The sequence below is a fragment of the Cohnella abietis genome, assembly GCF_004295585.1.
In the GTDB taxonomy this organism is placed as follows: Bacteria; Bacillota; Bacilli; order Paenibacillales; family Paenibacillaceae; genus Cohnella; species Cohnella abietis.
The window spans coordinates 3,908,775-3,966,445 of sequence record NZ_AP019400.1; the positions used below are offsets into that span (position 1 = coordinate 3,908,775).

The 57,671-nt window shown below is 42.3% G+C and carries 54 protein-coding genes (1 of these 54 only partly in view); 16 read left to right on the forward strand and 38 right to left on the reverse strand.

The genetic code is table 11. The annotated features are described in order from the left end of the window. Window positions 1-132: 132 nt before the first annotated feature. The 4 genes from KCTCHS21_RS16975 to KCTCHS21_RS16990 all read right to left on the reverse strand — a co-directional run bounded on the left by KCTCHS21_RS16975 (window position 133) and on the right by KCTCHS21_RS16990 (window position 7,789). Window positions 133-3,864: a phospholipid carrier-dependent glycosyltransferase gene (locus KCTCHS21_RS16975; RefSeq protein WP_130610779.1), complete on the reverse strand. Its 3,732-nt coding sequence runs from the start codon at window positions 3,862-3,864 to the stop codon at window positions 133-135. 106 nt (window positions 3,865-3,970) lie between these two features. Further along, window positions 3,971-5,446, reverse strand: coding sequence for a UDP-N-acetylmuramoyl-L-alanyl-D-glutamate--2,6-diaminopimelate ligase (locus tag KCTCHS21_RS16980; protein WP_162309345.1), 1,476 nt, complete (start codon window positions 5,444-5,446; stop codon window positions 3,971-3,973). A 247-nt stretch (window positions 5,447-5,693) separates the two neighbouring features. Next, window positions 5,694-6,506: a polysaccharide deacetylase family protein gene (locus KCTCHS21_RS16985; protein ID WP_130610785.1), complete on the reverse strand. Its 813-nt coding sequence runs from the start codon at window positions 6,504-6,506 to the stop codon at window positions 5,694-5,696. 146 nt (window positions 6,507-6,652) lie between these two features. After that, window positions 6,653-7,789, reverse strand: a complete 1,137-nt coding sequence (locus KCTCHS21_RS16990) for an SGNH/GDSL hydrolase family protein (RefSeq protein WP_157994066.1) — start codon at window positions 7,787-7,789, stop codon at window positions 6,653-6,655. A gap of 159 nt (window positions 7,790-7,948) precedes the next feature. Between KCTCHS21_RS16990 and KCTCHS21_RS16995 the strand changes: the two genes are divergently transcribed. From KCTCHS21_RS16995 to KCTCHS21_RS17010, 4 genes are read left to right on the forward strand one after another with little or no spacing between them, the layout of a single operon-like run. Then, a complete protein-coding gene (locus tag KCTCHS21_RS16995; RefSeq protein WP_130610792.1) occupies window positions 7,949-9,496 on the forward strand; it encodes a spore germination protein in 1,548 nt (515 codons plus the stop codon). Next, complete coding sequence (locus KCTCHS21_RS17000) at window positions 9,493-10,659, forward strand: Ger(x)C family spore germination protein (RefSeq protein WP_130610795.1); 1,167 nt, start codon at window positions 9,493-9,495, stop codon at window positions 10,657-10,659. Before KCTCHS21_RS16995 ends, KCTCHS21_RS17000 begins: the two co-directional genes overlap by 4 nt. A 2-nt stretch (window positions 10,660-10,661) precedes the next feature. After that, entirely contained in the window at window positions 10,662-10,904 is a 243-nt protein-coding gene (locus KCTCHS21_RS17005) for a hypothetical protein (RefSeq protein ID WP_130610801.1), read from the forward strand. A 27-nt stretch (window positions 10,905-10,931) separates the two neighbouring features. Next, window positions 10,932-12,041 (forward strand): GerAB/ArcD/ProY family transporter, encoded by a 1,110-nt coding sequence (locus tag KCTCHS21_RS17010; protein ID WP_130610803.1) that lies wholly within the window; start codon window positions 10,932-10,934, stop codon window positions 12,039-12,041. Here KCTCHS21_RS17010 and bshB2 read toward each other — a convergent pair. Both bshB2 and KCTCHS21_RS17020 read right to left on the reverse strand, forming a co-directional pair. Next, window positions 12,038-12,691 carry a bacillithiol biosynthesis deacetylase BshB2 gene (gene bshB2 / locus KCTCHS21_RS17015; protein WP_130610806.1) on the reverse strand — a complete coding sequence of 218 codons (654 nt, stop codon included), beginning with the start codon at window positions 12,689-12,691 and terminating at the stop codon, window positions 12,038-12,040. The two genes, KCTCHS21_RS17010 and bshB2, sit on opposite strands and share 4 nt — an antisense overlap. 24 nt (window positions 12,692-12,715) lie before the next feature. Then, entirely contained in the window at window positions 12,716-13,060 is a 345-nt protein-coding gene (locus tag KCTCHS21_RS17020; RefSeq protein WP_130616555.1) for a YojF family protein, read from the reverse strand. 208 nt (window positions 13,061-13,268) lie between these two features. Between KCTCHS21_RS17020 and KCTCHS21_RS17025 the strand changes: the two genes are divergently transcribed. The 3 genes from KCTCHS21_RS17025 to arsC are packed head-to-tail and all read left to right on the forward strand — an operon-like array spanning window position 13,269 to window position 15,334. After that, window positions 13,269-13,583, forward strand: coding sequence for an ArsR/SmtB family transcription factor (locus KCTCHS21_RS17025; protein WP_130610809.1), 315 nt, complete (start codon window positions 13,269-13,271; stop codon window positions 13,581-13,583). A gap of 13 nt (window positions 13,584-13,596) precedes the next feature. Next, window positions 13,597-14,889, forward strand: a complete 1,293-nt coding sequence (locus KCTCHS21_RS17030) for an arsenic transporter (protein WP_130610812.1) — start codon at window positions 13,597-13,599, stop codon at window positions 14,887-14,889. A gap of 22 nt (window positions 14,890-14,911) precedes the next feature. Continuing rightward, entirely contained in the window at window positions 14,912-15,334 is a 423-nt protein-coding gene (arsC, locus tag KCTCHS21_RS17035; protein WP_130610815.1) for an arsenate reductase (thioredoxin), read from the forward strand. Window positions 15,335-15,431: 97 nt separating this feature from the next. Here arsC and KCTCHS21_RS17040 read toward each other — a convergent pair whose 3' ends face one another. Beyond that, complete coding sequence (locus KCTCHS21_RS17040) at window positions 15,432-15,695, reverse strand: hypothetical protein (protein ID WP_130610819.1); 264 nt, start codon at window positions 15,693-15,695, stop codon at window positions 15,432-15,434. A 272-nt stretch (window positions 15,696-15,967) separates the two neighbouring features. Between KCTCHS21_RS17040 and KCTCHS21_RS17045 the strand changes: the two genes are divergently transcribed. Next, a complete protein-coding gene (locus tag KCTCHS21_RS17045; protein WP_157994067.1) occupies window positions 15,968-16,723 on the forward strand; it encodes a stalk domain-containing protein in 756 nt (251 codons plus the stop codon). A 158-nt stretch (window positions 16,724-16,881) separates the two neighbouring features. Here KCTCHS21_RS17045 and KCTCHS21_RS17050 read toward each other — a convergent pair whose 3' ends face one another. From KCTCHS21_RS17050 to KCTCHS21_RS17090, 8 genes are all read right to left on the reverse strand, one after another. Then, on the reverse strand, window positions 16,882-17,598 hold the full coding sequence (locus KCTCHS21_RS17050; RefSeq protein WP_130610825.1) for a hypothetical protein: 717 nt from the start codon (window positions 17,596-17,598) through the stop codon (window positions 16,882-16,884). Between the two features lie 32 nt (window positions 17,599-17,630). Then, entirely contained in the window at window positions 17,631-18,413 is a 783-nt protein-coding gene (locus KCTCHS21_RS17055; RefSeq protein ID WP_130610828.1) for an AlbA family DNA-binding domain-containing protein, read from the reverse strand. Window positions 18,414-18,584: 171 nt separating this feature from the next. Continuing rightward, entirely contained in the window at window positions 18,585-18,791 is a 207-nt protein-coding gene (locus KCTCHS21_RS17060) for a hypothetical protein (RefSeq protein WP_130610831.1), read from the reverse strand. 384 nt (window positions 18,792-19,175) lie between these two features. Then, window positions 19,176-19,553, reverse strand: a complete 378-nt coding sequence (locus KCTCHS21_RS17065; protein WP_130610834.1) for a hypothetical protein — start codon at window positions 19,551-19,553, stop codon at window positions 19,176-19,178. Window positions 19,554-19,650: 97 nt separating this feature from the next. Continuing rightward, window positions 19,651-19,896, reverse strand: coding sequence for a hypothetical protein (locus KCTCHS21_RS17070; RefSeq protein ID WP_130610837.1), 246 nt, complete (start codon window positions 19,894-19,896; stop codon window positions 19,651-19,653). Between the two features lie 175 nt (window positions 19,897-20,071). Continuing rightward, entirely contained in the window at window positions 20,072-20,770 is a 699-nt protein-coding gene (locus tag KCTCHS21_RS17075) for a type 1 glutamine amidotransferase (RefSeq protein ID WP_130610840.1), read from the reverse strand. A gap of 756 nt (window positions 20,771-21,526) precedes the next feature. Next, window positions 21,527-22,435 carry an alpha/beta hydrolase gene (locus KCTCHS21_RS17085; RefSeq protein WP_130610845.1) on the reverse strand — a complete coding sequence of 303 codons (909 nt, stop codon included), beginning with the start codon at window positions 22,433-22,435 and terminating at the stop codon, window positions 21,527-21,529. Between the two features lie 65 nt (window positions 22,436-22,500). Next, entirely contained in the window at window positions 22,501-22,908 is a 408-nt protein-coding gene (locus tag KCTCHS21_RS17090) for a MerR family transcriptional regulator (protein WP_130610848.1), read from the reverse strand. A 154-nt stretch (window positions 22,909-23,062) separates the two neighbouring features. On the opposite strand from KCTCHS21_RS17090, the gene KCTCHS21_RS17095 reads away from it, so the two are divergent. Next, the gene (locus KCTCHS21_RS17095) at window positions 23,063-23,935 is read left to right on the forward strand and encodes a pentapeptide repeat-containing protein (RefSeq protein WP_130610851.1); all 873 of its coding nucleotides are present in this window, start codon (window positions 23,063-23,065) and stop codon (window positions 23,933-23,935) included. A 164-nt stretch (window positions 23,936-24,099) separates the two neighbouring features. Here the strand turns inward: KCTCHS21_RS17095 and KCTCHS21_RS17100 are convergent, their stop codons facing one another. The 6 genes from KCTCHS21_RS17100 to KCTCHS21_RS17125 all read right to left on the reverse strand — a co-directional run bounded on the left by KCTCHS21_RS17100 (window position 24,100) and on the right by KCTCHS21_RS17125 (window position 28,027). Continuing rightward, on the reverse strand, window positions 24,100-25,389 hold the full coding sequence (locus KCTCHS21_RS17100) for an amidohydrolase (protein ID WP_130610854.1): 1,290 nt from the start codon (window positions 25,387-25,389) through the stop codon (window positions 24,100-24,102). A gap of 71 nt (window positions 25,390-25,460) precedes the next feature. Beyond that, on the reverse strand, window positions 25,461-26,069 hold the full coding sequence (locus KCTCHS21_RS17105; RefSeq protein WP_130610857.1) for a DUF1349 domain-containing protein: 609 nt from the start codon (window positions 26,067-26,069) through the stop codon (window positions 25,461-25,463). A 16-nt stretch (window positions 26,070-26,085) separates the two neighbouring features. Further along, window positions 26,086-26,538 carry a disulfide oxidoreductase gene (locus KCTCHS21_RS17110; protein ID WP_130610860.1) on the reverse strand — a complete coding sequence of 151 codons (453 nt, stop codon included), beginning with the start codon at window positions 26,536-26,538 and terminating at the stop codon, window positions 26,086-26,088. Window position 26,539: 1 nt separating this feature from the next. After that, window positions 26,540-27,253 carry a DsbA family protein gene (locus KCTCHS21_RS17115; RefSeq protein ID WP_130610863.1) on the reverse strand — a complete coding sequence of 238 codons (714 nt, stop codon included), beginning with the start codon at window positions 27,251-27,253 and terminating at the stop codon, window positions 26,540-26,542. A 27-nt stretch (window positions 27,254-27,280) separates the two neighbouring features. Beyond that, window positions 27,281-27,550 (reverse strand): hypothetical protein, encoded by a 270-nt coding sequence (locus tag KCTCHS21_RS17120; RefSeq protein ID WP_130610866.1) that lies wholly within the window; start codon window positions 27,548-27,550, stop codon window positions 27,281-27,283. A 132-nt stretch (window positions 27,551-27,682) separates the two neighbouring features. Beyond that, window positions 27,683-28,027, reverse strand: a complete 345-nt coding sequence (locus KCTCHS21_RS17125; protein WP_179952618.1) for an ArsR/SmtB family transcription factor — start codon at window positions 28,025-28,027, stop codon at window positions 27,683-27,685. 190 nt (window positions 28,028-28,217) lie between these two features. Here KCTCHS21_RS17125 and KCTCHS21_RS17130 point away from each other — a divergent pair, with 190 nt between their 5' ends. Beyond that, window positions 28,218-30,389, forward strand: coding sequence for a heavy metal translocating P-type ATPase (locus KCTCHS21_RS17130; RefSeq protein WP_130610873.1), 2,172 nt, complete (start codon window positions 28,218-28,220; stop codon window positions 30,387-30,389). 107 nt (window positions 30,390-30,496) lie between these two features. Here the strand turns inward: KCTCHS21_RS17130 and KCTCHS21_RS17135 are convergent, their stop codons facing one another. The 5 genes from KCTCHS21_RS17135 to KCTCHS21_RS17155 all read right to left on the reverse strand — a co-directional run bounded on the left by KCTCHS21_RS17135 (window position 30,497) and on the right by KCTCHS21_RS17155 (window position 37,156). Further along, complete coding sequence (locus tag KCTCHS21_RS17135) at window positions 30,497-32,395, reverse strand: beta-N-acetylhexosaminidase (RefSeq protein ID WP_130610876.1); 1,899 nt, start codon at window positions 32,393-32,395, stop codon at window positions 30,497-30,499. A 55-nt stretch (window positions 32,396-32,450) separates the two neighbouring features. Next, window positions 32,451-33,287 carry a carbohydrate ABC transporter permease gene (locus KCTCHS21_RS17140; RefSeq protein ID WP_130610879.1) on the reverse strand — a complete coding sequence of 279 codons (837 nt, stop codon included), beginning with the start codon at window positions 33,285-33,287 and terminating at the stop codon, window positions 32,451-32,453. Window positions 33,288-33,314: 27 nt separating this feature from the next. Beyond that, window positions 33,315-34,259, reverse strand: coding sequence for a carbohydrate ABC transporter permease (locus KCTCHS21_RS17145; protein ID WP_232057863.1), 945 nt, complete (start codon window positions 34,257-34,259; stop codon window positions 33,315-33,317). A 76-nt stretch (window positions 34,260-34,335) separates the two neighbouring features. Continuing rightward, on the reverse strand, window positions 34,336-35,811 hold the full coding sequence (locus tag KCTCHS21_RS17150) for an ABC transporter substrate-binding protein (protein WP_130610882.1): 1,476 nt from the start codon (window positions 35,809-35,811) through the stop codon (window positions 34,336-34,338). Window positions 35,812-35,875: 64 nt separating this feature from the next. Beyond that, window positions 35,876-37,156: a Gfo/Idh/MocA family protein gene (locus KCTCHS21_RS17155; protein WP_130610885.1), complete on the reverse strand. Its 1,281-nt coding sequence runs from the start codon at window positions 37,154-37,156 to the stop codon at window positions 35,876-35,878. 246 nt (window positions 37,157-37,402) lie between these two features. Between KCTCHS21_RS17155 and KCTCHS21_RS17160 the strand changes: the two genes are divergently transcribed. The 4 genes from KCTCHS21_RS17160 (at window position 37,403) to KCTCHS21_RS17175 (ending at window position 42,252) form a co-directional block, all read left to right on the forward strand. Next, entirely contained in the window at window positions 37,403-38,392 is a 990-nt protein-coding gene (locus KCTCHS21_RS17160) for a LacI family DNA-binding transcriptional regulator (RefSeq protein WP_130610888.1), read from the forward strand. Between the two features lie 159 nt (window positions 38,393-38,551). Continuing rightward, window positions 38,552-39,547 carry a LacI family DNA-binding transcriptional regulator gene (locus tag KCTCHS21_RS17165; protein ID WP_130610891.1) on the forward strand — a complete coding sequence of 332 codons (996 nt, stop codon included), beginning with the start codon at window positions 38,552-38,554 and terminating at the stop codon, window positions 39,545-39,547. A 31-nt stretch (window positions 39,548-39,578) separates the two neighbouring features. Then, window positions 39,579-41,705 (forward strand): alpha-L-rhamnosidase-related protein, encoded by a 2,127-nt coding sequence (locus KCTCHS21_RS17170; RefSeq protein ID WP_130610894.1) that lies wholly within the window; start codon window positions 39,579-39,581, stop codon window positions 41,703-41,705. Window positions 41,706-41,805: 100 nt separating this feature from the next. Further along, window positions 41,806-42,252, forward strand: coding sequence for a hypothetical protein (locus KCTCHS21_RS17175; RefSeq protein WP_130610897.1), 447 nt, complete (start codon window positions 41,806-41,808; stop codon window positions 42,250-42,252). A 72-nt stretch (window positions 42,253-42,324) separates the two neighbouring features. On the opposite strand, the gene KCTCHS21_RS17180 is transcribed toward KCTCHS21_RS17175, so the two are convergent. From KCTCHS21_RS17180 to KCTCHS21_RS17230, 12 genes are all read right to left on the reverse strand, one after another. Further along, the gene (locus KCTCHS21_RS17180) at window positions 42,325-43,260 is read right to left on the reverse strand and encodes a tyrosine-type recombinase/integrase (protein WP_130610900.1); all 936 of its coding nucleotides are present in this window, start codon (window positions 43,258-43,260) and stop codon (window positions 42,325-42,327) included. A 222-nt stretch (window positions 43,261-43,482) separates the two neighbouring features. Further along, entirely contained in the window at window positions 43,483-43,956 is a 474-nt protein-coding gene (locus tag KCTCHS21_RS17185) for a hypothetical protein (RefSeq protein WP_145988959.1), read from the reverse strand. Between the two features lie 212 nt (window positions 43,957-44,168). Further along, window positions 44,169-44,489, reverse strand: a complete 321-nt coding sequence (locus KCTCHS21_RS17190) for a hypothetical protein (RefSeq protein WP_130610906.1) — start codon at window positions 44,487-44,489, stop codon at window positions 44,169-44,171. A 24-nt stretch (window positions 44,490-44,513) separates the two neighbouring features. Continuing rightward, on the reverse strand, window positions 44,514-44,684 hold the full coding sequence (locus KCTCHS21_RS30920) for a hypothetical protein (protein ID WP_157994068.1): 171 nt from the start codon (window positions 44,682-44,684) through the stop codon (window positions 44,514-44,516). An 873-nt stretch (window positions 44,685-45,557) separates the two neighbouring features. Continuing rightward, window positions 45,558-47,003 (reverse strand): cardiolipin synthase, encoded by a 1,446-nt coding sequence (gene cls, locus KCTCHS21_RS17195; RefSeq protein WP_130610909.1) that lies wholly within the window; start codon window positions 47,001-47,003, stop codon window positions 45,558-45,560. A gap of 72 nt (window positions 47,004-47,075) precedes the next feature. Next, window positions 47,076-48,902, reverse strand: a complete 1,827-nt coding sequence (locus KCTCHS21_RS17200) for an APC family permease (protein ID WP_130610912.1) — start codon at window positions 48,900-48,902, stop codon at window positions 47,076-47,078. A 353-nt stretch (window positions 48,903-49,255) separates the two neighbouring features. After that, on the reverse strand, window positions 49,256-50,704 hold the full coding sequence (locus KCTCHS21_RS17205; protein WP_130610915.1) for a sensor histidine kinase: 1,449 nt from the start codon (window positions 50,702-50,704) through the stop codon (window positions 49,256-49,258). A gap of 3 nt (window positions 50,705-50,707) precedes the next feature. Continuing rightward, on the reverse strand, window positions 50,708-51,364 hold the full coding sequence (locus KCTCHS21_RS17210) for a response regulator transcription factor (protein WP_130610918.1): 657 nt from the start codon (window positions 51,362-51,364) through the stop codon (window positions 50,708-50,710). A gap of 4 nt (window positions 51,365-51,368) precedes the next feature. Further along, the gene (locus KCTCHS21_RS17215) at window positions 51,369-53,138 is read right to left on the reverse strand and encodes a sensor histidine kinase (protein WP_130610921.1); all 1,770 of its coding nucleotides are present in this window, start codon (window positions 53,136-53,138) and stop codon (window positions 51,369-51,371) included. Beyond that, window positions 53,135-53,890, reverse strand: a complete 756-nt coding sequence (locus KCTCHS21_RS17220) for a response regulator transcription factor (RefSeq protein WP_130610924.1) — start codon at window positions 53,888-53,890, stop codon at window positions 53,135-53,137. Before KCTCHS21_RS17220 ends, KCTCHS21_RS17215 begins: the two co-directional genes overlap by 4 nt. A 177-nt stretch (window positions 53,891-54,067) precedes the next feature. Beyond that, the gene (locus KCTCHS21_RS17225) at window positions 54,068-54,442 is read right to left on the reverse strand and encodes a hypothetical protein (RefSeq protein WP_130610927.1); all 375 of its coding nucleotides are present in this window, start codon (window positions 54,440-54,442) and stop codon (window positions 54,068-54,070) included. A gap of 88 nt (window positions 54,443-54,530) precedes the next feature. Further along, window positions 54,531-55,703, reverse strand: coding sequence for an MFS transporter (locus tag KCTCHS21_RS17230; RefSeq protein WP_130610930.1), 1,173 nt, complete (start codon window positions 55,701-55,703; stop codon window positions 54,531-54,533). Window positions 55,704-55,833: 130 nt separating this feature from the next. On the opposite strand from KCTCHS21_RS17230, the gene KCTCHS21_RS17235 reads away from it, so the two are divergent. Further along, a complete protein-coding gene (locus tag KCTCHS21_RS17235) occupies window positions 55,834-56,709 on the forward strand; it encodes a LysR family transcriptional regulator (protein WP_130610933.1) in 876 nt (291 codons plus the stop codon). Window positions 56,710-57,013: 304 nt separating this feature from the next. Next, window positions 57,014-57,671 carry the start of an arsenic transporter gene (locus KCTCHS21_RS17240; RefSeq protein ID WP_130610936.1) on the forward strand. 683 nt of this gene lie beyond the right edge of the window, so 658 of the gene's 1,341 nt are visible here — the first part of the coding sequence; its start codon is at window positions 57,014-57,016; its stop codon lies off the right edge, out of view.

Sequence of the window (57,671 nt, forward strand, 5' to 3'; positions counted from 1 at the left end):
CCCTCATTATAGAAACAGCGAGATCAACATATAAGACGCATTCCTACTGTAACTGTATGCGTTTCCATGTTAATAAATGGAGAAGGCTAACTTCATCCCGCAAGCTCGCGGTTATCGAAGTTAGCTTCCCACTTATCCATGAAAAATCCATCCACTAAACCACTTCAGAACGCCATCCGCGTATGAAACATCGATTTCCATACCCGATAAAATAGGATAAAACAAAATAAATAGCAGTAAAACAGCTCCTGCGTAGACATGTGTCCATTTTCGAAAGGTAGGTTGTCTCTCCTCTATTCTCCGAATCCAATAAACAATACATAGCACTATAAAAGGCACACAAGCGAAAAAGTGATAAATAAACGTTAGTCTGGTGACGAGGACCCATGGAAGAAAAGCCGCTACAATTCCAACAAGAACAACCGTCATGCTATTATCTCGTTTTTTCCAAGCCATGCGAAATGTTGCTATAGCCGCAATCGTCCCCACCCACCATACGGCAGGGTTACCCATAGCAACAATGCTAGCCATTCTGCCATGTACTAATTCCGAGCCTCCATAATACCAAATAGGCTTGCGAATGAGAGGCCACTCCCACCATGTCGACGAGAAAGGATGAGTAGCATGTAGCTGGCTATGGTAATTAAACATAAACTTCTGATACGAGACTATGTCTTTCCATCCATGTCCGGAACCCGGTACGAGCATAAACGGAATATATGAAGCTAAATAAATCATTAATGGAGCCAGGATGAAAAATAACCCACTCGCAAGTACAGTCCAGAGCGTGTGCATCGCAAAGGGAAGCCTACGGTTTTGCTGATACTCCTTATACCTTTTCCACAGCGTGAGGAAGAAAAGGAATGCCAAGCCCGCCCCCGCATACAAGCCAATCCATTTGGTTGCCGTCGCAAGACCGAAAGCAAGCCCACTAATCGCAAGCGGCGCTATCGTCTTAAACAGCTTATCTCTATAAAAACTCATTTCATAATAACGATGCATTCGCTCGTAAGCCAATAAGATGAAAAACACAGCAAAGGTGTCAACGGTACCCAGTCGGCTTTGTGTAAAGAGCATAAAGTCGAAGGCTACCAAGAACGATGCTAGAGCTGCATAACGGGTATCCCTGAACAATCTTTTGGCGAACAGGTATAGAAGAGGAACGATCGCTATTCCGAAAAGAACACCTGCGATTCGCCATCCGAACGGATTCATACCGAATATGGCAACTCCAGCCGATATAATCACCTTCCCAAGGGGCGGATGAGTCGTCTCGTAAGGCTCCAATCCATGTAAATTCTCATAGGCAGTCCGTGCATGATATATCTCGTCAAAATACATGCTGTTCTTATAGGAGATACGTTGCGGAACCGTGCCCTGTTCATCGAATACTAGAGATGGTTCAACTTCACTAGTAATGGGAATAACTCTTTGATCTTCCCCTAGGAAAGCCATTTCGCCTAGCGCAGCCCCCGGTTGTGTCGCTACTAGCTTCACATATCGAGTCGTGAATACAGCTTGAGCTTTCTGCCATTGAAATACTGCACCATCGTTCAAATCAGCTGTAGCAGCCGGTAGCCATGCTCGGCCGTCATCCGAATATTCGATCTGAAAGCTTCCATTTCCAATGCCGCCGTACCATACAATTGATTGTACTTGCTGCGTCTTCCCGAAGTCGACTGTTGTACTTTCCCCTTGTATGACCGGTTTCCAGAAGCTCTGCGGCGCGACTGTCGAACCGAGCTGAAACAACGCAATAGCAGCATATACAACCGTAATTGCAGTCATCGTAATGTAATCCCTACGAGACATCGATGATTGGGGTGTAATCGGATCGGTTAATGGTTTGGCTGCCTTACTCGGTTGGATCGATGGTTTTACTGCCTTACTCGGTTCGCTGCTTGGCTTTTTAATCAATAGCTCATAACCAAGCCATACCGCATACACAGCAAGACATACGTTGCCTAATGCAACGATGTTCATGAATCCATTGCCATTCTGAATAAAATAATCTTGGCTAAGACCGTGTTTAAGCACGTAAGCCACATTAGCGAAATTCGTGAGGGTAACACCGATAAATAGTCTAATCACGCGTACATCCCGAATCCATACCCAGCTCATCAAGGCTAGTGGAACGGTTGCGTAGCCGTAACGCTCGTGAAGCCCTGTTTTGAACACGAATACGAGCAATGCAATGAGGAAGGCCACATAGACGATCTTCCCTTCCCTGCGGCTTCGAAGGAGCAGGAATGCTGCTACTAGGACGATAGCGACAACAAATAAGACATCCCAGCTTGCGAAGGGGATTCCCCACCACTTATGATCGGTATTCACACCATTGGCTCCAAGCAGCGCATATCCATTAAACGCATTAAACGTAGCATAAGGATACAAACCAAACATCGATTGATAATGTTTAAATATCCACCAAGGACCCTGCTGTAGAGCAAACGGTAATATAATAATCGTAAATACTACTAGTGAATATAGTGCTGCTTTTAGCGCTTCTCTCCAGCTTCGAACGGATAAGAGAATTAACGGAGCAAAAATAAGCGATTGAGGCTTAATTAATACGGCTACCACGAAAAGGACGGAAGCTATCGAAAGCCGCTTGTTCTGTAGGGAGACAACCATTAACACAATGAACAGGCTAAATACGGAATCCATTTGTCCCCACACAACGGAATCTATAAAAACGAGTGGATTAATCACATATAGAAGCGCCGCTAACAGAGCTGTTTTCTCTTCTGCTAGGCGCAATGCCATTCTGTAGATGAACCAGCCTGCAATAAGATCAGCGACCATCCCCGGAAACTTAATGAGAATTAAGGACGCAGACGAAGCATGCTCCAGACCAAGCACCGATTTGATAAAGCCTAGAACATATAGCACGTATATGTAGCCCGGAGGGTAATCCGCAAAAATCTCCCCGTTATAAAATCCTGACAATCCGTTATGATATGCATGGTCTGCCCAGGCTATAAAATCTTGGATATCAATCGGATGTCCTTTAATAATCGGAGCACAGATCATTCTGAGTAGAAAAGCACCACCGAATATACCAATGATCAGCCATAATCGATTTCTTCCCGCTCCATTTATACGATCCAATAAGCTCTTTTTAGAGTTTAGAAGCCTTGAAATCAAAAATAAACCTAACACCCCATAAGCCAGTCCGTAGAAAATCATCCAACCCGAGTAGGCAGAATGTGAGGAGCCCGCATTAGGCACTACTGCCTCTCCCTGATCGACGGCTGGATCGAACGGCACAACGACTGTCCCAGTAGGTGCTTCTTTGAGCTGTTCCATACGAAAGTCATCGAAGTCGACCTTGCCAATGTTCAGACTTCCATAGCCTCCAAGTCGAACCGCTACGGTTATCTGCTCCTGCTCTGCTCCCGTCCGACCTACAAGCTCAAGTAGCTCCCAGCTTTCTGAGGGTGTTCTCAAGTCCAATGAAGTCGTACCGATGCCAAGAACGGAAATGTTCGCCCCAGTGGCACCCTCATCTGCTTGGGCAACCCTAACCCAGCCAGATAGCTTGTACAACGTATCAGGCTTAACAGAAACCGTCTGAGTCCACTTGGCATCATTCGGCTGAATATTCTCTATAGTTACGTATCGAGAGCCAGTTCTTGCGTCTCCCTCTACTACCTTCATTAGGCTATATTCGTCGCCAACCAAATAAGCATCCTTAGTCCAATTCGCAGGCTCATCGCCGATAACTTCCTCGAAGCCTCCATTAAGAACAATATTCGCTTCACCATCCTCAGCAAAAACAAATGATGAAGGAATGATAAAAGATAGCAATAGGAAAAGAATAGTTTGTAATATGACGGTTTTTACTATTTTACTATTAAACATAAGATTGTCATCTCCATAAATGAGGGCTTTATTATCCGTTACTTACAAGTTCAACAATTCGGACAATATACCTTCAATGGACACGGAGATTTTTTGATAACAGGGTTTATTTCATAACGACATGCCTAGAGCGACTCTGAATTTTTTGATTAACAATTTGTGCTTCGTTAAATGGCATTACATAGGCTCCCAGAATTTGTGAGGTTTCATGCCCTTTTCCGGCGATGAGGATCACATCTCCCTTCTCGCTTAGGTCTATTGCGTTCTCTATAGCCATTTTACGATCGACAATCTTGTAATAATTCCCACCCAACTCATCAATCGCAGCGGCTACTTCATCTACTATATATTGGGGATCTTGCTCCTTCGGGTTATCAGAGGTAACTATAGCAATATCTGCTAAGTGAGCAGCTACTCCACCCATCGCACGCCTCTTGTCGTTGCCCTTTTCACCTTTCGCGGCATATACACCAAAAACAAGGATAATTCTGCCTTGGACGAACGGACGGATCGAAGCCAGCACCTTCGCTAGTCCATCCTCCGTATGAGCAAAATCCACAATAACTTTAATGTCATCACTATTGTAGACGACCTCTAATCGACCTTTTATAGCCGTAACTGCTTCAATGCCCGCTTTGATGTCCATTAAGCGAATCCCATCTACATATGCACACGAAATGGCAGCTAAGGCATTATACACGTAGATCTTCCCCGGGAAATTCACTCTAATATGGAGATTGCCAGTTGGCGTCCGAAGCATAAATATGGAGTAGTTAGCGAAGTATTTTATATGGATGGCCGAAATATCTGCATCTTGCTCAATTCCATAAGTAATAAATTCGGTTCCTAAATCTTTGCTCATTTTGACGAGTCTTCGCCCGTATTGATCGTCGGCATTTAGAACATTAACCTTGTTAGTTCTCTGAAACAGGCTTGCTTTGGCTTGAAAATATTCTTCCATATTGTGATGGAATTCCAGATGGTCCGGAGATAGATTAGTAAATACACCTATGTTGAAATCACTACAATCGATCCTTTGTAGGCTCAGTGAATGAGATGAGACCTCCATGACGCAATTTCCGATATTGTTCTTTAGCATGGAGTCAAAGCTTTGCTGCAAATAAGGGGCTTCTGGTGTTGTATGATTATGCTTATTATTTTTATCACCTATTTGTGTACCAATTGTACTTATGACTCCCGTTGGAGTTCTTGCTTGTTCGTATATTGACTTAATAAAATAGGCTGTAGACGTTTTACCGTTCGTACCTGTAACGCCGATCAAATTCAAACGTTGAGTGGGGTTATCGTAAAAATTCGCAGACAATCTGGCCAGCGCTGCCCTGGCATTATCTACCTTTAATAAGGTGACCGGAGCATTAATTAAAAGGTTCCTCTCAACAATAATAATTGTCGCTCCTGAGGCAATCGCTTCGAGAATATGATCGTGACCATCCGCGTTAAAGCCACCGATAGCGACGAATAACGTATTAGCATCTGACACCTGTCTGGAATCAAAAGCGAGTGCCATTACTTCGCGATTCAACTCACCTTGTAATCGGACAAATGTAAGATTTTCAACCAAGGAAGTTAACAACATACTCTCTTCCTCACTTTCCACTGTGCTTGTTTTGGCATTATTTAAGGTTTCCTTAATCCAGATTGATTATTTATAGTGTAGCAACCAGTTATTTCTGAGTTATCTCTAGATGTTTCTAAGTTGCATCCGTCATTCTTAACTTTTTTCCATTTGAAAGATAAATTGGATAACGCCAAAAAAATCCGTCATTATGCGAGGATTTGAATGGACTATTATGCAAAGTCTTGAATAACTATTTGTCTTCCATGCGATAGCAACGATCGTAACAGTTAAAGCTATACGGCTTGTTGTATTCTTCGATCTTTTTGAATAAAAATCCATTTTTTGTTAGATGCTCTAAGAGAGTTGATAAATGCTTGGCCGTTTCGTTTTTATCATGCATAAGCACAATAGGAGTTACATTTCCTTTATGTAGCTTCTCGATTTGTTTAATTGTAACGTTAATATATGCTTTACTGCCTAAAGACCAATCACTGCTATCTACATTCCAATCCCACAATTTGAAGCCCTCGTTATCTAATTCTTTTCTATAGGATTCAAGCAAATAAGGAACGCTGCCGTAAGGCGTCCGGATTAGAGTAGACTTTATTCCAGTAAGCTTTTCCAAAGCTTCTTGTCCTTTATTCATTTCATCAAGTGCAGATTGTTCGGATTTATAGAATAGCTTCTTATTATGGGTAACACCGTGTAGACCGACGGAGTGTCCCTCCTCTACAATCCTTTTTACGATATCTGGGAATTGCTTCATATGTGGTTCAAGCATAAAAAATGTCGCTTTCGCATGATAGTGCTTCAATGTATCCAGAATATCGTTAGTAGCAGAACTTGGACCATCATCGAAGGTCAAATATATGGTTTTTTCGTCAGTGTTATCTATATCTATTAGCTGTTGTTTATCCGGCTCAGGTTCCCCAGTTGTTATTTCCAAGTCTCTCTCTACTGTCTCTGTCTTATTATTTGCAACGCTTCCGGTAATTGTAGAGTGATTCCAAACTACTAACAGAATTATAGAAATGAAAATGATACTTAGGATGAGCTTCTTCATGATGTGTATTCCTCTTTTCTCCCTTATCTCAGTTCCTCTCGGGGGCACACTATCAGTATAGTGCTGGAATATATGATAAGTTAGATAGACTTGTATTGGAGTTGTAAAAAAAGAGAGAGCTAGCCACAGTTGGCTGCTCTCTCTTGTTAATTAGTGATCATACTGGGAATATTAATAATAGCGTTGGGGGTAATTTCATCCGGAACCTTAATCATAGCTTTGTGCTTTCCGGGTCCCAGGTTATGCGATAATAGGTTTTCCCAATTCACTCTGAAGGGTGCGTGATTATCTGAGGTGTTAATAAGCTTTCCGTCCACATACACCTCATATGCGCCACCAGTTACATCTGCCCATTTTTCAATTCCTAGCAAGTTACCTGTAAATGAAAGCTCTGCAGATGCCCCAGCTTTACCGATGATTCCTCCTTCAGGCGTTAACTCGAAGCCCTGCAAGTTCTCCCAATTCGTTATACGCTGGCCCGACTTGAATAATGTTGCTTTAGGATACAGAAGCTTGGGTGGTAAAACGGTGATCACACTAGAATGAACCTTCGACTCGATCGCATCAAATATAGATTGGGTGTAGTATTTATAGCCTTCAGAGTTAGGGTGCGTTCCATCGTTCGTAAGTGTATGATAAGGTTTTCCTGATGCTCTAAATGCAGCTCGAGTGTCTACGTTTAACAAACCATAGTGCGAGGAAATCGCTTTAATGGTATCTACAAAGGGCTCCTTGGATAAGCTGCTTTCAACCAATGTCACAATTTCAGCTTGAGGGTAATCCGTTTTGATCTTTCTGACTAATGCTTCATAATTCGCTTGGTACATTTCCAATTCAACTGAGCTCTGATCATTTTGTCCGAAACATAGAATGACCATATCATAGCCACTCTTGTTCTTTTCTAACGTAAGGTAATCGATCCAGCCCCCGAAGGCTCCCCCTCCTGGTGTTCCGTTTATTTCATGGAGTACGTCCGCTTTGTAAGCGTCATGTAGCTTTTTCGTTAACCCGAGGAACCATCTCTCATTCTCATTGTCAGCTCCATCACTTTCCCCAATGCTATCGCCAAGAACAAGATAATTAATGGAAGAGCCGGATTTAAGTTTTTCATAGAGGTCCTTCTTTACCTCTATAGGATTGACCACAACAGTTGCTGGCTGTTTATCCTTATATTCACTAGTTGGTTGCTTTATGATTTTGGGAGGAAGATGATCGACTTTATAAGCAAGCGTAAATATTAAAACAATAATAATCAGACCCGTGTAGGTGACTATGTTTTTCATTAGGGATTTCCCCCCCGTTTGATACATTTAGTATCACCCATATTTTACCACAAGTGTGTTTTTATCCGCAACCGCAGAGCAGGGCATAAATGAATATTATTCCTGATTGTGGAAATGATATCAATACCTTCAACGCCCTTTTCCTATAAGGAGAGCAGCATGAGAAAAAAAACAAGCGAAAACAACCCTTCACCTACATCAAAAGATCCCTCTTCTAATTCTATTTCTACCTGCTTAGATGACAACTTGCAGCTCATAGAAGATCAATTTAAGAATTCTAATGATTTGCAGATACTCCATTGGAACTATGGTCCTGGGCTGGATCAAACGGCATTTTCTGTTTATTTTGACACACTGGTTAAATCTAATGAAAAAAATCTTCTTAAAGAAGCACTGCAAAATCTCGTTACCCACGAGATTGGTCCGGCAATGATGGTTACCGTAGAAGATGTGATAAGTTTTTTTGAGAAAAATGGTGTTTCCTCTCCGTCAGCCGAGCTTTTGGATCAATTCGATAAAGCCGTCACTAGCATCCTAAGCGGGAACGTAGTTATTTTTTTCAACGGATGGAACAAAGCACTTGCCTATCTTGCTCTTGATGTTGAGCAGCGACAAGCTTCTGAACCTATTACGGAGCCCAGTGTCCAAGGCCCTCACGTGAGCTTCATAGAAAATCTAGATCGCAATATTGGTGTCATGCGCAGCCTGCTTAAATCCCCTAAGCTTAAATTTGAGTTTTTTACAGCCGGTGTGGAAAGTCAAAGAAAGATCTCCTACGGTTATATGGATGGAACAGTAAACCCGGAAACATTGAGGGAATTTAAGCTTAGAATAACGAAGATCGACAAGGAAGAAATTCTCGAGGCCTCGTATCTTGAGGAATGGATAGAAGATTCCCTCTTATCCCCCTTCCCACAGGTTCGTTTTACGGAGCGTCCAGATACAGCTGTGGCTGCTTTATTGGAAGGGAAAATTGTCGCTATGGTTAATGGGAGCCCATCCATCCTCATTTGTCCGGGTAATTTCATGGAGTTTTTTATGACAAGCGAGGATTATTACTATCGAACTGTTTTCTCATCTTTGATACGGTTCATTAGAGTGGCAGCTTTCATCATCGCCTTAATGCTTCCAAGCACCTATATCGCTTTGTCGACCTTCCATTCTGAGCTCATTCCAACCGTTCTGCTTCTTGCCATCTTGAACACGCGGGAGGGAATTCCCTTTCCTGCGATGGTTGAAGCACTCATTATGGAATTTTTCTTTGAACTACTTAGGGAGGCCGGAATTCGATTGCCTAGACCGATCGGTTCCGCTGTAAGCATTGTTGGGGCGCTAGTTATAGGACAGGCAGCCATTCAATCCCAGATTGCTTCCCCTGTTATGGTCATCGTCGTTGCCTTAACTGGGATTGCTTCCTTTGCGCTTCCTCAATACAACATGGCTATCGCCATTCGTATCTTACGCTTCCCACTAATGCTACTAGCAGCGACATTCGGAGGACTAGGTATTATGGTCGGAGTAATACTGATATACCTTCACCTGGCAACCTTACGCTCTTTGGGACAGCCATACTTGTCTGCTTTAACTCCTCTGGACCTAAAAAAGGTGCGGGATGCATTTATCATCTTGCCGCGACGGCTGCTGCTTAATTCGTCTCGAGATCGACACCTGTACAAAAAAATCCCAGAGGGGAAGAAAGCAAAGTGAAGGCGATATTATCCACTTTCGTGTCCTTACTCATCCTCATTCTGACCACTGGATGCTGGGATAATAGTGAATTGGACGAATACGGCTTCGTTCAGGCAGTAGCCATTGATTTGGCCGAGGACAATCTCATCCATTTAACTACACATTTCTACAATCCTTCAAGCAAAATGGAGATGGGAGAAGCAAAAGCTGGACAGAAAGGTATTAATATCACAACAATCGGAGAAACCATTTTTGAAGCGACAAGAGACATTCCGACAAAGTTCGGGCGCAAAGCCAAGTGGGATCATATGCGCGTTATTCTACTCGGAGAAAAGCTAGCCAAAACCCAGAATATTGGGGAAGTGCTTGATTATTTCTCACGGGATCACGAACCACGTGGTACGATTCTCCCTTTAGTTACGCAAGGAACTGCCAGCGAATTTCTAGAGATTAAACCGTTCATCGAACAGACCATTGGCCAACAGTACAAGAAGATGGAAACGAACGGTGCGGTTTATTCAGGCAAAACCTCTAACGTCCCCCTATATGAGTTGGCTATCGGATTGAAAAGCCCATCCAAAATAGCTGCCATTCCTTATGTTCATAAAGGTGATTCAAAGGACGAAGCCATGGTATCCGGAATAGCGATAATAAAAAATGGAAAGCTGGCGGAAATCCTAAAGGATAAGGATCCGGAAGCATTCATGGTACTAACCAACAAATATCAAAGCGGAATCATTAATTTCAACTGCATTGGCAGTACTGAAGGACAAACACAAATCCAAGAATCATTCGAGGTTCTCTCTCTCGACAGCAACAAAACGGTCAAAGTAGAAGGAAATGAAGTGACGGTCAGGATAAAGGTTCATATTGAGGGAACAGTGGGCGAGCTAAGGTGCTCCGTCTTAAAAACAAAAGAAGATGTTCAACGATTCCAGAATAAAGTCAGCGAACGATCCGAGGAAGGACTGCAGCATGCGATCACACTCTTTAAGCAGCGAAAACTAGATGCCATTGGAGTCGGAAATCAGATTTACAGACAAAACCCGAAGCTTTGGAAAAAATTGGAGCAAAACTGGGACAAGATCTTTGCCCAAAGTAGATTTGAAGTCGAGGTTGAAGTAAAGGTATTAAGTGTCGGTTTGAGTGTAGGCACTCCGTTTGGACTAAAGGAGAAGTAGCCATGTTTGGAAAAGTAGTGTGCATATTGATGCTTATTTCTGCAATGCTTATCTATGACATTCCGAGATTCAGTAAAGCCTCTCGCCGCGATAGGTTTATGTATGGAGCGATACTGGTGCCACTTCTGTATCTCGGTTTCTTATTTGTAACGGCTAAGCCATGGCCTAATCTTGACACACTCTTTAATCTGTTGATCAGTCCAGCCAAGCAAATCGTTCAATGGCTCGATCCTACAAATTCGTAATGATAAACCTGTAATTGGGAGGAACCTATGAGTAAAATCGAACGAGTTAGCTCTCTCCAGATGACAATGCTGTTTCTCTTCTTTACAACCGGCTCTTCGATCGTCATTATCCCAGCGCCTCTGACAAACATTGCTGGTAATGGGGCATGGATATCTCTTCTAATCGCCTATGCAATGGGAATGCTCTTACTGACGAGCATTCTTTATTTATACCGATTATTTCCTAACCAAACCCTTATTGAATACAGTCGCCTTACGTTAGGAAATGCATTGACTACTGTGCTGCTCATCCCATTCACCTGTGTAATGTTCTGGCATGTAGCCGGTATTGTAATTGAAATTGGAATCTTTTTTAAGAGCACCATGTTAAAAGAAACGCCTACTTACGCAGTAAACTCAATGCTTTTCATTACGATAGCGTTAACCGCACTTGCTGGAATTGAAGTGATAGCCCGGATGGCGGCTGTCTTATTAGCCCTCATGTTTGGATGCATTATCGTGGTGTTAGTGCTGGTGGGCACTCTATATCATCCTGAATATCTTCTTCCCATCTTACCGGATGGAATCAGACCAGTCCTTCACGCTGCATATATTACATATGGATTTCCCTATTCTGAAATTATAGTTTTTGCCATTATTTTGCCATACGTCCGCGCCAAAGACACATCTAAGGTAGGCAAACACCTATATCTCGCGCTTACTATTAACGCAATGACTTTGCTGGCGTCGATTATTTGCAGCATTATGGTGCTTGGACCGATTTCCGGCGATCTCAATTATTCGTTATACCAGCTTGCCCGTTTAATCTTTTTTCAGGAAATTATCGAGAGAATCGAATCAGTAATCGGATTCTCTCTAATTGTCGGCTTTTATTTCAAAGCCGCCATCCTGCTCATCATTCTCATCCGACATTTGTCTCAGCTACTACGACTCGATAATGAACGCCTTCTGGTCTTCCCTGTTGCCTTAATTTGCTTACTGCTGTCACTCACTACCTATACAACAGAGTCAGCACTTGAAGAGCTTGTTAATTTAATCTGGCCTTTACTCAACAACATCGCTTATGCTCTACCGATTTTTCTAATATTAGCAGTCGCTTTAATACGAGGCCGCCACAAAGGCAGTAAGACTTCTTAATCAAAGGAGTACGTCCAGAACCGCTCTGTGCCGAATCGCTCTTGAATCTCTTTGTCACTGAGCTTCTTACTACCTACCAGCTCGGCAGCTTGGAATTGGGAGCGATGAGCTTGGATGGATTCCATCTTCTGCTTAAGAAAATCTTTAACATCAACAACGACATCAGGGTATCCGATTGTTTCAAGATTGTTGGCAAATGCCAGACAATGAACGGTCGGCCTTTGATCCTTAGGCATTCTTGCAATTGTACGGATAACAGCTTCTCCGCAAGCATCATGGTCAGGATGAACACTATAATCCGGATAAAAGGTAATAACCAACGAAGGGTTCAGCTCGCTAACAAGAGCTGCTATTCGTCCATCCAGCTGCTCCTGATCCTCGAACTCTATCATTTTATCGTGAAAACCAAGCATCCTTAAATCCTGAATACCAATAGCCTGACAAGCCTCTTCAAGCTCCTTCTTACGAATAGCGGGCAAGGTTACCCGACTAGCAAAAGGTGGAATTCCCATGTTCCGACCCATCTCACCCAAAGTCAGACAAGCATAAGTTACTTCAGCTCCGTTACTCACATATTTAGCAAGCGTTCCGGATGCTCCGAAGGCTTCATCATCTGGATGCGGCAATATAACAAGAATACGTTTATACATATAATTTCTCATCTCCTCTTTCGTTTAGAAGGGCTCTCTGCTTAATTGCAAGGCTACGACCAGCTTACCCTGACTATCATGGCCTGCCAATATCAGTCTTTCAGTATCCGCCTCTTCGAAGTGAGTAAGCCCCTCCGAGTATACCCAGCCCTTTAGCGTTTTTAAGCCTACCCGGAACGGTCCGTTGCCGGAGATCGAGCCTTGGGTGAACTGAATAACTGCATTAGAGATAAATGTAGCTGCTGGATGCTTCGAGCTGTCAAAATGGGCAGCATATGCTCCTGTAGTCATTTCGAGATGAATGTAAATTTCAACATTTTTGAATTGGTCAATTCTGGTCTGTACTTCCGACTTATTTATTAGCTGCATCATCTTTCCTCCGTTTACCTTACTGAATCTATTATTTCATCTTATAAACATTTTAACACACTTGAACAGCAGTTCCATAAATCCGTTACAGTAAGTTGATTATTAATGCCATTAAATTAGTCATCACTAATATTAGTGTTTACTTATATCGTGAGTCATGTATAATACAAATTAGAAAAACCTTTGATGGAAAGGAGTCCCTGATTTCATGACAAATGTTGAAGACATGCTAGAATCTCTCAAGCTTCTCTCTGATAAAAGCAGATTAACTATACTTGCCCTTCTTAGAGAGAAGGAAATGTGTGTCTGCGATATTGTCGCGATTCTAGAAACAACACAACCAAACATAAGCCAGCATCTTAAGAAATTGAAAACTGGCGGTCTTATTAATGAGACAAAGCGCAGGCAGTGGGTTTATTACTCGTTGAACCTTGATGACAAGCCCTATATTAACGAAATTTTAGCCCAATTGCCCTCCATGAAGGACCGAATAAATGCGATAAGCTCTCAAAGCTGCGACTAACTTAGGAGGATTTATGCTCACGATTGCTTCTCTCATCTTTATAGTTACTCTTGTATTTGTTATTTGGCAGCCTAAAGGTCTTAATATCGGTTGGTCTGCATGCGGCGGGGCAATAATCGCACTAATGTTCGGTGTTGTTAGCATGGGCGATGTATGGGATGTCACACAGATTGTTTGGAATGCTACTTTGGCCTTTGTAGCCATCATATTAATCTCACTTATTCTAGATGAGATAGGATTCTTTGAATGGGCTGCACTTCATATGGCCAGATTTGCTAAAGGCAATGGTAATCTAATGTTCGTGTACGTTATTCTTCTCGGAGCCGCAGTAGCAGCATTATTCGCAAATGACGGGGCGGCATTAATCTTAACTCCAATTGTACTCGCGATGGTTAGAGCCTTGAAATTCGACCAGCGGATGATTCTGCCATTCATCATGGCGAGTGGATTCATATCGGATACGGCTTCCCTCCCTCTCGTTGTGAGTAATCTAGTAAATATCGTATCTTCAGATTTCTTCGGGATCGGATTTGTGGAGTATGCAAGTCGCATGATAATCCCCACTATCTTTGCAATTACTTCTAGCTTGCTCGTTCTGTACCTCATGTTCCGTAAAAGCATCCCAAAGAACTATGATATAGCTCAATTACAGAAGCCTAGCGAGGCTATTAAAGATGTAAGATTGTTTAGATTCTCATGGGTAATCCTAGCCGTGCTGCTGATTGCCTATCTCATTAGTGAATGGATCAATATTCCAGTCTCGATTATTGCGGGGGTTGCAGCAATTGTTTTCCTGCTTCTTGCTAGACAAAGCGAAAGCATCCACACATGGAAGCTTGTCAAAGGTGCTCCTTGGGTAATAGTCATATTTTCGATTGGTATGTATGTTGTCGTGTATGGCTTACGTAATGTTGGACTTACTGATGAGCTTGGATCGATCTTCGAATGGCTCGGGGATCAAGGACTCTTCATCGCAACAATTGGTTCTGGCTTCTTAGCGGCTATTCTATCTTCTATCATGAATAACCTGCCTACAGTCTTGATTGATGCCCTTGCTATTCAAGGAACAGACTCTACCGGTATTATTCGAGAGGCATTCATATATGCCAACGTAGTTGGATCTGATTTGGGACCTAAAATAACACCTATCGGCTCATTGGCTACCTTGCTATGGCTCCATGTCTTGTCATCCAAGGGGGTCAAAATTTCGTGGGGTTATTATTTCAAAGTTGGCATTGTACTCACAGTTCCTGTCTTGTTCATCACGCTGACTAGCCTTTACTTCTGGTTACGATTGATCAATTAACACCACAGAGGAGATTGTCACAATGGATAAAAAACTCGTTTACTTCCTATGCACTGGTAATTCTTGTCGGAGTCAGATGGCTGATGGATTTATGACAGCGATAGGCGGACATCTCTATGAGGTGAAAAGCGCCGGCTTAGAAGCACATGGCCTCAATCCTCGCGCTGTTAAAGTAATGTCTGAGGCAGGCGTTGATATTTCCAACAACACCTCTAATGTCATTGATCCAGACCTATTAAATCGTGCTACATATGTCATAACCCTATGTGGTCATGCGGACGAGCACTGCCCTATTATCTCTAACCCCAATGTGACCAAATGGCACTGGGGCTTCGAAGATCCTGCTAAAGCGACAGGCACCGAGGAAGAAATTCTCAATCAATTCCGCGCCACTCGTGATGCCATCAAAGCTCGCGTTGAGAAGTTCGTTGTAAAGGGCGAATAAGAAATAAGCTATCCAAAGTGATAAACTTTTGGGTAGCTTATTTCTATTAGTCCTCTGGTGGCGGCTTACTGCTCCCAAGCTCCGGGCTTCCGACCATTTAATCCGCTCGCAGCGGCAGCACTCCGACACCCGGTTTCCCACCATTTAGTACGCTCACAGCGGCTTGCAACACACCAAACCTCGCTTTTCCAGCATTTAGTACGCTCCCAGCGGCTTGTAACATACCAAACCTCGCTTTTCCAGCATTTAGTACGCTCCCAGCGGCTTGCAGCACAACAAACCTCGCCTTTCCACCATTTAGTACGCTCCCAGCGGCTTGCAACACAACAAACCTCGCTTTTCCACCATTTAGTCCGCTCACAGCGGACTACAGCCCACCAAACCTAGCTTTTCCACCATTTAGTCTGCTTTCAGCGGCTTGCAGCACACCGCCACATATCTATAATGACCAAGAAATGCTCCGCTTCACGAAACGCAGAATCCAAAATAATGGAAGAATAATCTTACCAATATTGGATTTTCCTGCTTATTAGTTTACAATATATGATACATTCCCTCTTAATCTACAAATTCATTTTCTCTTCTCTCAGAATAAAAGATGGGTATATAAAAATCAGAATGAGGTGAATGCAAATGAAAAAGTTATTTATTTCGTGTATAGCAACTGTTATTCTTCTTTCAACAATTGCAGTCGTATCCTATCCTGTTCAGGCATCTTCCGCTATTAAAACATTAATCTTCAAAGGTACATTATTCATTAATAATCATGCTGTTCAGACAAATCAAGAATCTCAATTACTTTCGTATAACAATAAAGTCTATATTCCTTTAAGAGATTTATCTGGTCAACTTGGATTGTCTGTCGGCTACGATTCCAAAAATCAATCCATTTATATTGACCAACCCGTAGTTAAACTCACTAAATCCTCTATAAATAAAAAAGTTTCAAATGAGTATTTTGAACTTGGCATTTTTTCAGAAAAACGTATTTATGCGGAGGGTGAGCCTATAAACATCTGGTCTCATTTATCTTACACTGGGCACCAATCTCTTGATATATTTCACGACGATCTCTTGATCAAGTATTTAATTAGAGATTCCGACGGTTTTGAAGCCTTTGACTTCACAGGGTTATCATTAGTTACAAGTACATTTAATGAAGGAGATGAATTTACAACAGCGATTTCCCCTAATAAATTTACTTCCTACAATTTACAAAAAAACGAATTTCAAGATTTCAATGAATTCTTTCGTAAAATACCAAGACCAAGCATATTAACAAAAGGTAATTACGTTATTACAGCATACGTTGATTATAGCCTTAGTACGGAATTTAATGTTGATAATAGAAGAAAAATGAGAGCTGATATAAATATAACGATTGAATAAAAGTGTGACATTGTTAAAAAGAGGCTTGTCCGCCAATTGACAGGCCTCTTTTCATTACAAAAAGCAATTGTCATTCAGTCTCGATATCAATTTTCTAGATAATCTAGCTCACACAGCTATATTATAATAATATTAAGTATTAATGCGCATCTCATCATTCATTGATAATATCCAACTTGTAACTCTTTTTTCATTTGCTCTTTCATTCTATTAATCATATTTTCGATTTCCACACTCAAATTTTCTGATCCCAAGAATGGAATGCGATTCACTAATAAGAATTCAACACCATTTAAGTAACTCGACAACAACGATACTACCGATGATAACGTATCCTCTATTTGATCAGACAAATAGATCCTGTTTATTAGGAAATAATTATTTGCTTCCTCTATCTTAATCCAAGATTTTTGGATATCGATCATAGCAAGGTAATCATTTATTTCTTTGTGTAGTTCTTGACGGGGACTGCCGAATGTACTTCTCCATTTAGCTAAAAAATCTTGGATAACCTTTTCAAGTAAATTATAACTCCTTAACTTTTTTTCTATGTCTTCAAGTCCGTACTCATTGTAATCAGGCATTTTTTTAACTCCCATAAAACTGCGAACATGTCCTTCGGCAATTAAAAATAAATCATATATTTTCATGTAAGCTTCATGCTTTTTGTTTGTATATAAATTGAAGTCCGCCATCTTTCGTTGTAAGTCAAATCTATTATTTTCAATCAGTAATTGCAAATCACTCTTGTGTTTTTCAAGTTTCTTATTAAAAAAACCATTAATATATGAATTAATAAAGAATTTAGCAAACCCTCCCAGTATTAATAATGATAACGGAATTGATAATAAGAAAGTCCCCCAGTCAATGTTCATAACTTAGCCCTCATTTCAAAAAATTAAGTTGTTTATGTTTCGATCAGTCTTTCAATTCTTTTCTTTTTATTTTCTATTATTCTCGCAATAAAACTATCATAACTTTCAATCGGATATGCTGCGTTAAGTACTTCTTCTGCTTCACCATGAACAGCTTCATATATCCTTTGACCAAGGTTAGTAAATGGACTATCTGAATAAATAATGTGATATTTCTTTATGTGTGAATACAGTAATTTTAATTGCGCTAAATGGTCCTCCAGATTCATTTCGGAGTTAAAGGAGATCTTTGTTCCAATACGAGTATTTATTAATTTCTGAAGTTCTTCGTATAAGATCTCTTCTGAACTAGTCCCTCTTCTAACATATATAGCATTCCCTTTGATCCCGGAACCTGATTTTCTAGATATGAACGGTATATGCGTTTCCTTGTAGTCAACAATTAGCACTTGAAATTTTTTGCCTTGTAACAAAGAGAACTCTGATGCGGCATAAAAAAAGTCCAATATTGTATAATCTAATTCCGGAGTGAAATAATCTTTGATCCCCTTAACGATATTCGCTTTATCTAAAGCTACTTCTAGGCCCGCCGCTTCTAGAGAACCATCTTTTTCAGAAACACCAAATACAATAATGCCTCCGCCGCTATTTGCCATTGCTAGTACATGCTTAGCAACCTTCGAAAAATCCGGCCACGACTCCTTGAAATCCAAGAAATTCTGTTCCCCGAAGTGGTTTTGTAATACAGAACGTAATCCATCTCTAGACGGACTTTCGAAGAACTTGGCTATATCTTCATTAAATGATTTTTTCATAATCAGCCTCCAACTATTAGAAGATTACATATAGTGTTTGATCCCCTGATTGTAACACTCCCAATTGATGGAAGCATCACATGTTTTTTGCTTGGCGGTCTACGTAATCTCATCTGATGCGCTATACCATAACCAAATACTCTATCATCTTTACATCCGCCTAGTGTTCCTTTACCCATGGCTTGCGTCTTGCCAGCTCTGTTCCGGATTATTTGCTTCTTGCAGCGAGGATAAATAGTAGATGAGAGCTTCTGTTGTTGTTGAGAAGCCCATTTGCCGCGCTTTGAGAATGATAATACGAACTGGCTTACCCTTCTTTATTTGTTCGAAAACACTCCGCGCCAGCTTTTCCTGTGATTTATTCAGCGTGAGAGGCACGATGTCCCCCGCTTTGGTTTTAATTCGAATGTATTCAAATCAAAAAGCCTCGAAGTAATCAAGGTTCCCCTTGAGTTTCTTCAAAGCTTTAGGATCATTTCTGTTTTCGGCTTTTAACTTCCGATTAATCTCTCAAGCGAAATCTCTTTAGCGAAGTCCCTCACATACCATCTATTCTAACATCTGCCCATACGATATCCTGACATCCAAAAGTTTCTATTTTAGAAGGTTTAGATATCTGTAACGTTACACCTTCTATTCATTACCATCAATTACTCATAAAACTATAACATCAGGCAAGGTAAATTTTCCTGATTAGTCCACATAATAACGCAACGCAACATTCACTCATTAGTAACAATAGAAAAAGCACCTAATAGGGCGCTACTCAACGATTCTCTTTATGGTATGTGCTTGCCGGTACGCCCAGAGAGGTAATACTATATCGTTTGATTTTAGTTCGTATTTATCTACTCGACCCTCTCGGTAAAGTTCCATTAAGAGTTCCAGTGTATAATCTTTTCGCTTGCCCTTGAATACTTCAAAATTAATTCTGTCGAAATTCACGCCCATTTCTGTAATTTCTGGTACGTGATAGCGCAGCACGTCGATTATCTTTTCTTTATGCTTTTTCTTACGATTGTTGGTGTGATGACTGTTGAAAAACCCCCGAAGCCATTCCCCTAACGTTGGTGCGACAACACCTGTTATTAATCCGCCGAGTGTTGCCGATATGATTAACTCCATTATTCTATTGTTCATCTCTCACCCTCCCCTTCATCAAAATTCGACAAAAGGAAGGTTTTTCCTGCTTAATTTATTTCCAATAGCAACACCCGAAAGTCCATGTAATTATCTATTACTGTGTAATATTATCAACTTCATTCACCAATTGGTGCAATCCAAACCGATAAAACAGGTATCCACATAAAAGCGTGACTGCCATCATTAAAATTTTGAATAGTTCTCCCCTAATTCTTAACACTCCACCTATGACAATCAAAGCTAGTATTTCAGGTAGTAGTATGTAAATAAATAAGATTTTTGCTATTAGCCACGCGCCACTCTGCATCATATTAGTAATTTCTTTAAATGCTTCATCCATTAGTAACCTCTCCCTCTCTTCAAATTTCGACAAAAGGAAGGATTTCCCTCTAATATGTTTGAAAAATGCTGGCAAGAGGATGGAGTACCTAATAATTGAAAGAAGAGTAATATACGAACATTCTAGCAACCCGTTTGATTACCGACAATAATTTTGAAATGGCGAATATCAAACATCAACGACCGAAGAGTTCAATTTGATCCAACAACTCATCCAGCAAGGCAACAGAATGATCAGCATTCGACGCCATGTTCAGTATCTCTTCTGAGCTCTGAATATAAGGTGCTGCTTTAATCTCATCTCCACAGTTCTCAATGAGGAGTTGAATATTACCCTGCAGCATTTCCAAATGAAACTGAAATCCAAAAACAGTGTTACCATATACAAATGCCTGGTTCTTGCAAGCACTACTTGAAGCTAACAATTCAGCACCCTCAGGCAAATCGTAGGTTTCTCCATGCCAATGAAACACCAATGTCTCTTCTGGAAAATGTCGGAGGAGTGTCTTTCTCAAGCTAGACGAAGTCCACTTAACGGTATACCAGCCAATTTCCTTCTGATCATTCGGGTAAACCTTCGCCCCCAATGCTTCCGCTATGAGTTGTGCGCCGAGGCAAATACCAATAACGATTTTATTACTCCGAATGGCTTCTGCAATATAGCTTTTCTCTCCTACCAGCCAGGAATGCTTGGCTTCATCGTGAACACTCATCGGCCCTCCAAGAATTACAAGCCAATCCCATGTGTCCATAGCCGGTAGCTCTTCTCCAGCAAATAGATGAGTTACTGAGCATGTATGTCCCTGCTTGACGGCCCAATTGGCTATTGCACCTGGATTCTCAAAAGGCACATGCTGAGCAAATTGAATTCGCATTCCTCTTTCCCCTTCTGACACTATAATCTTGTTTTAAGGATATCTTTTCAGTTATATCATAAAATAATGTGACCTTCCTATGCCCATACCAGAAGCCAATTTTGTTATTGAAACCTTCTACTTGAATGACCGTATTTATTAATATACCTAGAAAAGGGGATGATTTCCATGAGATACTACGCTGGTGGTGCTCCGATAATCTGTCCTTGTTGCCAGTACGACAGATTTGATAAAGATTATAGACAGTTAAATACAAGTGGCGCGTCATTTTTCGGCTTTGACTGGGCGAACAAAAGCGCTGCCATCCTTGTTTGTCAAAGGTGTACTCATATCTCATGGTTTATGAAAGATCCATTAAAAGAAACTTAGAAATCTAAAGGATAATGTCTTTAGCAATATCGTTTCCGCATCACGTCCTATTGATATCCGCAATGGAGGGGGATCGGGACTTAGGTTTGGACACCTACAACCTAAATCCCGCATCACCCCTCCTTAATTTTTGTTAAAAAGTAACTTTTATCCAATATAGAACGTATAACTAGTAACAAATTCTATTTGAGGTGATATCGTGTCCGGTTTCGGATTTTTTGGAATAGGACATTAGTGATCCGCAAAGATGGTGGTTCTTCGGGCAACCGTTATCGGAATTAGAAAATTTTTTTACCACCTATTTAATCGCATACCTGATGCACAAAAATAGGGAGTTACGTGTTAGTCGTACTCCCTTGAACTTAATTTCCCATTCGGAATCATTGACTACCATCTTGTTCGAACATATTGACCAATATTAGTAATAGCTTGCTGAGCCTCTGGAAGCATGTATGCCAAGTATTGAAAGACACTCCACATGTTCTCCCACACCTCTAGCGTAACCCCAACACCGGCTTCTCTCGCCCGCTCCGCAAACCTTGTACTATCACTTAATAATACTTCATGATCACCAACCTGGATAAATAAATCAGGAAGATCCTCCAAATTCAACAATAATGGAGATAACAAAGGTATTTGTCCGGAGTGGCTGCCTAAATATACATCCAATATCCGCTTGTTCCCCTCTTGGCTTCCGGTAGGATCAAGCTCTGCACGACTCAAATAGGATTCACCATCTAGATGAACGAGATCAGTATGCGGTGAAAGAAGAAAAGCACCTGCAGGAAGTGTGCCACCCTTATCCCGCAACGAAATCAATGTCATAAGAGCAAGACTGCCCCCTACAGAATCTCCACCGAGCACGATATCTTGAGCTGAGTATCCGTTAGCAAGCAACCATTCGTATGCACTTAAGCAATCGTCATTAGCTGCGGGGTAAGTATACTCTGGGGCAAGACGATATTCGATGATTAATACTTTTACTCCACTGGATTTAGAAATTCTTGAGGTTAAATCGCGGTAAAAATCACACGTACCAGAAATAAAGCCGCCGCCATGAAAATAGAGAATCACTTTCTTGTCATTTTTGGATTCAGAAGCGATAGGAATGATCCACTCACCGTCTAAATGACCTATTGTAACCTTTTGAATGTTAACATCGGAATGCAGGGGCAGTTGATCTTCGGACTTCGCCATCTTTTGCCGGATTTGTTCTACTGTTTGGTTTTCGTTACGATTTGTCTGCTTTAAGTAGTCTTTAATCGCTTTAAGCTGTTCGATACTTGTGCTTTCCAATCTAATCCCTCCCTACTGGGTTTAATATCCTTACTTTAATTCCTGTAGTAGGGTACAGGGTCAAGTTACGATTCCATTTTTAATATTCGGAGGGTTTCCTGAACCTCAGGATTTCTACCCGTTGCTAGTAAATGTACTCTAAGCTCCGCCAGCCTCGTTAAAGTTTCTTCTTTTTTTGCCATTTCCGAATGGATTCTTTCCCTTTTCTGATCAATTACAGCTATAAAATCATCCACACTAATTGGAGTATCTGCCGACTTTGTCAGTGCCTTCTTGATCTCCTTCAATGTAAACCCACATGCCTTTGCATTTTTGATAAAAGTAATTTGACTGAGCACCTCTTCTGTATAAAGACGATAGCCCGCCTCCGACCGTATGGGTGATGAAATAAGTCCGTAATTCTCGTAGTATCTTAAAGTTTCAATATTTACATTAGCTATTTTTGCAATTTGTCCTCGCAAATAACCCGACATCGCCAGCTCCCCCATCCTCATCACAACACTATACTGATGGACTTATTGTAGCAGATTTCACATGAATAACAGATGATTTGACAGCCTATTATCCACCAGTAATAATAGATATGAATTGAAGAAATTTCATTTTTTTATTAAGGGAGTACTTACTTTGTCTGAAAATCACAATTATACAGAGCCTTCTCGTGATAATAGTCGACCCACTTTGCAATCTGACTGCGAGAGCTGCTTCGGTTTGTGCTGTGTAGCCCTGCCCTTCTCAGCTTCGGTAGATTTTGCGATGGATAAAAATGCGGGAACGCCATGCCACAATTTGCAGTCTAATTTTCGATGCGGTATTCACACTAGTCTTAGAAAAAAGGGCTTACGAGGGTGTACGGTTTATGATTGCTTTGGCGCTGGGCAAAAGGTTTCTCGAGTGACTTACGCCGGCAAAGATTGGCGGCAAGCTCCGGAAACCGCAGAGCAGATGTTTGAGGTATTTCTGATTATGCGCCAGCTGCATGAGCTGCTTTGGTATCTGACTGAATCGTTAACGTTGGAAGCGGCCCGCTCCATCCACGATGAACTAAGATTAGCTCTCGAGAAGACGGAACACCTTACCCTCCTCAGCCCCGACTCACTCGTCCAAATAGATGTGGTGTCTCATCGATCAGAAGTAAACACTCTACTGCTTAAGACTAGTGAGCTTGTGCGAGCCCAACGTCAGAAGAAGAACACTCAAGGACGTCAGAAAAACTTCGGTCGGGGAGCCGATCTCATGGGCGCCAATCTTAGAAAAGCTGACCTCAGAGGTGCCAACTTAAGAGGAGCTTATCTTATTGCAGCAGATCTTAAAGGGGCGGACCTGCGAGCAGCAGATCTCATCGGGGCCGACTTCCGAGACACTGAGCTAAGCGGGGCCGACCTTTCCGAAAGTATCTTTCTCACGCAACCACAGCTCAATGCAGCGAAAGGTGATGCTGCTACTAAGCTACCTCCGTCGCTCACCCGTCCAACACACTGGTCCATGTCCGGAGCATAAAGTGGACGGCTGTATTAACAAATAAACGACACTCTCCCATCGATTAAGTGATCGGGGGGAGTTAGACCGCTCTCAACGGCTTACTCCTCCCATATCTTAGTTTTCCACCAATTAGTCCGTTCTCAGCGGCTTGCAGCTCCACCTCGTCCCTGTCATCCCCCCCACTAAACCCCTTCAACAATGCGCTTAGCGCGTTGAGCTACTTGCAAGAGCAACTCCTCTTCATTGATCGTTAATAGCTGTCGATTTCTCATCAGAACCTTCCCATTCACTATCGTTGTATCGACGTCTGCCCCATTAACACTATACGCAAGCAGCGATTCAACATTATGAATCGGCTGCAAGTGTGGTTTTCTCATGTCGATGAGGATGATATCAGCTCGTTTTCCCACTTCAAGCGTGCCGACCTCATGATCAATTTTCAACAGCTTCGCGCTTTCCTTGGTGGCCATGCTTAACGTTTGTCTAGCTGGGAGCACGGTTGGATCACCATAATCTAATTTCTGCAGCCAAGTTGCCGCTTTAATTCCTTCAAACATATCGACAGTTGTAGCACTACCTGAGCCATCGGTTCCAAGACCAACGGTGATGCCCTGGCTAATCAATTCTGCAACAGGTGTAATGCCACAGCCTAGCTTCAGATTGCTGACTGGGTTGTGAGACACGCCTCCTCGCATTCCCTTGAGTAGACCAATATCCCTCCGATTCAGATGCACGCCATGAGCTAAGAGGACATGTAACTTTTCAAAAAGCCCCCTATTGTATAAATACTGAGCAGGTGTCTCATTGTACAGTTCTCGGATTTTAATTACTTCTTCTTTCGTTTCAGCCAAATGAATGTGAATAGGAAGCTCCATCTCTTCTGCTATCTTAATGATTTGCTTCAATGGCTCCGGAGGACATGTGTAAGGGGCATGAGGACCAAGCATCGTTGTTATTCTTCCGTCCGCTTTGCCATTCCAGTTCTCAACCAAATCCAGTGCTTCCTCTAACCGTTTTCCCCCATCATCCTGAAGAAAAACTAGCCCTCTCGTCAAGGAAGCACGCATCCCCACCTTAGCTACCGCTGTTGCAATTTCGTTCATATGAATATACATATCTGCAAAAGCAGTCGTTCCAGACTTAATCATTTCCGCCATAGATAGCTTAGAGCCCCAATAAATATCGTCAGGCGTCATTCTTGCCTCAGCTGGCAGCATTTTTTTATCTAACCAATCCATGAGCTTAAGATCATCGGAGAAGCCCTTTAATAGACTCATTGGAGTATGCTGATGGGCGTTAATAAGACCAGGCATAGCAACCATTCCATCACCTTGAATGACTTCGTCCACCTCATCTTCGATAACCTTTCCAAGCTGTTTGATTGTGTCACCTTCAATAAGAATGTCCCCAATATAGGGCCTTTCATTATCGACCATTGAAACGATAGTGACATTTTTGATTACTGTTTTCAACAAAAAAACCTCCTAATATCATGTGATATTAGAAGGTTAAACGATGACCTTAGGTGAAGGTCAATGGTTATTTAGGAATCGATAGGAGGGTCTACATGAATATCACTATCAGGAGCTGATTTCGTCCACCGCGTAAAAGTCACTTGGAATCCTGCCCTTTTTGGTGAGCATACTAATGGTCCTGCCTGCTTCCCTTCTGCATAAGGAAAGCGAGCGACACGAATAGTCCGCCATCCCGAAGTGTCTGTACGTGCTCTAATGATAACCGCATCGTTCATTCGGGAGGCACGTATTGTAATATTCTCTCCACTCCATTCAGGTACTGCGGAGAGAGACCAATCGGAATATTCATCGGTTGCAACAACTGCCAGATGGGGAATTCCATCATTAAGCTCAATGCCAGCTTTAATCCATTGCGTAGGACCATGCCAAAGCATTAACCCAGCCTGATCATAAAGCTCTGTGAACGAGGTTAACTGAAAAGTCACTTCAATAGCATAATCATCATCCCAAGGTGCTAATAGAGAGTGTCCGTTGCTATGTTGGAAGCCATACATCGTTTTCTCCCAATAATCGCTACCTTCCGCAGCCTCAACGACGAGAGTACTTCCCTCTTCTCGAGATGAGACTGGTGCCGTCGTCCATTTCCCTGCATCCCAAGCAATATTTTCATGATCCATGCAGCGATCCCTCCCTCTAGTCCTCAAATCTATATCCATCATTTTCCTTCGGGGTCTTCACGAGCAGCAAGCTAATAGTAATAAGTACAAATGCAATTAGAGCTAGGAATGGGATCGTAATAAAGCCCAACCAGTCGATATAATCCACATTGCAAGGAACCCCGTTAGTACAAGGCTTTATACCTTCGAACCCAGGCACCTTCTGTAGCATGTAATGATATATCGATATCGCTCCCCCTATAATGGACAGGGGCAACACGTACTTCTTAATGGAAGTTTCATTATGATAAGCAGCAATACCAAGTATGACGCTCAAAGGATACATGAATATCCGTTGGTACCAGCAAAGCTCACATGGGATATATTCCAGTACCTCACTAAAGTACAAGCTGCCCAATGTGGCGATGACAGAAACAATCCATGCAAAATATAATAAATATTGCTGGAAGCCTGAGCTTTGTGGTCTCATATTATTTTTCTAGCTCCTTATCCACCACGGATCTAATAGATTTAATATCGAACGGGTTAGCAATGGTGATTCCATTAATCATAATTGTAGGAGTTTGATTAACCTTATATTTATTAACAAGAGCCATATCGGTTTGAACCTCTGGCAAAGTAATTTTATTGCTTAGATCTTGCTTCAATTTATCTAAATCAATTTTAGGAGTAAGTGTTTGTGCAATTTCCATAATTTTGTCTTCTATGATCCATGGTCCATCATGATTCACAGTTGGCTGAGCCTCAAACATCTTCATATTGAAATCCCAGAATGCTTCCTTGTTCTGTGCTAAGACTGCCTCGCCTGCCATAGCTCCAAGCTCTGATTCCGCGCCATGAAATATCGTATTAATAAAGGCAAGCTTCATCTTCCCCGTGTCAATATACTCTGCTTTTAGCTGCGGGTATATCGTCTCACTCCATTTTTTACAAGAAGGACATTTGTAGTCCCCGAATTCTATTAAAGTTACCTTTGCCTCATCTTGTCCAATAACAGGCTGATTAACAATAGAAGGCTGCTCGGCAACAGGCGTCATACTTTGCTTCTCTTTATTGGCTTGATTAACAAAAAAAAGGCCGACCATAAGAATAATTAATACTGACGTATATAGAACTAGCGTTTTTGCGGGATTTTTTTTCCCAGAGCTTGCTTTTTTATTGCTTTTGTAATTTTTATTCGCCATGATGTTTCCCCTTTTCACACAAATATTTTAAACTGTGGTCCCTTTCAACGCGTGATGCATACTATATTTCTTCTCCATTTTCTCCCATCTTCTATCTGCTATGACAGAACCTATTGTAGGAAAAATAAGAATTCTGCCTAGTAGATAAACGATGGAGACGGTTCCATTGAAGTAAAAATCAATAATCGACAGCAATAATGTGATAGACATCCCCACATAGATTACGCCATACCACATAATATATTTTTTCTTGCCCATCTTACGTTTCTTTTCCCATTTCATTGCGAATTCATCCACAATTATTCGCCTGCTCTCATCAATTATATTCGTTTACTCTTGTTATCCATAATAGCCCAAGTACGAATGCTTCTCCATTCTAGCAGGCATACTACAAGCTATAGTTTAATATGAGCGCCCACTAGGGTCAAATTATTCATGCTTTAAATGCTGTAAAGTAAGAACGAATATTTGTTCGATATGCAAATCATCTAAAGAGTAAAACACGGTCTTACCTGATTTACGTCGCTTTACTATTCTCAAGTTTCGTAAGTATCTTAACTGGTGAGAAATAGCGGATTGTCCCATACCCAGCAACACGGATAAATCATGCACACATAATTCGTTTATCAATAATGCGCCAATAAGCTTTACGCGTGTAGGATCACTGAGTGCCTTGAATAGCTCAGCCAGCTCGTTGGCTGATGTATCATCAACCATCTTTTGTTTAATCTTTAGCAAGTCTGTTTCCGTCCCGACACACGTAGTGTCACACATTTCAATGACTTGTTTATCCACCCTAAATCACCTTCGATCCACTCTTTTTAACTATTATAGCAATTTCATTGCTTATCGGAAAGTTTACGATTTAGAAAACATATGAACAAATGCTCATATTTCATTGACATCGTTAAAGTTTAGTAATAATATATGAGCAAGTATTCATTTGTTATAGGAGATGATCATCATGATTGAATATCGAGTCAAAGGATTATCATGTGGCAATTGCGCCCAAGCTCTTGAGCATGAAATTCGTCAATTAGAGCATGGAGATACAGCAACCCTTAGCTACAATAGCGGAAAATTAAACTTAGATGAGCGAGTACCCTTAGATAAAGTGAAAAAGATACTCAAAAATGACCGCGCATATATCGAGAATAAAAATGCACATTCCCATGCTGGCCACAATCATGCACACGGCGAGCATGCCCATTCCCACTCACATAATCACGACCACACTCACTCACATGACCATGATGACGACAACGACCATGATCATGATCATAGCCAAGGCAACAAGAAAATAATCGGAACACTCATTGCTTCTACTGTTATCTATGTAGGTGCGATATTCATGGACGGCCAAGCATCTGATTTCTCAGTCATCGCCCTATACTTAATTGCAGCTGCACTTAGTGGCTACTCCACTTTCTTGAAGGGTCTTAAAAATCTCATACGACTTAAATTTAATATCGACACCTTGATGACAATCGCACTTGTAGGCGCTGTTTCAATAGGGGAATGGAAAGAAGCGACCTTGGTAGCTATTCTTTTCGGATTAAACGAGCTTCTGGAAGGTCTCGGTATGGAAAAAGCTCGTCGTTCCATGGAGACACTCCTGCAGGTTGCGCCTAAAGAAGCGACCTTATTAGTAGAAGGTAAAGAAACGGTTGTTCCCATTACTACGCTTCAAGTTGGAGATACGGTTATTGTTAAACCGGGAGAGAAAATCCCATCTGACGGCACGGTGTTGTCTGGTAAAAGCTCAGTGAACGAATCCGCCATTACAGGCGAGTCCCTCCCCGTAGAAAAATCGAAGGATGAACCGGTGTTTGGTGGAAGTATTAATAATGAAGGCGTAATCCACATTCGGATCGAAAAAGCTTACGAGGATTCATCTTTGGCCAAAATCCTTCATTTAGTAGAAGAAGCCCAAGAAACGAAAACACCTACTGAGCTATTCATCAATAAGTTTGCCAAGTATTATACCCCACTTATTATGATAGCTGCCGCTCTTGTCATCGTAGTCCCTCCTCTTTTTCTGGGCGGCGACTGGACAGAATGGCTGTATCAAGGGCTTGCCGTTCTCATCGTGGGTTGTCCGTGTGCGTTGATCTTATCGTCTCCAATTGCAATTGTAGCTGGTATTACACGCAATGCCCGTAATGGTATTCTGATTAAAGGCGGCGTGTTCCTCGAACAATTAGGTAAAATTGACACTCTAGCCTTTGATAAAACAGGCACTTTGACTAAGGGTGAGCCCTACGTTGAGCAATCTGTCGTTTATGATGAAATAAGATTTCTAGCTGTAGCAGGCGCGATTGAAAAGTCCTCGTCTCACCCACTTGCTAAAGCCATCATGAAGGAAGTAGCTCGTTCCGGTATTGAAATTAAGGATGCAGAAGACATAGAAGCCGTATCAGGACGTGGTATTGTCGCCACTTACGAAGGAAATAAATATTGGCTCGGTAATGAAAAAAGTATGGAGCATCTTACGATCCCACAAGATATACAAGCGACTATTGAACAACTGAAACAAAGCGGTCTTACATTGGTGCTAGCTGCTGACGAGAATCAAATCCTTGGAATGTTTGGGATTTCTGATGAGATCCGTGAGGAAAGTAAATCCGTCATCAAGGCTTTGCATAAAAACGGCATCCGGCATACCGTCATGCTAACGGGTGATCATCAGAAGACGGCGGAAAAGGTTGCTAAAGCGGTTGGTGTAACTGAATATTATGGAAACCTGCTTCCCGAAGATAAGGTTACCAAGGTAAAAGAGCTCGCTAGCAAAGGTACTGTAGGAATGATCGGCGATGGTATTAACGATGCTCCCGCCCTCGCATCTGCACAGATCGGAATCGCAATGGGAAAAGGAACTGACAGTGCAATAGAAACAGCAGATGTCGTATTGATGCAAGACCACCTTGGCAAATTACCTGAGGCGATAAAAGTAGCAAGACGTGTTAATCGCATCATTAAGTTTAATATTGGTGTGTCCATGGGATTAAAGCTTATTGCATTACTTCTTACCATTCCTGGATGGCTGACTCTGTGGGTAGCTATTCTATCCGATATGGGAGCCACAATCTTCGTTACACTAGTAAGCTTAACTATTCTTATCCAAAGAAAATCATAGCCTTATACAAAAGCCACCTGACATGTAGATGTAGGGTGGCTTTTGCTTGCTCGCAAATTTTTATTAGAAAAGAAGCAATGGTACATCGCTTCTCTTACTCGCTTACATTAGGTCATTTTATTGGGACTAGCTATCAGATGATAGGTGCAAAAATAATCCGTCCCCGCCCCGCCCTGTTTATCTCGATTATCAAAGAACAAACGGGTTTCTTCCAATTCCTCAATCTTGGACGTTACTCCCTCTAAGTATTCCTGAATTCGATCCTTCGTCGACTGCAATCTTGCAGTCAGACCGCCATAACGGATATCCAGCACTTCCCACCCAAACGGCTTGTTCGTATTCATCCAAAGTCTACGGTGCGAAATTCGCAACGCTTCAACTTTTTGCAACAGATCGGGCAGCTCAATTCCGACGAAATGCTCCAATAATGTTCGATCCTCTGAATCATAAGCCCGCTTCAATCGGACACCCATATCTGCCTTCAATTTCAGTACCTCGCTTAAACGAGCAGGAATCTCGAAAATACGAAGTGCTTGCGCGCTATGCTGGGCCAATTCGGAGAAAGTATCCGTCATCAGCTGGTAATGCTGTGAGACCTCAAGTCCTTCGATATGTTTATCGAATAAGCCTAGCAGCACATCCTGCCACAACAAATACTTGGATGGGTTTGAAGTGTCACCATGCTCAACGATTAATCCTGGAATATCATCCAGCATATCTATGCTAATATAATACTCATAAGGAATTCCGGTACAGAAGGTTGTTCTTCGTCTAAGCTTCTGTTCATCGAGAACTCGAGCGTAAGCATGCTCAGCGAATAGCTGCAGTCCTGGAAGTACAGTCCACACATTGTTCTCAGCCCCATTATCTCCCCACGCGGTTGCGAAAACCTCTCGAACACCTTCCTGTTTACACGCTTGAAGCGCAGCATTCGTGCTTTTGAAGGTCCGATCGTAATGTGTACACATCCCAAGCCATGTCCAGATTCCGCCTGCAAACACAGGCATCGAACCAAGCTGCTTATGCTTGCGTATCATAGTCTCGTAAAAGGGTTGATCATAGTGGTAATAATCCCAATAGACGAGCTGCGCACCAGAAGGAACTCGGTTTGCATCAGCCTCGGTAAAGCTCACATCAGGATCATAATAATCATGAGTAGCAGATGCGGTCCGGAAGCTCATATCGCTCCAAAGCATCGGCTGCAAGCCATAGGATTGTGTAATGCCTGTTACCTTGATCAGATGCTCATTCATTAGTTCGGACGGATCACGGTATCCGTGCATATCGAGCGAACGTCCACGGCCTAAATTATGCGCCTCGTCCATTCCGATATGGATGCGCCTGCTTTGATAGGTACGTGATACATTGCCCACCATTCGATCGATGAACTCATAGGTATGATCATCCCCAACCAACAGAACATCCTGCGAATCTCTCAATTTTGAAGCAGCCTCCCACTTAAGGAAGGTATCCAAATGTGCCAGCGTCTGGATGCAGGGAATCATCTCAATGCCAAGAGAAGATGCATAAGCATCACACTCCTTAAGCTCCTCCGATGTGTATCTGCCGCGCATATAACCGAAATACGGTTCATCCTCCAACGCGTAGGTGTCCTCGGTATATAGCATGAGCGCATTCATTCCCATCAAGGCCATTTTGAGAAGGAGCTCTTTGACTCTTTCAATCTTTGGCACGGCATTTCTTGAACAATCTAGCATAAAGCCTACCGTATCAAACTGTGGCTCCTCTCGAATTTCGAAAGGCTTGTCCGAGATCATTCCTTCAACTAATAGCCCAATCGCCCGATAAAGATGGTTTTCCTGCGCATAGCGAATTGTTGCGCAGGCACCATCGAAAATTACCGTTAGCTCTGCCTGATTCACCTGTTCCAGCGTTACCGGAACTCCGGAATCTAACAGCCTCACACTTAGCGATTCGCATATCATTTCAAGACCGGTAAATCCATTTGGCAGCTTTCCTGATATGAAAAGCTCTAATTGTGCCATTCTTTACCCCACCTATTCCCGATATTGGATCAATCTCGCTCCTTACAGATGAGGTTTACCCTTTCATAGACCCCATCGTCGCACCTTCCATAATTCTTCTTTGAAAGAAGACGTAGAAGATAATAGAAGGAATCATGACAATTATGACTCCCGCGAACATCGTCACCCAATCCGACGTGTACTGCATCTTCATATTTGCCTGATACATATTGACCCCGATCGTATATTTGGATGGATCACCCAAGTAAATGAACGGACCTAGAAAGTTATTGTATAGTCCGAGAAACTTAAAGATGGCAACCGTCACAATGCCGGGTGTCGACAAGGGCACAATAATACGCCAGAATGTCTGGAAGATCGAAGCGCCATCCATAAATGCGCTTTCTTCTAAATCTTTAGGAAGCGATGACAAAAAGCCGCCAAGCAGCATAAGAAAAAATACGTTTTCCCCGAAGCTATCCAAAATAATCAAACCTGTTAAACTATTGGTCAGATGCATTGTCTTCATTAGGATGTATTGGGGAATCAATGCATTGATTCCCGGCAAAAACAGCGAAAGCATGATCAAGCCCCAAATCAGCTTCCTGCCACGGAACTGCACTCGTGTTAATGCATAGGCATTAAGTGTCGTTAAAAAGGTGCCTAACACCAGACTCACACCGACATAATACAACGTATTTAATAGAGATTGGCCAATCTTATATTGGTTCCATGCTTTAGAATAGTTGCTCCATTGAATATCCTTTGGTAACGCCCATATATCTTGAAAAAACGCAGCGTTCGTTCTCAAAGATTGATAGAGGATCCATATGACAGGAAAAATGATGGATATCGCCCATAGCAGAAGCAATAACCTCCATACACCATCCATGAATGTTCGCCGTTCAGCCATGCCTAGTTGCCTCCTTTAATACCCGTGCTAATACTCGACATTTTCCTCCGGATAAAATTTATCGATAATCAACTTCGCCCCGACTAGAATGACGAATAGAAACATCCCTATTGCGGAAGCGTACCCGTAGTTGTGATATTCTTTTCCAAATGCGAGATTAAACATATAAAGCCCAATTACGTCGGTAGATCCTTCCGGCCCACCATTTGTCAAAATCATTATTATCTCAAAGCCTTTGATCGAGCCAAGAATAACAAACACGACACAGACCCGAATGACACCGCGAATGAGTGGGATCGTAATCCGGAACAATATGCTCATCGGACGAGCACCTTCTAGATAGGCCGCTTCATATAAAGATTTAGGAATACTACTAATCGCGTTGATGAAAATAACGACATAAAGCCCTACTCCTCCCCATACCATGGGGATTACCAAAGCCCAAATCGCCGTTCTTGTATCGCCTAGCCAATAAAAGTCATTCATGCTCATACCGAACAGCTCAAGCATGCCATTAAGTAACCCGAAGCTACCATCGTAAATAAACGACCACAGTAATGCGACAACAACGGTCGAAAGAACATTCGTAAAAAAGAAGATTACTTTATATATGGAATTTTCCTTATACGATTTATTGTTAAGTAAGTATGCGAGCAATAATGATATGAACACGATAAGCGCTGGTACGACAATCATATACAGCAGGTTATGGTACAACGCACGCCAGACGAACTTATCCTTAACCATACTCACATAGTTGTCAAAACCTACAAACTTGGCATCGGTCAAACCATCCCAATTCAATAAGGAGTAATAAACCGACATCAAGTTAGGGTACAAGGTGAACAATAAATAACCTAGCAGCGAGGGGGCAATCGCAACGATCAAAAAAACAGTACGCTGTCTACTAGCCTTATTGGATCCCTTCTGCTTACGTACCGCTTGTTCATCTCCATACATCTTGGCATTCAAAGCCTCTCCCCCTTACTTGAATAAATATTCGGGAGGAACTAGACTCCTCCCGAATCTATACAATTACAACTAACCGTTACGGACGGTCATTTTTGATTGCAATTTGCTTAAGCTTCTCTGCTTCTTCCAGTACCGGTCCAGGATCTTTTTTCCCTGTTGCAGCTGCTGTTATTAATTCACTTAGAATCTTATCCGCTTGGCCGTGCTCAGCACTTGTAAGTCCAAATTCACGACGATAGGAAATATACTCTACTTTATGTTTGGTTGCATACTCCATAACAGCTGCCTGTGTAGGCTGAAGCTTCGCGATACGAGCAGGGTCATCGCCGAAGTCAAGTCTTGATGGATACGCTCCAGCTTCTGAAGCAATCGTTTCTTGAATCTCAAAATCGTACAAGCTCAGGATGAATTCCTTCGCCCACTGCTTATTTAGATCAGGCTTGTTCTTCCAGATTACAAATGAGGTATCGCCCACTCCAGAGTTAACAAATACGGTTTGGTTAGCATCGTTGGTAGCTGGTATAGCCATAAATCCCCAATTGAAGCCTTCTGGTGTTGCCTCTTTCATCTCATTGCCAACCCAATCGCCAGTTGAAACAAGCGCAGCTTTATGCTGAAGCACCTGCATTTGTGATTGTGTATGATTCAGTGCAGCTACTCCTGCAGGAAAGTACCCTTTCTTTCCAAACTCATACAAACGATTCCATGCTTCCTTGTTTTCTGTTGTTACAAGCTGCGGTCCAGTAAAGCTGCGGAAATTTTTAATATAAGTATCGAAGGTTCCATTCGCTTTAGCTAAATCGAATTGAATAACATTAAACACATAATCGGTAAGGTACCCCGCATATACGCCCGGGAACGTAATAGGGATGACACCGTCGGCTTTAATCTGATCCAAAAGCGCTACAAACTCATCCCATGTGTTTGGACTTTTGTTCCAGCCTTTCTCATCAAACAATTTCTGGTCAAAGAAGAGACCTGCGGTATAGGCTGAAACCGGTAATCTAGCTGTAAAACCAAGGCTAAGAGAAGTATCATAAGCATCATCAGAGATGACCGATCTTAGTTTTTTCCCCGTTTCTCCTGGTACATCGCGCTCCCACAAATCGTCTTGCGGTTCAAGCTTGCCAGCACTTGCGAGACGCTCAAGTTGGCCGATAGCAGTGAATTGTGGAATAAAGATATCGAACATGTCATTGTCGTTACCGGCTGCGATCTTCGGCTCGAGAATGGTTGATAGTGTTGGAGTTGAAGTAATATCGAACGTAACATTCGGATATTTTTCGATAAATTTCTTAACGGCCAGATCCATCCAAGCACGACCCGAGCCCGCCTCCCAGTACCCCATCTTCAGAGTAACCTTATCATCCTTAGACAAGCCGTTTTCTGGATATACATTATCCTCTGGGTTTGAAGCGCTCGCGCTCGGGCTTACGTTTGATTCCGTACTTGCCGGAGAACTCGCTGAATCGTTGTTTTTGTTGCCTGCACAACCCGCTAGCAGTACAACGACCATAACAAGTGATAGAAATAGTGCGCTTACATTTTTCATTGATGGTACCCCCTAATTATTTTTTTGTTCAGTTGATGCTATATGAAGCTGCTGAAAGCTCAGCTCAACTGCCAACGGAATTCATACATCGCGCACTCCACCCAGCGACCGCAATCGAACTACCACCCTCTAGCCTAGACTGCTCTGCAGCAAAAGCCATCATATGGCTTTGTACGGAAGCTTCAGCCGAAGTAAGTCCCTGAGCCCCGTTGTTACTAGAGTTGCGAACCTGCTTCAGAAATTCCCGCATCAGTCCTTCATCTCCGCCCCCGTGTCCTCCTTCTCCTACGGCCACTGGGATATTCATTGCTTCTTTCCCGAATTGATATAGAACGATTTCATCCTTTTCCATATAACCTCGAATTTCACCTAACGTACCCATGATCTGTATCGTTCTTGATATATCGTGTGAAAACCCAGACATTGTAAATGATGCAATAGCGCCTCTTTCAAATTCCAAGTTGACGACTTGATGATCAACTACATTGTTATCACATTGATAGACACAGCGTCCAAATGGTCCCTTCTCGAGTGCCTCATTGATCCCCTCAGGAGTTATCTCATTCGTAATGAAACGGGTCCACTCATTCTTTAGATCATTTTCCTTATAAATCCGGACTGCCGAATAAGGACAATCCCGCTCGACAGCACATCCCTCAACACAACGTAACGTTGATCCATGAGGGGCATTCTCAGAACGAAAGTGTAAGAGCGAGCCGTAAGAGCTAACTTTCGTGCACCTATCGTCTATCAACCAAGATAAAATATCCAGATCGTGACACGATTTCTGCAGGATCATCGGACTTGTTTCCTCGGACTTATTCCAGTTTCCACGAACGAAGCTGTGCGCCATATGGAAGTAACCCACATTCTCGCTTAATTGAACATTGACAATCTGTCCGATCGCACCGCTTACGATTATTTCCTTGATCTTTGACCAGAACGGGGTATACCGTAGCACATGACAGACTGTCAGCAACCGGTTATGCTCCCTAGATGCATCCGCCATAGCAAGTACTTCATCAATCAATGGAGACATTGGTTTCTCAAGTAAAACATCGTATCCAAGCTCTAGTGCCTTCATTGTGGGTATACAATGCATTCTATCCTGCGTGGATATCACTGCGACATCTGCTATTTGGGTACTATGTAAAACCTGTTCCCAGCTGTCGAACAACTGATTGGGTGCGAGTCCATGGTCCTTAGCAGCAAGCTTTCTTCGTTCTTCATTCGGCTCGGCGACTGCGACGATTTTTAACTCCTCAGGATACTTACTCGCATACGCCCCATATACGAATCTCCCTCTCGCGCCGGCTCCTACTAGTACTGCAGTTATTTGACGCACTATGTTTATTGACCCCTCCCTTCGCGATAATACATCGGTAAACTTATTTTCAACGAAATCATAACACTCGTTATATTTAGGTGTCAATAACATAATTTTTATCGATTAATGGGAATGAAAACACTTACACTCTTATTGTTTCTTATGAGTAAACGTCCTTTTCAGTTAAATTTTGACTATTAATACGCTTTTGGATTACAATATAACTATTGTTATACTCTTTTTCGATGAAGGAGATTTCCCCCTATGGTAACGAAAAAGGAGATCGCAGAGCACCTCGGTATCTCGCGAACAGCTGTTTCTCTCGTATTAAACAATACACCGAGCAGCACGATTTCGAATGAAACACGCCATAAAATACTTCAAGCAGCCAAAGAGCTTGGTTATCGGGATATTGAAGTATCACCCAAGCTTTGTTATGTACTCTATGATCGGGATGCCAATGATCCGCGTTATATGGTGGACTTGCAAATTATGGAGGCTAAAGCAAGTGACTTCAACTACGGCTTAGTTTTCTTGAATATTTCGAGCGATCCCCTGTCATTAAACAAACTACATAAGTATCTAGATAATCAAGAGATTGAAGGGTACATCTTAACTGGCGATGTTGACGATAACCTACTTGAGCTATTTCGAAATTCGAATACCCCTTATATCTTTTATGGGATGCCGTTACGCGCTCAAGAAGAGATCAATTTCATCGCCTTTGACGATCGAACGCTGGCCTTGCATGCCACCGAATATTTATTCTCTCTCGGTCACACCCGGATCGCTTTGTTTATGGGGAGCTTGGATTACGAAATCCATCAATTAAACCTGGAAGGCTTTCGTAATGCCCATGAAAAGAATGGAATTCCTTTGGATAAGTCCCTTATTCAAATAAGCAATGATGAGAATGGTTATGAGCTCTGCAAGAGAACTGACCTGCTGCAGCTGAAGCCAACCGCTATCTTCTGCGTGAATACCGTTATTCAATTCGGTGCCCTTCAATACCTTCAGAGCACTGGCGTTTCTGTACCAAATGATATTAGCCTAGTAGGCTCCGGTCTATCTGAGCTTGTAAAGGTCAGCAGCCCGCAGCTCACAACCTATTACGTTTCAGCAGAGAAAAAGGCTACAACCGTATCAATGCTGCTTGAAATTATTAACAATCGCAATGCTAAGGAAACGGTCTCTTCGCGGATTACGGAGTTCGAGCGCTTCGCGGGTGGCACCGCTTCTCTTCGCAAGCCATAATAACAGTCGTTATTTTCATACTCGCCATAATAGCTACTTTTATGTGATATTTTCATAAAAAGTAGCTTTTTCATTGTCATAAATTGACGAATACCAATTTTAAGGGCTATAATATACCCATCGTTATATTTTGCATTTCAAAGAAGGAGATTTCCCCCTATGGTAACGAAAAAAGAGATCGCAGATCACCTCGGTATTTCGCGAACTGCCGTTTCTCTCGTATTAAATAATACCCCGAGCAGCACAATTTCTAATGAAACACGCCATAAAATACTTCAAGCAGCCAAAGAGCTTGGTTATAGGGATATTGCAGTATCACCCAAGCTTTGTTATGTACTCTATGATCGGGATGCCAATGATCCGCGTTATATGGCAGATTTGCAAATTATGGAGGCTAAAGCAAGCAGCTTTAACTATGGCTTAGTTTTCATGAATATCTCGAGTACTCCTGAATCATTGAATAAGCTTCGCAAATACTTGGATAATCGGGAGATTGAAGGGTTCATCTTATCCGGTGATGTAGACGAAAAGCTTCTTGAATTATTTCGTCACTCGAATACTCCTTATATCTTTTATGGAATGCCACCGTTCAACCAAGAAGAGGATCTTAATTTCATCGCTTTCGACAATAAAACACTGGCCTTTCATGCTACCGAACACTTATTTTCGCTTGGTCACACTCGGGTCGCATTGTTTATAGGGAGCCTAGACTACCATATTCATCAGTTAACTTTAGAAGGATTTCGTGAGGCACATACGTCGAATGGAATTCCCTTAGACAAATCCCTCATTCAAATAAGCAACGATGAGAATGGCTATGAACTCTGTAAGCGAGCGGAGATGCTTCAATTGAATCCTACTGCAATTTTCTGCGCGAATACCGTTATCCAATTCGGTGCTCTTCAGTACCTTCAAAGCACTGGCGTTTCCGTACCACACGATGTTAGCTTGGTCGGCTCCGGTCTTTCCGAGCTTGTAAAGGTCAGCAGTCCTCAGCTAACAACCTATTACGTCTCCGAAGAGGAAAAGGCGAAAACCGTAACAATACTGCTTGAGATTATTAACAATCGCAACCCTGAAGGAACCTTCTCGTCGCGGGTTACGGAATTCGAACGTTTCGAGGGAGGTACTATTGCCCCCTGCAAATTAACATAGAACGTTAACCTATTAGGGAGGTTGTATAACTATGGATACTGCACACCAGTTGAATCCGACTTGGATCAGCTACCCAGGAGATTTCGAGCTTTGGCTGCATCGTGAGGTCAGCCTGCGCCGCGATGAACGGCTATCCATCGTCCCTCCTTTTTGGCGATTGGATACGCACTGCAGCAACGTCAAATTCCGCAAATGGGTGGATTTAATACAGGATGAGCAAGTAACCTGCGATGTCGAAGGTCGCTATAATATCGCAATTAACGATCGCTTTGTTTATGGAAATCCAAAGTCCTTCACCATACCAGCCGGAAGGCACCTGATTATGATTTCCGTTATTGCAGAAACAATCGTTCCAGCGATTTACTTGGAGGGACAATCGTTTGTTTCAGACAGCTCGTGGGAGGTTTCCACGAATAATCATGTCTGGTTGCCTGCTGCCACATTAAATTATCATACCCCTTTGGATAAACCTTCTGGTTACCGATTGGCTACAAAACCGATATTTCCTATTGCGGCTGAACGTCTCAATTCCTTAACGAAGGAAGAATCTTCTCAACTGATCGATTTCGGCAAGGAAACGTTCGGGTACGTAAGACTTCATCAAATCACAGGTTACGGAAAAGTGTGCTTGTACTATGGAGAGTCACGCGAAGAAGCGCTATCCAGAGATTTCTGCGAAACTTATGACGAGGTCATACTCGACGAGACCATCTTAGAGAATGAGCCAGCTGCGTCCACTGATCCTAAAGATCGAATATTCACCATTCCTAACTCTCGTGCGTTTCGATATGTTCAGATTGTAAGCGTTGGAGAAGTTCAGTACGGTGAAGTATCCGCGCTGTATGAATATTTGCCTGTAAAATATCGAGGCCATTTCCGTTGCTCCGATGATCGTATCAATGAGATTTGGGATACGTCCTTATATACACTACACCTGACGACACGGGAATTTTTTCTTGATGGGATCAAGCGAGATCGTTGGGTATGGTCTGGGGATGCATGCCAGAGCTTTCTGATGAACTACTATTCTTTCTTCGATAACGATGTATGTCGACGTACATTCATTGCCCTTCGCGGCAAGGATCCTGTAGAGACGCATATTAATCATATTTTGGATTACAGCTTCTATTGGATATTGGCGCTGCAAGATTACTATCTGCATACTGGCGATTTGAGCTTTGTGAAAGACTGCTATCCCAAAATAGTATCCTTACTACAGTTCTGCATTGAACGCACGAACGACTCAGGGTTTATGGAAGGTCTTCCAGACGATTGGATATTCGTTGACTGGGGGGAGATGGATAACCGAGGAGAAGTGTGCTTTGAACAAATTTTGTTCTGCCGAAGCCTTAATGTTGCCTCCGACTTTGCTACCCTCTTCCATGACAACGAGAATGCTTCATCGTTCAGAGTGAGAGCACAACAGCTTCATGAATCAATCTTGCACGTTTTCTGGGATGAGAAGGCCGGTGGTCTCGTACATAGCCGTCACGACGGAAAATTGAGCAGTCATATAACCAAGTATGCGAACATGTTCGCCTTAAGCTACGGTTATTTCAATGAACATCAAGCGGAACTGGTTAAGCAAAATATTATGTTAAACGATGCTGTTCAGCCGATTGTTACGCCTTATATGAGGTTCTATGAATTGGCATCTTTATGTGAGATCGGTGAAACTGATTTCGTAACTAGTGAAATCCAGCGCTATTGGGGTGGAATGCTCGATCTCGGAGCCACCTCATTCTGGGAAACATTCGATCCTACTCAAAGTGGTGATCAGCATTATGCCATGTATGGTAGACCATTCGGCAAAAGCCTTTGTCATTCTTGGGGTGCTAGTCCTCTCTATATTTTGGGCAAATATTATTTAGGGGTACGCCCGTTAACACCAGGCTATGAAACGTATGTTATTGAACCAAAGCTCGGTGGTTTGAGTTGGATTGAAGGTGCCGTACCTGTCCCTTCAGGTGACATTCACGTGTTTGCAAATTCGCATGAAATTAATATTCAGACTGTATCCGGCATAGGCACACTCCGCTTTCAAAGCTCGGTCATTCCTATTTCCTCTGACGGTCAAATAGTAGACAAGGGAGCCGGACAATACGAACTGATGTTATCTCCCCATAACTCCTACAATATTCGATATACATTGGGGTAATTAACGAGTGAAAGATGTCTCATTCCATGGTTAAACGTACAAGCAGCAGAAAAGTTATTGAATATGCTGTAGCACGTTTACAGGAATGGGGACCGCTAAGATGAATAATCAAAAAGGGATTAGTAAACAGGCCAAGCGGATGAAAGGTCATCCTGTTTGCGTCGTCTTAAAAAACGGGAGCTATTATGTCGGATGGATAACGGATGTTGAGAATGGACAGCTCACTCTTTCTGGGAAAAAGGGCAAGGGACGAGTAAAGCACACTGATTCGCTGAGAACAAAGAAAGTAAGAGTGTCTAATTTGTTTTCTGGTTTTGGCTTACCGGCTAACCTTGTTGGGGAGGCAGGACCTGCTGGTTTGGCTCCCGCTGGAGCCGCTGCTCTAGAAGGCGTTGGTGGCGGTGGTGGCGGTGGTGGTGGCTTTTTGAGTGGCTTCGGAGGTATCGGCGGGATCATGAGCTTTATGAACAAAGCTATGCCTGCCTTTAAAATGGGTATGGGCATGGTTAAAACCATTATGCCTTTATTAGGCGCCTTTAAGGGCTAATCGTTATAATCAAAAAGAGCAGTGAGGTTAACTTAGGTTAGCCCTCCTGCTCTATTTGATTTTCTTATGCAATTAACGAGTCGACTGGAAAATGGGTATTCGAGCAGCAATATTGTTCATTGCCTGCTTCAATTGCCTGTTGTCGACGTGCGTATATATTTGGGTCGTCTCAATACTAGCATGTCCGAGAAGCTCTTGGAGCGTGCGAATATCGGTTCCTCTGCGAATTTGCATGGTGGCAAAGGAATGTCTCAATTTGTGACTTGACAATTTCTTGTCTCTTAATGAAGGTACCCGATCCGATAGCTTATCCAGCGTCTCATCGGCCAGTGTCTGAATCATCCGAATGGACAGTCTGCGCCCGAATTGGGAGACGAAGAATGCCTTCTCCTTACTCTGCCTGGGAACAATTCTCTCCTCTAATGATTGACGCATGACCGAATGAATCTGTTCGGGCAAAGGAATTACCCGCCATTTGCGCCCTTTTCCCAGAACATGAACCGATCCATCCTCTGTCAAGTCAAAGATGTTCAGCCGATGAACCTCTCCTACCCTAAGACCGGCGTATGACATGAGAAGCAAAATCGTTATATTACGAACTCGATATTTGCCTTCAATCGTACCGAACATCATCTCTAGCTGATCTTCCTCCAGATAAACGGGAATCCGATTTTTCTCCTGTTTAGACTTGGCAACAGCCGAAGCAGGATTATGGCTAAGTCTCTCTAGCTCTATCAATGCTCTGAACAATGCTCGTAAGGAAGATAGCTTTCGATTCCTCGCCTCATCCCCTGCTCCTTGCTCGCGTGATGTGGAGAGAAAATCCATAATTTCAAGCTTACCCGCATCACTAAGATCCATTGGACAAATGGAGCGAAGGAAGCTACGGGTATCGCTCATGTAAGCTCGTTGTGTTGCCAGTGTCATTCCTCTGTTTTTCATCCACAGCAAAAAGAGACGTAGCTCCCTCTCATATGTTTCTGAAACCTCAAAATACTCATCTTTCATTGTTCCTCCTGCTGACTTTGAGCTTAGTTAGTATTCACATCATACCTAAAACATCGCTTAAAATGCAAACTGCGTGAAATTCATATTTCACGCAGTTTTTTCACGCTCATTTTTCCCGTTTTTTCCTCTGAAAATGTGTCCAGCGACACAAAGTTGACTAGTGCCACCTAGTATAAGCCTTTAGTAATTCACAACTTTAAGTATAAACAAAAAAGCCCCTTATTACTTTCCGTAGGGCCATACCAAATTGAGAAGCGCTTTTTTATCACACCTTCGATCATCCCAATAATGAAATTCTATTGGCTCGAACTTTTGGCCGTGTAAAGGAACCTTAACGATAAAATCTGTCTTATGGTCATATTTGTAAGGCAATATCTCGTATCCGAACTGGTGCTCCACCGGATCTGCCGTTTCTCTCTCTACAGCAAAATGAAGCCAATCATAAAAATGTTGAATTAAGCATTCTCCTAGCACTCGATTCAATATCCATTTTGTCGCAGAAAGACTCTCATACTTGCGGCGACCATCTGGTCCCGCCCATTTAATAAGAACTCTAGATAAAGTGTGTCGATGCTCCATTGACGCAAATACTTTAGAAACATCGTAGAGGATTCCGCTGTCGATAATTTGCCGATCTATCCAACATCTCGTCGGCCAGAACAGATGGTATTCGACATGTGCATGTGGCGGCCACAATCTATTCCGATATCACCGCCTCGATGCGGTGATATCCATGGGGCCAAGCCATGGACAAAGATCCTTAAATCCCGGATACACAAAAAATCCTCCGCAGATTAGATGCGGAGGATTTTTTGAATTATTTAAGTCGATTAGTTAGCTTACTGATTCAAAGTCAAAGGCTGCATATCTTTAAAAGAATCCCTGGCCTTTAAGTTAATCTCATATCATCATTCTTTTAATATTGTTATTTTAGTAAGCATTAATATTAATACGGTTATGAGTAAAGCAACTCCTCCCCAGAGGAGAAAATTAATAATAAACCAGAACTCGAAGTCATCATCTAAATTAAAAAAATAAAATAACATTAAAGAAATAATCACTCCGGAAATATATATAACTACAAGAGCCATTGCTGTTAAGTTAAATATTCGACGTATTTTTGTTCTTTTCATATATACACCCACCATAATTCGCATAATGGCATCCACTTCTTCATTAAATATATCATATTGGACATTAGAAAAGGAGGTAGTTAAGAAATGTATCATTTCTTAACTACCTCCTTTTCATTATTACTTAGCGTTCTCCAAGTTCCAATAGAGACCCATCGGAACATAATCTTCAATCGCTACCTCAACTGCATAAACTTGTTTATCCTTAGCAATATTTTTTATTTCCAACCCAGTCATTTCAACATCTAACTGGATAATCCCTTGAAAGACAAGGTTATTATCATTAGTCAATTGATCAAAAACCGAGTAATCAGAGTCTCCGAATTTTGCCAGTGTAATTTTATCTCCATGCTCGCTCTATGTTTTTCCCTTTTTGTATAGCTTGATGAATAGTGAATGCACCACTTATGTAGTAACCAAATATAGATATTCTAGTCGGGAGCAATCTTATTGCTATACTGTCTAAAGCATCTTGTACGGTTGTTGGTGGAGAAGCTATCCATGCTTGTGTTGATCAATATATCGGTAAAGACAGGGTATCCGCTATTACGTTCCGATACTAACTACTATTTCAGGAACTATACGGAGGCAATTGGGAATTGGACGAGCTAACCCATTAGCAGAAGGAATAGAAGACAAACAGGTTATCTTTGCCTACTAAAACGATAAACAGGTCAACTTTACATCGAAAAAGCACGACACAAAGATGACCTGTCTAAACTCAAGAACTTAATAACGGTAGCCCTCTCGAACCCGTCAACTTTGTGTCAATGGACAAATAGCTAAAAAAGGGAAATTAATCGTGTTTTTCTATGGTTGGGCCTGAGTCATTTGTGGTTAAAGACGTTATCGAACAGATGGCTTACGAACTCAACCACTCTTATTTCCTCAAAATGTAATGGTTTTATTTTGTAACGAACTTCAGACACGGTATATCCAGAAAAGTAGCTCCATTCCCCCCTTAGTTGACTCAATAAAGCCAATGGAGTTCGCTAGAGAAGATAAGAGGTCATTTTATCGGTATTAAGCAAGATATGGTTCGTTAGCTAAATTCACATTGAGTCTTCTATGAGGGATACTATAATGTAGGCGGTAGTCAACACAAAACCACCCTCAATCAACTAAATGCTAGAGGGTGGCTTTGTTTATATGTTATTGAACTCTCTACAATATCGGCGAGAGCAATCTTGAGATAGATTCCTTAATTCGAATCCAATTGGATCTCAGTATGTACTGCTCAAGAGTTAGTAACTCGCAATCTTCAATGTCCTTCCTGAAGATTTGAGCCAGCCTACTTGAAAACTCCTCATCGTACAAGAATGCATTTACCTCAAAGTTCAGTTTAAAGCTTCTGACATCGATGTTTGCTGTACCAACAGATGAAATCTTGTCATCCACGACAATCGTCTTAGCATGGATAAATCCTTTGTTATAAATATACACATTGGCTCCTGTCTTCAGCATTTCTCCAATGTGAGATAACGTTGCCCAATAAACAAAAGGATGGTCCGGCTTGTTAGGTACCATGATGTTCACTTCTATTCCTGACAAGCATGCTATTCGCAGAGCATCCAACAAGCTTGCATCTGGAATAAAATAAGGAGTTTGAATGGAGATAGATTTTTTAGCTGACAGTATCATTTTGATATAACCGATCTTGATGTTCTCCGTCTCCGTATCGGGACCGCTGGTTACAATTTGCATCCCGATGCTTCCATTAGAAGTCGTATCTGGATAGAAAGCGTGGTCGTAACGAATATCCTTGTGAGAGGCCTGGTTCCAATCGAGGATGAACCGAGTTTGTAACGCAAATACCGCTGTACCCTCAATCCTCAGATGCGTATCACGCCAATAGCCGAATCTCTTATTTAATCCCAAATATTCATCACCGACATTGAACCCGCCCGTGTATCCTATCTTTCCGTCAAGGATGACCATCTTCCGATGATTCCTATAGTTCAACCTTAGATTAATGAGGCGGAAACGGGAAGGAAAGAAAGCTTCGACCTCCCCTCCAGCCTCACGAAATGCTTGGAAGAAGCTACTCGTCAATGATCTAGAGCCCATCTCGTCATACAAAACCTTAACACTAACTCCGCTCCTTGCCCTTTCCGTTAAAGCCTCAATTAATTTCTTTCCGATTGCATCCTTCTTAATGATGTAGTACTGGACATGAATATGTACCTTCGCTTCTCGGATATCTTGTAATAACCGGGCAAACTTCTCTTCACCCTCCACAATCAGTTCAACCTGATTGTCCTCTGTATAAATCGCGTGATTGTTAAAGGCATGCAGATGAATGAGCTCCATGTTCTTGGCAGCAGTAGCATTAGTCACATGGAACTGTCCGGTGTTTAGCAGGTTATTCTGAGTTTCCGATAACCTGCTACTTTCGCTTTTGCCGAAATCTTTCCACTTAAAGAGCTTAGAGCGAGTTAAATTTTGCGCGAACAGAAGATATACGACAAATCCCACAATAGGAATAAAGACTAGAACAAGCAGCCACGCCCATGTCGTTCCAATATCTCTTCTTTCCCGAAAGACAACGACTAATGCTAACAAAATGTTCAAAATTAAAATAAAGCCTACGAGTCCATTGTATAAAGCCATAGATGTAATCCTCCCAAAGCAACTAAAAAATCAGATTTCCAACCCCTTCCTCTATTATAGCGTAAATAAGCCTTATTTTTTCAAATGATACGGTACGGTGGTGATAATAACATTTTTCCGATAGAGCAGATGTGTAAGAATTAATAAGCTGGATTGGTTGTGTAACATGTTATGCCAGCCTTTCTTAGGAATGAACTGTGGAATAATGACCGTCACCTGATAGTTCGATGCACCGGCCTTACGCTGAACGGTATCAATAAATTTAGTCAGTGGTTGAATAATGCTTCGGTAGGGCGAATGGAGTGTAACCAGTCTTATGTCCGGCTGAAACTTTCTCCATTTTTCTTCAAATGCCAGCTCATCCTCTCGCTCAAAGGGAACATACACAGCAATAATCTGATGAGGAGAAAGAGACTTCGCATAATTCAATGAATTCTCTACCACATGAGTAATACCAGCCACGGGAAGTATGATGACATTACCCTCAATAGGTATCGCTGGCTCACAGGTTGAAAGTCTTAATTGGTCGCCAACATCCTCATAGTGCTTTCTAATTCTGTGGAAAAGATAAATGATAGCCGGTATGAATACTAACACGGACCAGACCTGCTGAAATTTGGTGAGAAAGAACATCAAGGAAACGATAAAGCTAATGACTGCGCCAATTGAGTTAATGACAAGCTTCGGTACCCACCCTTTGGGCTTTTCACGAATCCATTTCACTACCATGCCTGTCTGGGAAAGAGTAAACGGGATAAATACACCAACCGCATACAGTGGAATAAGATGCTCTGTTTGCCCTTCAAAAGCGACAATTAAAATAATAGATAAGAGACCTAGAATAATAATGCCATTTGAATAACCGAGCCGATCTCCTCTAGCTGTAAACATTCTAGGAATGAATTTGTCCTTAGCAAGATTGACAGCAAGTAAAGGGAAAGCGGAGTATCCTGTATTAGCAGCTAGAATTAATATTAATGCGGTTGTCCCTTGAATGAAAAAATACATAAAGCCACGCCCGAAGGTATGCTCGGCGATTTGGGAAACTACAGTAACGTCTGCTTTAGGAGTAATTCCATAATAATAAGCTAGATATACGATTCCAGAAAACAACACTGCCAGTAAAGAGCCCATCGCTATTAGTGTTCTTGAGGCATTCCTAGGAGCAGGATCCTTAAAGTTCGGAATGGCATTCGATATGGCTTCAACACCAGTTAAAGCAGAGCTACCCGAGGCAAAGGCTTTAAGCAGCAAAAACAAACTAATTCCTGCAACTGAAGTACCAATGGGAGTATGTAGCTCAGGTAACACCGCTCCCGTTGCTATCTTGTATAAGCCTACACCCATTAATATGAACAAAGCTAACACGAACAAGTAAACGGGATACGCTAGAATAGAAGCTGACTCCGTTACGCCCCTTAAATTTAATATTGTGATGCATAGTACAAATACTATGGCAATGACCACATTATAAGGATGCAAGCTAGGGAAAGCAGAAGTAATCGCATCCGTTCCAGCTGACACACTTACGGCTACAGTTAAAATGTAGTCTACTAATAAAGAGCCACCAGCGATGAGACCAGGGTATATCCCCAAATTTTCTTTGGACACGACGTAAGCTCCACCGCCGTGAGGATAGGCATATATTATTTGCCTATATGACGAAATAAGGGCAAACAATAATACCAGTACGCCAATCGCAATGGGAATGGAATACCAGAATGCTGCGGCACTGACAGTAATTAAGACTAACAATATTTGCTCTGGACCATAAGCTACTGAAGATAAAGCATCTGAAGAGAGAATGGCTAGAGCCTTCGTCTTAATAAGCTTTTGCTCACCTAGCTCCGTGGATTTTAAAGGTCTTCCGATTAGAAATCTTTTGAGTGAGGAAAGCATCTGTCCGTGTCACCGCCGTTTATTTTTTTGTATTTTTCCCAATAAATCAAATCATTATCTTGATGCTAACCCCACCTTACCGTCATTTTTGGAAAACAAAAAACACAGCGTTATAACTGTGTTCGATTGCAAGCACACAACCCTCTCTCCATTAAAAAGCTTCTGAGGTTAGCTGTCGGATTCGGACTGAAACGATATTCTATTGGAGTGCTGAATAGTATATTACGCCTGCTCATTCGCTTTGTAAAACGTGCATTCAAACGGGTTTTCGTTAAATGATTTGAAAATGATACCTATAAAACGCTTACATACGTAGCATCCTGTGTGCAGCTCACTTTTTTGTCATTTTGCATTCAAATTCGTTTATCGCTCAGCTTGCGGCTCTGATCCATTGGATTAAATAGAACTCTAATCGTCGTACCCTTGTTCTCTTCACTGGCAACCTCAATGACGGCATGGTGAAGACTTGCCACACTTTGGCATATCGAGAGGCCTAAGCCTGCTCCATTATTGACCTTTGTTCTAGCTTTATCTGCCATGTAAAAGGGTTCAAAAATTTTGTCCTGATGCTCCTTAGCAATACCAATGCCTTCGTCAATCACTTCCAGCAAGTAATGATTATCGTGCCAAGACGTACGAATCGTAATACTCTGTTGCTCGCTAGAGGCTTTCAGCGCATTATCTACGAGATTGAAGATCATTGTTTTGATTAAATCCTTTTCCAGCAGCAGCTTGCCTTCTACACAATCCGTAACAATTGCAACCTGCTTCTCCTTCGCTTTCATCTCCAAGGTAGGCTTAATTTCAGCAATAATGGCTTCCAGATCATGCTCCCTCATCTGAAAATGCTGCCCCTGAAGCAAAATCAAGTCCATTAGCTTGTGAGAAAGCGATTCTAATCTTTTACTTTCCGAATAAATGACATCCAAGCCATCGAGGTAAAGCTCTTCGTTATATTTGGTCGTTCTTAGAAAGTTGGCATATCCAATAATCGACGTTAATGGCGTCTTCAATTCATGGGTGAAGTTATCGATGAACCTTTGCTTTTCTTGATTGTTCCGCTCAAGATCATTGATTTTGTCCTCAACAACAGAAGCCATATCATTGAAATTACGGGCTAACACACCGATTTCATCCTTGGACTGCAGCTGAACACGTTCGGAGAAGCCTCCTTGAGCAATGACTTGAGCAGTCTTATTCAACTGATCGATAGGCTTCGTCAGTCCCCTACTAATGAAAAACATAATAACCATATAGAGAAGTGCTGCCGCCAAATCCACCTGAACAAAAAAACGATACTGATCCACGCGGCCCTCATACAAGGAGGTAACGTCCTTCATGTACGTAAACACATAATTTTTATGATTAATGACCGTAATATTCGAGGTAAATAGGATCGTGCGCTTGTCGATGTCTCGCAACACATACTTAATTTCGTCCACGTCAAGCTTGTCTAGCTCTTCACGATTCTCAGGCATTTGGAACGTAGTATTGCTGAAAATAGATTGGTTCTCATCATTCACTATGGTCAGAAAAGTGTGTTGATCGTTATTCTTAGCGACAAATTCATTTGCAATGTTCGTTAATACTGTTTTCTCATAATCAAGGGAGTCGAAAATCCGGAGGATCGGAACGATGGCATCGACGCTGGAATGGATACTCATGTTTTGGCTTAACGCGCTATTAATTTCTTGCTCCAGCATTTTGTTATGGCTTCGCTCAATGACTAGGATGGATGCCGCATTAAAAATAAGGGCAAAAACAATGAACGAAAACAAATAGATCTTCTGCCAAAATTTCATCGATCAATCCTCCAAACGATAACCGATTTTATAAATGGTCTTTATGTGCTCCTGGAGCTGCAGCTTCTTACGCAACGTTTTAATATGCATATCGACGGTTCTCGTCTCACCGTAGTAGTCTCCGCCCCACACTTTATCAATAAACTGCTCTCTTGAAAGGGCTATGTTCTTGTTTTTGAGCAGCACAACAAGTAGATCGTATTCCTTGGGCGTCATTTCGATTGGCTTTCCCTGCATGATCACTTCTCGCTTGTCTAGATCAACCTGAAGATTGTGAAACTTGATCACGCGTTCGTCCTTGCCGTATCTGCGCAATACAGTTTCGATGCGAGCCAATAGCTCAATCGCTTCAAAGGGCTTAACCATATAGTCATCTGCCCCCAGCTTTAGTCCGTTGACCTTGTCATATACCGAGTTTTTGGCTGTTAAGAAAATGACTGGAATGCTGTAGGCTTGAATCTTTTCCATTAAAGCAAATCCATCCAGCTTTGGAATCATGACATCCAGCAAAATAAGATCAAACTTTTCCTGCTTCACGATTTCAAGCGCCGCCAAACCATCGTAAACCTCCGTTGTTGCGTAGTTCACTAGGTTGAGATTCATTTTGATGATTTTCGATATGTGAATGTCGTCCTCTACGATTAGAATTTTCTTTTGCATGCCTTTAATTCTCCTGACGGGTTAGATTATTGAATCTCAACAGAATGCTAGTCCCTTCACCGAGCTTGGTTTCGACATCAATCCGCCCACCCATTGCTTCAATCAGTCCCTTGGATATTGCCATACCAAGACCAGATCCGTTCGTCGTAGACGCTGTATCCGTCCCGCGGTAATAACGCTCGAACAGTCGATTTAATGTAACCTCGTCCATCCCATCACCATTGTCTGCGAATTTAACCGTAATATCTTCGCCCTCCTCATCCGCTATGAGGGATACGGTCAAAATGGTATGAGACGGGTTATGAAGTAATGCATTTGCTGTTAGATTGTTTACTACCCTCTCAAGCCAAGGGGTGTACATCTGTGCCCAGACATTGGTTGGTGCCGCGTTAAATACAATTCGCTGCTTCCCGTAAGCAGGATCAGCAGCAGCTTGTTTGAGTGCTTGATCAAGCCAGCTATTCAGCTCAACCTCCATCGTCTCTGGTGGAAGAATACCCGTCTTTAGCCGATACGTCATCGCAAGATCGCTAATCAGCATGTCCATATGGGCTGATTTGTCGAGCATACTCGTTGAAAACTTGCGTACCTCTTCCTTCGACCATTCATATTTTGGCTCCGCCAGTAAGTGGGCATAGCCTGTAATAGAAGAGAGCGGTGTATTCAAATCGTGAGTAATGCCTGCAATCCATTCCTCTCGCAGGCTCTCTGTCTGCTCTCGGGTCTGCTGTTCTCTCTTCAGTGCCGCTGAGAGCTTCTCAATAGAAACCATGACATCGGCAAAAACACGATACCTTCTTCGCCACTTGCCCGTTGATGTCCGACTCCGAAGAATGCCCTTTCGGTCAACAGGTTCTTGGTACACAGCATGGCCTATAGAATCAAGCCATACGAGCATGTGCAGCATGGGTGCCCCGAAGCGATGAGCTTGCCACAAGGAGAGCAGCAGAAATAATACCAGCAAGGCTGCCAGCATCGCAACCGAGCCCATGATAACTACCTTCATTTCTTCTGGAATGATGCTTTTCTTTCCCGATTCTCCTCCACTAGCATTTGGCTTTCCAACAAACCAGGTGCCACCCGTTTGATCGTCAGGCGATGAAATCATACTGAAGCCATATCGTTCGCTATACATCGTTCTGAGCGCGAGCTCTGGAACTGTATATTCAGAGGGCACAGATGTCGGTTTATTATAAGAGGCTAGCTCCACACCAGTCGAATCAATGAGTTGAACAAAAGCATGAGTCGCTTTAATATTTCCTACCATGCTGTCGGGAAGCACGAGCTGCCCTTTCACAATAGGGAATGTCCCTTCACTCAGCTGCTTTAAAAGATGATTTAAATTAGGTACGCCGTACACAAGTGTGATTAGCTTATCATTCTTTCGCTGAATCCACAGAGCTAAGTCGTAAGGGAACGGCTTTTCCCCTACCCAGTAGGAAATCAGTTCACTCGGTCCATAATGCTCGGGTACATCTTTAGGCGTATTATAGGCGGTTTCTACCCGCCCATTCTCATCCAAGCTTTGCAGCCAGCCATTATTTCTCTTCACTTGCTCAAGCAGGCTAGGTGCAAAATGAATGCCGTCCTTGTCAACCTTAGAGGATTCTAAAACCTTCTCTAGTCCAGCCTTGGCAAAATCGCGAGTAATGTTTATCTCGGTAAATCGTATCTGTATCCAAGTAAATATTAGAGCAGCAATGAGCAGAACGACAACACTAATTATCGCCAGCTGGGAAACGAATTTGATCGTTAAGCGACGCTTAATATTCATGGCGTAGAGATCACAATCGGATCTGCCTTAATAAGCTTGTACCCAAGTCCTCTAACGTTAACGAGGAACCTTGGATTGGAAGGATCATCTTCGATGCGTTCTCTTATCCGATGAATGTGCACCATAATCGTGTTATCATCGTTGAAAGCTTCCTCGCCCCAAACCTTCCCGTATAGCTCACTTTTGCTAAATAAGCGATTAGGATTTTTACACAAAAAGAGCAATATCTGGAACACGAGCGCTGGGCAAGAAACAGCCTGTCCCTCCACTATTAGCTCCCCGGCTGTCTCATCTACCTTAAACCGGCCATAATCGTAAACGATCGCAGGCTTATCGAGGCTTGCTTCGGATATGCTGCCCGCGGCACCTTTTGCTGCTGTAGCCAAATATCGACGCAGCTGAGCTTGTATGCGAGCAACTACCTCCAGAGGACTAAAAGGTTTGGTTATATAATCGTCACCGCCAACAGCAAACCCTGTCAGCTTGTCAAAATCTGATGTTCGCGCAGTAAGAAACAGTATAGGTGCATCGGTCGTTTGACGAATATACGGACATACTTCAATCCCACTCCGTCCTGGCAGCATTACATCTAATACAATTAGGTCATATTTTTTAGCTTTGCAGGCTTCAATTGCCTCTTCACCTGTTGTCGCTGTATCTACATTTAAGAAGCCTTCCTTGTGCAACACCGTCTGTAAAATCTCCAAAATCGATTGCTCATCATCAACAAGTAAAATCGATGCATCATTCATATATGTAAGCTCCTTATACTAAGCGATGGTTATTATCATAGCATGTTTTTTTGTACTATGAATTAAACTTACCTTAATGGAAGCTAAATTCGATTTTCTGCTTACAAGTAAAGGCTGCCCTTTCAGATCGATGACCTGAAGGGGCAGCCTTATCTATTTCATATACCTAAACCCATATTATAAGCTGAACCAGGATTTCGCCTCTGGACTTCTCAGTCTCCATATAACGATGACTGGTAAAATAACGCCCAGCAAAAATCCTACGCTATGCCATACGCTGAATTCAACTATTCTTAGTACGATTAGAATGACAGAAAGCGTAACGGCTGTGTTCAATCGTGAAGCCTCAGGAACGCCTAATCTAGCTGCTACCCAAGCTGCTGCTAACCCAAATGCAATCATGACAACAGACAGGATAATCTTAATTGTTTCATCGCTGCTTAGAGATATTATGCCGTTACCTACATTCACAATTGCAGCAAGATACAACAAGATTTGGGTAGTAACAACCACCATCGGTTTTTCAGTGTTAGCACGCCGCTCACTTGTCATCCAGAAGACTCCCTTGTACATAAAGAATGTAGTCATAACCCTGTATAGTATCCCACATTTCTCCTGAAATAACTATTACAATGGCTCGTTAATTCAGCGTCGCTTTTTTGTTTCCGATGACCACTTGAACGATTATCTGTAGCACTATCATTACAGCAAGAACGTAAAAGGCTTGAATAAAGCTATCAGAGACATCATGAATACGTCCAACGACGAACGGTCCTGCAGCTCCCATAATATAGCCCCCAGATTGTACCATAGAGGACCACGCGTTCGCCTCCCCTGCATTACGCGTTTCCTCAATAGGCAGCATCAACGCAAGAGGGAACAGACCGCCAGTTCCGATGCCTAGCGGTATCGCAGCAAGCCATGGACTTACGGACAAATTAAGCATAAGTACACCAATAAGCTCTAATACAGAACATACAATTAGCCACAAAAGCCTTCTCTGAAACCGTTGTACCAGCATGGGAATGAATAAGGTTGCTGGCAAGGAGATAAGAGTTAGCATGCTTTGCATGTTTCCTGCTGTCTCCTTCGTATATCCCATGCTCTGCACAGCTGGAGCAAACCAGGTCGTTACGGAATAGAAGATAGCGGCCATTAGTCCGAAAAATAACGTCAGCACCCATGCCCTGTATTTCTTAAGAGGAATAGTGTCGATAGTCACCGCTCGTGTCTGCTCTGTCTGTTTAGCCTTTTCCTTCTTCATCCTCAAAGCTAATCTCCACCAGATAGGCAAGGCTATGATCGCAAGCACAGCCCATATCGCCAGTGAATCATTCCATGAGCCATTCATTAGCTTCTGTAAAGGTACTGACAACCACACACTTAGTACTGCGCCAAGAACCATAGCGGTGGAATATACGCCGACCATAGCAGATGCTCGATTGGAGAAATGACGCTTAATATAGCCTGATAATAGCGGACCGGCAATGGCAATCCCTAATCCAGCAAGGAATGAGGTCATAAGGAGTGCGAGGATAGATCCCGCAAATAAACGAAACGCCGTCCCTACTCCTATGAGTAATAAAGCAACTGCGATCGCCCCCTCCGTCCCCCATTTCCTGTTCAATTTAACTGCAAGCGGGGCGAATAGTCCCATACATAATACCGGAAGGGATGTTAATAAGCTGGCAATCGAACCGCTGATGCCTAATTGTTCTTGTAGCGTTCCTAACATCGGAGGAATCGAAGTTATGGAAGGTCTTAAATTCAAAGCGGCAAGGATAAGTGCAAATACTAAATAATTTCTTCTCACGAATGTTCACCTCTTAAGTTGCTTACCTGTTAGTCGTACTTAGCTATTATAGTAAGGAAAGATCAATTGAACAATACAATGATTTCTATTATAATGATTGAAAATTACAATGATTATAAGGGTGGAAAAAATGGAAATTAGACAGCTGGAGAGCTTTATTGTCGTTTGCAAAGAGCTGCATTTTACTAGAGCGGCTGAAAAAATTGGAATTGCACAGCCGACATTAAGTCAACAAATACGTGCACTAGAGGATGAATTAGACGTTCCACTTTTCGACAGAGTCGGCAAGAAAATAATACTTACACAAGCCGGGGCCCTCCTTCTAGAGTACAGCACCCAGATGATACACCTTCTAGAGAATACCCATAATGCGATTGGGGAATTCCGAAGTGGGCAACGTGGAACGTTAGCTGTTGGAGTCTTACCCTCTGATTTGGATTATCGATTGCCAAATTTGTTAATCAAATTTCACGCCGAATATCCAAACATTAAATTAAAGGTCGTTTCCTCCATAGATGTATTAAACCAAGTGCTGGAAAATGAGGTTGACTTCGGAATAGATCTGTCATCTGTCCCTGATGAGCGACTCGTCCGTATTCCTCTAGCCAAGGAAGAGTATGTACTTGTCGTCTCTAAAGAGCATGCTTGGGCCGATCGGGAATCCATCTTAATGGAGGAATTACGCCATATTCAAATGGTTGCGTTTCCTGTGGGCTTCACCGGAAGGGATCTTATTGATAACTGGTGCCGGCCATATGGTTTTACAATACAAGCTATAATGGAGACCGCCTCGGTCACTTCTATAGTCAGCTTGGTTAAAGCGAATATCGGAGGAACCGTTATCCCTTATCCACTTATCCAGATTATGGACGAGCCTAACATCCATTGCATTCGGATATCGGATAATGCTCCCGTCCGACACATGGATATTGTGTATCGAGCTGATCGATATCTCGGTCGTACGGCACAAGAATTCATACGCCAAACTATTGAATATTTTAAATGAACCCCTGTGGCCTATTCGAATGATAGGCCTCTGTCCTCAACCGACAACTATCAATGAAAGATAAATACAGTCAAGTGAAAATCGTTGGATTTGCAAATATGAGGGGAAACGGCTAGTCCTCCCTAACTTGACTCTACATATATTGTAAATGAATCTAGGGGGCAACTAGATAGGGGGGAGGAATCATTAGGGAGGATATTCGTCGCATGAGGTGGTGAAATACAAGACTAGAACATTAGAGAGAACGAGTTACATTGGGCGAAGCTGAATGCACGCTCAACTTTTCGAAAAGAGGTTGATGGACATGCTGCAAGATTTAGTAATACCCATTACGATTATGGCCTTTTTGGGCACGATCGCATTTATTTTCTGGCGTCCGAATGTGAATGAAGCTATACCTGCAACAATTGGCGCTTTATTGGTTCTCCTGTCCGGCAGCGTTACGATAAATGACCTAGGGGTTATCACCCAGACCATTGGGGGCGCAGCCGTCACCATTATGGCTACGATCGTTATGGCAATCGTCTTGGAGAGCTTCGGGTTTTTCCACTGGTCCGCAGAAAAGCTGCTAGCAAGAGCCAAGGGCTCAGGCATCCGGCTTTTCTGGTATACAAATCTGTTTTGCTTTCTGATGACCTTGTTCGTGAACAATGATGGCAGCATATTAATTACTACACCTATTCTACTCATGCTTCTTCAACGACTAGGACTCAAAAATCATCAAAAAATACCTTATCTTCTATCAGGCGCCTTAATTGCAACGGCTTCCAGCGCCCCTATTGGGGTCAGCAATATCGTAAATTTAATTGCCTTAAAAATTGTTCATATGGATCTTTACATGCATACAGCGATGATGTTCGTTCCTGCTTCATTAGGATTAGTTTTACTTGCAGTGCTACTGTTTGTCTGCTTCTATCGTATTATTCCGCGTAAGCTGCCCAATGCGATCCAAATATCGAGGA

Coding starts and splice junctions, on each gene's coding strand:
- KCTCHS21_RS16975 (WP_130610779.1), bottom strand. CDS start 3,864: ATGTTTAATAGTAAAATAGTAAAAACCGTCATATTACAAACTATTCTT.
- KCTCHS21_RS16985 (WP_130610785.1), bottom strand. CDS start 6,506: ATGAAGAAGCTCATCCTAAGTATCATTTTCATTTCTATAATTCTGTTA.
- KCTCHS21_RS16990 (WP_157994066.1), bottom strand. CDS start 7,789: ATGAAAAACATAGTCACCTACACGGGTCTGATTATTATTGTTTTAATA.
- KCTCHS21_RS16995 (WP_130610792.1), top strand. CDS start 7,949: ATGAGAAAAAAAACAAGCGAAAACAACCCTTCACCTACATCAAAAGAT.
- KCTCHS21_RS17005 (WP_130610801.1), top strand. CDS start 10,662: ATGTTTGGAAAAGTAGTGTGCATATTGATGCTTATTTCTGCAATGCTT.
- KCTCHS21_RS17010 (WP_130610803.1), top strand. CDS start 10,932: ATGAGTAAAATCGAACGAGTTAGCTCTCTCCAGATGACAATGCTGTTT.
- bshB2 (WP_130610806.1), bottom strand. CDS start 12,691: ATGTATAAACGTATTCTTGTTATATTGCCGCATCCAGATGATGAAGCC.
- KCTCHS21_RS17020 (WP_130616555.1), bottom strand. CDS start 13,060: ATGCAGCTAATAAATAAGTCGGAAGTACAGACCAGAATTGACCAATTC.
- KCTCHS21_RS17025 (WP_130610809.1), top strand. CDS start 13,269: ATGACAAATGTTGAAGACATGCTAGAATCTCTCAAGCTTCTCTCTGAT.
- KCTCHS21_RS17030 (WP_130610812.1), top strand. CDS start 13,597: ATGCTCACGATTGCTTCTCTCATCTTTATAGTTACTCTTGTATTTGTT.
- arsC (WP_130610815.1), top strand. CDS start 14,912: ATGGATAAAAAACTCGTTTACTTCCTATGCACTGGTAATTCTTGTCGG.
- KCTCHS21_RS17045 (WP_157994067.1), top strand. CDS start 15,968: ATGAAAAAGTTATTTATTTCGTGTATAGCAACTGTTATTCTTCTTTCA.
- KCTCHS21_RS17050 (WP_130610825.1), bottom strand. CDS start 17,598: ATGAACATTGACTGGGGGACTTTCTTATTATCAATTCCGTTATCATTA.
- KCTCHS21_RS17055 (WP_130610828.1), bottom strand. CDS start 18,413: ATGAAAAAATCATTTAATGAAGATATAGCCAAGTTCTTCGAAAGTCCG.
- KCTCHS21_RS17065 (WP_130610834.1), bottom strand. CDS start 19,553: ATGAACAATAGAATAATGGAGTTAATCATATCGGCAACACTCGGCGGA.
- KCTCHS21_RS17070 (WP_130610837.1), bottom strand. CDS start 19,896: ATGGATGAAGCATTTAAAGAAATTACTAATATGATGCAGAGTGGCGCG.
- KCTCHS21_RS17075 (WP_130610840.1), bottom strand. CDS start 20,770: ATGCGAATTCAATTTGCTCAGCATGTGCCTTTTGAGAATCCAGGTGCA.
- KCTCHS21_RS17090 (WP_130610848.1), bottom strand. CDS start 22,908: ATGTCGGGTTATTTGCGAGGACAAATTGCAAAAATAGCTAATGTAAAT.
- KCTCHS21_RS17105 (WP_130610857.1), bottom strand. CDS start 26,069: ATGGATCATGAAAATATTGCTTGGGATGCAGGGAAATGGACGACGGCA.
- KCTCHS21_RS17110 (WP_130610860.1), bottom strand. CDS start 26,538: ATGAGACCACAAAGCTCAGGCTTCCAGCAATATTTATTATATTTTGCA.
- KCTCHS21_RS17115 (WP_130610863.1), bottom strand. CDS start 27,253: ATGGCGAATAAAAATTACAAAAGCAATAAAAAAGCAAGCTCTGGGAAA.
- KCTCHS21_RS17125 (WP_179952618.1), bottom strand. CDS start 28,027: ATGTGTGACACTACGTGTGTCGGGACGGAAACAGACTTGCTAAAGATT.
- KCTCHS21_RS17130 (WP_130610873.1), top strand. CDS start 28,218: ATGATTGAATATCGAGTCAAAGGATTATCATGTGGCAATTGCGCCCAA.
- KCTCHS21_RS17135 (WP_130610876.1), bottom strand. CDS start 32,395: ATGGCACAATTAGAGCTTTTCATATCAGGAAAGCTGCCAAATGGATTT.
- KCTCHS21_RS17140 (WP_130610879.1), bottom strand. CDS start 33,287: ATGGCTGAACGGCGAACATTCATGGATGGTGTATGGAGGTTATTGCTT.
- KCTCHS21_RS17150 (WP_130610882.1), bottom strand. CDS start 35,811: ATGAAAAATGTAAGCGCACTATTTCTATCACTTGTTATGGTCGTTGTA.
- KCTCHS21_RS17160 (WP_130610888.1), top strand. CDS start 37,403: ATGGTAACGAAAAAGGAGATCGCAGAGCACCTCGGTATCTCGCGAACA.
- KCTCHS21_RS17165 (WP_130610891.1), top strand. CDS start 38,552: ATGGTAACGAAAAAAGAGATCGCAGATCACCTCGGTATTTCGCGAACT.
- KCTCHS21_RS17170 (WP_130610894.1), top strand. CDS start 39,579: ATGGATACTGCACACCAGTTGAATCCGACTTGGATCAGCTACCCAGGA.
- KCTCHS21_RS17175 (WP_130610897.1), top strand. CDS start 41,806: ATGAATAATCAAAAAGGGATTAGTAAACAGGCCAAGCGGATGAAAGGT.
- KCTCHS21_RS17180 (WP_130610900.1), bottom strand. CDS start 43,260: ATGAAAGATGAGTATTTTGAGGTTTCAGAAACATATGAGAGGGAGCTA.
- KCTCHS21_RS17190 (WP_130610906.1), bottom strand. CDS start 44,489: ATGATACATTTCTTAACTACCTCCTTTTCTAATGTCCAATATGATATA.
- cls (WP_130610909.1), bottom strand. CDS start 47,003: ATGGCTTTATACAATGGACTCGTAGGCTTTATTTTAATTTTGAACATT.
- KCTCHS21_RS17200 (WP_130610912.1), bottom strand. CDS start 48,902: ATGCTTTCCTCACTCAAAAGATTTCTAATCGGAAGACCTTTAAAATCC.
- KCTCHS21_RS17205 (WP_130610915.1), bottom strand. CDS start 50,704: ATGAAATTTTGGCAGAAGATCTATTTGTTTTCGTTCATTGTTTTTGCC.
- KCTCHS21_RS17210 (WP_130610918.1), bottom strand. CDS start 51,364: ATGCAAAAGAAAATTCTAATCGTAGAGGACGACATTCACATATCGAAA.
- KCTCHS21_RS17215 (WP_130610921.1), bottom strand. CDS start 53,138: ATGAATATTAAGCGTCGCTTAACGATCAAATTCGTTTCCCAGCTGGCG.
- KCTCHS21_RS17220 (WP_130610924.1), bottom strand. CDS start 53,890: ATGAATGATGCATCGATTTTACTTGTTGATGATGAGCAATCGATTTTG.
- KCTCHS21_RS17225 (WP_130610927.1), bottom strand. CDS start 54,442: ATGACAAGTGAGCGGCGTGCTAACACTGAAAAACCGATGGTGGTTGTT.
- KCTCHS21_RS17235 (WP_130610933.1), top strand. CDS start 55,834: ATGGAAATTAGACAGCTGGAGAGCTTTATTGTCGTTTGCAAAGAGCTG.